At 64.1% G+C, this 43,955-nt stretch carries 50 protein-coding genes and 1 tRNA gene; 22 read left to right on the forward strand and 29 right to left on the reverse strand.

Annotated elements, in window-relative coordinates:
* Positions 1–287 precede the first annotated feature (287 nt).
* The 7 genes from phoB to FJ424_RS29650 all read right to left on the reverse strand — a co-directional run bounded on the left by phoB (position 288) and on the right by FJ424_RS29650 (position 9,431).
* A complete protein-coding gene (gene phoB, locus FJ424_RS29620) occupies positions 288–977 on the reverse strand; it encodes a phosphate regulon transcriptional regulator PhoB (RefSeq protein ID WP_010911896.1) in 690 nt (229 codons plus the stop codon).
* 16 nt (positions 978–993) lie between these two features.
* Positions 994–1,701 (reverse strand): phosphate signaling complex protein PhoU, encoded by a 708-nt coding sequence (gene phoU, locus FJ424_RS29625; RefSeq protein ID WP_140659481.1) that lies wholly within the window; start codon positions 1,699–1,701, stop codon positions 994–996.
* Between the two features lie 20 nt (positions 1,702–1,721).
* On the reverse strand, positions 1,722–2,525 hold the full coding sequence (pstB, locus tag FJ424_RS29630; RefSeq protein WP_140647909.1) for a phosphate ABC transporter ATP-binding protein PstB: 804 nt from the start codon (positions 2,523–2,525) through the stop codon (positions 1,722–1,724).
* Entirely contained in the window at positions 2,522–3,373 is an 852-nt protein-coding gene (gene pstA / locus FJ424_RS29635) for a phosphate ABC transporter permease PstA (RefSeq protein WP_140647908.1), read from the reverse strand. Before pstA ends, pstB begins: the two co-directional genes overlap by 4 nt.
* Before the next feature lie 3 nt (positions 3,374–3,376).
* The gene (gene pstC / locus FJ424_RS29640; RefSeq protein ID WP_140647907.1) at positions 3,377–4,363 is read right to left on the reverse strand and encodes a phosphate ABC transporter permease subunit PstC; all 987 of its coding nucleotides are present in this window, start codon (positions 4,361–4,363) and stop codon (positions 3,377–3,379) included.
* 64 nt (positions 4,364–4,427) lie between these two features.
* Positions 4,428–5,486, reverse strand: a complete 1,059-nt coding sequence (gene pstS / locus FJ424_RS29645; protein WP_140659482.1) for a phosphate ABC transporter substrate-binding protein PstS — start codon at positions 5,484–5,486, stop codon at positions 4,428–4,430.
* 579 nt (positions 5,487–6,065) lie between these two features.
* Entirely contained in the window at positions 6,066–9,431 is a 3,366-nt protein-coding gene (locus tag FJ424_RS29650) for a response regulator (RefSeq protein ID WP_246677378.1), read from the reverse strand.
* A gap of 197 nt (positions 9,432–9,628) precedes the next feature.
* On the opposite strand from FJ424_RS29650, the gene FJ424_RS29655 reads away from it, so the two are divergent.
* Positions 9,629–9,976: a hypothetical protein gene (locus tag FJ424_RS29655; RefSeq protein ID WP_246677379.1), complete on the forward strand. Its 348-nt coding sequence runs from the start codon at positions 9,629–9,631 to the stop codon at positions 9,974–9,976.
* A 57-nt stretch (positions 9,977–10,033) separates the two neighbouring features.
* On the opposite strand, the gene FJ424_RS29660 is transcribed toward FJ424_RS29655, so the two are convergent.
* A complete protein-coding gene (locus tag FJ424_RS29660) occupies positions 10,034–10,912 on the reverse strand; it encodes a DUF2865 domain-containing protein (RefSeq protein ID WP_246677380.1) in 879 nt (292 codons plus the stop codon).
* 342 nt (positions 10,913–11,254) lie between these two features.
* Between FJ424_RS29660 and FJ424_RS29665 the strand changes: the two genes are divergently transcribed.
* Positions 11,255–11,470: a hypothetical protein gene (locus FJ424_RS29665; protein WP_140647904.1), complete on the forward strand. Its 216-nt coding sequence runs from the start codon at positions 11,255–11,257 to the stop codon at positions 11,468–11,470.
* A 98-nt stretch (positions 11,471–11,568) separates the two neighbouring features.
* Here FJ424_RS29665 and FJ424_RS29670 read toward each other — a convergent pair whose 3' ends face one another.
* The 6 genes from FJ424_RS29670 to FJ424_RS33740 all read right to left on the reverse strand — a co-directional run bounded on the left by FJ424_RS29670 (position 11,569) and on the right by FJ424_RS33740 (position 14,790).
* Entirely contained in the window at positions 11,569–11,928 is a 360-nt protein-coding gene (locus tag FJ424_RS29670; RefSeq protein ID WP_246677384.1) for a hypothetical protein, read from the reverse strand.
* A 271-nt stretch (positions 11,929–12,199) separates the two neighbouring features.
* Positions 12,200–12,991, reverse strand: coding sequence for a glutathione S-transferase family protein (locus FJ424_RS29675; RefSeq protein ID WP_140659485.1), 792 nt, complete (start codon positions 12,989–12,991; stop codon positions 12,200–12,202).
* Positions 12,992–13,013: 22 nt separating this feature from the next.
* Positions 13,014–13,595 carry a VOC family protein gene (locus tag FJ424_RS29680; protein ID WP_140659486.1) on the reverse strand — a complete coding sequence of 194 codons (582 nt, stop codon included), beginning with the start codon at positions 13,593–13,595 and terminating at the stop codon, positions 13,014–13,016.
* 193 nt (positions 13,596–13,788) lie between these two features.
* Complete coding sequence (locus FJ424_RS29685; RefSeq protein ID WP_140659487.1) at positions 13,789–14,070, reverse strand: hypothetical protein; 282 nt, start codon at positions 14,068–14,070, stop codon at positions 13,789–13,791.
* Positions 14,071–14,194: 124 nt separating this feature from the next.
* Entirely contained in the window at positions 14,195–14,572 is a 378-nt protein-coding gene (locus FJ424_RS29690; RefSeq protein WP_181182232.1) for a helix-turn-helix transcriptional regulator, read from the reverse strand.
* A gap of 44 nt (positions 14,573–14,616) precedes the next feature.
* The gene (locus tag FJ424_RS33740) at positions 14,617–14,790 is read right to left on the reverse strand and encodes a hypothetical protein (RefSeq protein WP_181182233.1); all 174 of its coding nucleotides are present in this window, start codon (positions 14,788–14,790) and stop codon (positions 14,617–14,619) included.
* Positions 14,791–15,056: 266 nt separating this feature from the next.
* Here FJ424_RS33740 and FJ424_RS29695 point away from each other — a divergent pair, with 266 nt between their 5' ends.
* Both FJ424_RS29695 and FJ424_RS29700 read left to right on the forward strand, forming a co-directional pair.
* Positions 15,057–16,130, forward strand: a complete 1,074-nt coding sequence (locus FJ424_RS29695; protein WP_140659489.1) for a histidine kinase — start codon at positions 15,057–15,059, stop codon at positions 16,128–16,130.
* 56 nt (positions 16,131–16,186) lie between these two features.
* Positions 16,187–16,816, forward strand: coding sequence for a response regulator transcription factor (locus FJ424_RS29700; protein ID WP_246677381.1), 630 nt, complete (start codon positions 16,187–16,189; stop codon positions 16,814–16,816).
* Positions 16,817–17,360: 544 nt separating this feature from the next.
* Here the strand turns inward: FJ424_RS29700 and mscL are convergent.
* The 3 genes from mscL to FJ424_RS29715 form a co-directional block, all read right to left on the reverse strand.
* The gene (gene mscL, locus FJ424_RS29705; protein ID WP_140659490.1) at positions 17,361–17,780 is read right to left on the reverse strand and encodes a large conductance mechanosensitive channel protein MscL; all 420 of its coding nucleotides are present in this window, start codon (positions 17,778–17,780) and stop codon (positions 17,361–17,363) included.
* A 37-nt stretch (positions 17,781–17,817) separates the two neighbouring features.
* Positions 17,818–18,159 (reverse strand): DUF2853 family protein, encoded by a 342-nt coding sequence (locus tag FJ424_RS29710; RefSeq protein ID WP_140647912.1) that lies wholly within the window; start codon positions 18,157–18,159, stop codon positions 17,818–17,820.
* A 102-nt stretch (positions 18,160–18,261) separates the two neighbouring features.
* Positions 18,262–18,654 carry a YidB family protein gene (locus tag FJ424_RS29715; protein WP_281405452.1) on the reverse strand — a complete coding sequence of 131 codons (393 nt, stop codon included), beginning with the start codon at positions 18,652–18,654 and terminating at the stop codon, positions 18,262–18,264.
* A gap of 384 nt (positions 18,655–19,038) precedes the next feature.
* Between FJ424_RS29715 and FJ424_RS29720 the strand changes: the two genes are divergently transcribed.
* The 3 genes from FJ424_RS29720 (at position 19,039) to FJ424_RS29730 (ending at position 21,768) form a co-directional block, all read left to right on the forward strand.
* Complete coding sequence (locus tag FJ424_RS29720) at positions 19,039–19,392, forward strand: hypothetical protein (RefSeq protein ID WP_140659492.1); 354 nt, start codon at positions 19,039–19,041, stop codon at positions 19,390–19,392.
* Between the two features lie 274 nt (positions 19,393–19,666).
* Positions 19,667–21,262, forward strand: coding sequence for an OmpA family protein (locus FJ424_RS29725; RefSeq protein ID WP_181182234.1), 1,596 nt, complete (start codon positions 19,667–19,669; stop codon positions 21,260–21,262).
* Positions 21,259–21,768 carry a GTP-binding protein gene (locus FJ424_RS29730; RefSeq protein ID WP_246677382.1) on the forward strand — a complete coding sequence of 170 codons (510 nt, stop codon included), beginning with the start codon at positions 21,259–21,261 and terminating at the stop codon, positions 21,766–21,768. Before FJ424_RS29725 ends, FJ424_RS29730 begins: the two co-directional genes overlap by 4 nt.
* Before the next feature lie 32 nt (positions 21,769–21,800).
* Here the strand turns inward: FJ424_RS29730 and FJ424_RS29735 are convergent.
* The 3 genes from FJ424_RS29735 to FJ424_RS29745 all read right to left on the reverse strand — a co-directional run bounded on the left by FJ424_RS29735 (position 21,801) and on the right by FJ424_RS29745 (position 22,859).
* Positions 21,801–21,875, reverse strand: a tRNA-Glu gene (locus FJ424_RS29735).
* Between the two features lie 190 nt (positions 21,876–22,065).
* Complete coding sequence (locus tag FJ424_RS29740; RefSeq protein WP_140659494.1) at positions 22,066–22,479, reverse strand: VOC family protein; 414 nt, start codon at positions 22,477–22,479, stop codon at positions 22,066–22,068.
* Positions 22,476–22,859 carry a fimbrial protein gene (locus FJ424_RS29745; RefSeq protein ID WP_140659495.1) on the reverse strand — a complete coding sequence of 128 codons (384 nt, stop codon included), beginning with the start codon at positions 22,857–22,859 and terminating at the stop codon, positions 22,476–22,478. Before FJ424_RS29745 ends, FJ424_RS29740 begins: the two co-directional genes overlap by 4 nt.
* Positions 22,860–22,885: 26 nt before the next feature.
* Here FJ424_RS29745 and FJ424_RS29750 point away from each other — a divergent pair, with 26 nt between their 5' ends.
* Together FJ424_RS29750 and rpoH are read left to right on the forward strand one after the other, a co-directional pair.
* Complete coding sequence (locus FJ424_RS29750) at positions 22,886–23,956, forward strand: RluA family pseudouridine synthase (protein ID WP_140659496.1); 1,071 nt, start codon at positions 22,886–22,888, stop codon at positions 23,954–23,956.
* Positions 23,957–24,167: 211 nt separating this feature from the next.
* Entirely contained in the window at positions 24,168–25,079 is a 912-nt protein-coding gene (rpoH, locus tag FJ424_RS29755; protein ID WP_140647889.1) for an RNA polymerase sigma factor RpoH, read from the forward strand.
* Between the two features lie 304 nt (positions 25,080–25,383).
* Here the strand turns inward: rpoH and FJ424_RS29760 are convergent, their stop codons facing one another.
* The 3 genes from FJ424_RS29760 to FJ424_RS29770 form a co-directional block, all read right to left on the reverse strand.
* Positions 25,384–26,043: a peroxiredoxin gene (locus tag FJ424_RS29760; RefSeq protein WP_140659497.1), complete on the reverse strand. Its 660-nt coding sequence runs from the start codon at positions 26,041–26,043 to the stop codon at positions 25,384–25,386.
* A 190-nt stretch (positions 26,044–26,233) separates the two neighbouring features.
* Entirely contained in the window at positions 26,234–26,599 is a 366-nt protein-coding gene (locus FJ424_RS29765; protein ID WP_140647887.1) for a cell division protein ZapA, read from the reverse strand.
* A 4-nt stretch (positions 26,600–26,603) separates the two neighbouring features.
* On the reverse strand, positions 26,604–26,876 hold the full coding sequence (locus FJ424_RS29770; RefSeq protein ID WP_023763725.1) for a DUF4164 domain-containing protein: 273 nt from the start codon (positions 26,874–26,876) through the stop codon (positions 26,604–26,606).
* Between the two features lie 260 nt (positions 26,877–27,136).
* On the opposite strand from FJ424_RS29770, the gene tkt reads away from it, so the two are divergent.
* The 7 genes from tkt (at position 27,137) to FJ424_RS29805 (ending at position 36,483) form a co-directional block, all read left to right on the forward strand.
* Entirely contained in the window at positions 27,137–29,128 is a 1,992-nt protein-coding gene (gene tkt, locus FJ424_RS29775) for a transketolase (protein ID WP_140659498.1), read from the forward strand.
* A gap of 155 nt (positions 29,129–29,283) precedes the next feature.
* The gene (gene gap / locus FJ424_RS29780; RefSeq protein WP_140659499.1) at positions 29,284–30,294 is read left to right on the forward strand and encodes a type I glyceraldehyde-3-phosphate dehydrogenase; all 1,011 of its coding nucleotides are present in this window, start codon (positions 29,284–29,286) and stop codon (positions 30,292–30,294) included.
* Positions 30,295–30,451: 157 nt separating this feature from the next.
* Complete coding sequence (locus FJ424_RS29785; RefSeq protein WP_246677383.1) at positions 30,452–32,341, forward strand: potassium/proton antiporter; 1,890 nt, start codon at positions 30,452–30,454, stop codon at positions 32,339–32,341.
* Positions 32,342–32,445: 104 nt separating this feature from the next.
* On the forward strand, positions 32,446–33,642 hold the full coding sequence (locus FJ424_RS29790) for a phosphoglycerate kinase (RefSeq protein WP_140659500.1): 1,197 nt from the start codon (positions 32,446–32,448) through the stop codon (positions 33,640–33,642).
* A gap of 125 nt (positions 33,643–33,767) precedes the next feature.
* Positions 33,768–34,793, forward strand: coding sequence for a class I fructose-bisphosphate aldolase (locus FJ424_RS29795; protein ID WP_140786390.1), 1,026 nt, complete (start codon positions 33,768–33,770; stop codon positions 34,791–34,793).
* A gap of 155 nt (positions 34,794–34,948) precedes the next feature.
* Positions 34,949–35,683 carry a thioredoxin family protein gene (locus tag FJ424_RS29800; RefSeq protein ID WP_140659967.1) on the forward strand — a complete coding sequence of 245 codons (735 nt, stop codon included), beginning with the start codon at positions 34,949–34,951 and terminating at the stop codon, positions 35,681–35,683.
* Between the two features lie 65 nt (positions 35,684–35,748).
* A complete protein-coding gene (locus FJ424_RS29805; RefSeq protein WP_140659966.1) occupies positions 35,749–36,483 on the forward strand; it encodes an SGNH/GDSL hydrolase family protein in 735 nt (244 codons plus the stop codon).
* 55 nt (positions 36,484–36,538) lie between these two features.
* On the opposite strand, the gene FJ424_RS29810 is transcribed toward FJ424_RS29805, so the two are convergent.
* Positions 36,539–36,700, reverse strand: a complete 162-nt coding sequence (locus tag FJ424_RS29810; protein WP_116397976.1) for a hypothetical protein — start codon at positions 36,698–36,700, stop codon at positions 36,539–36,541.
* Positions 36,701–36,904: 204 nt separating this feature from the next.
* Here FJ424_RS29810 and FJ424_RS29815 point away from each other — a divergent pair, with 204 nt between their 5' ends.
* The 3 genes from FJ424_RS29815 (at position 36,905) to FJ424_RS29825 (ending at position 38,413) form a co-directional block, all read left to right on the forward strand.
* Complete coding sequence (locus tag FJ424_RS29815; RefSeq protein ID WP_116397974.1) at positions 36,905–37,069, forward strand: hypothetical protein; 165 nt, start codon at positions 36,905–36,907, stop codon at positions 37,067–37,069.
* A 195-nt stretch (positions 37,070–37,264) separates the two neighbouring features.
* Complete coding sequence (locus tag FJ424_RS29820) at positions 37,265–37,675, forward strand: hypothetical protein (RefSeq protein ID WP_181182270.1); 411 nt, start codon at positions 37,265–37,267, stop codon at positions 37,673–37,675.
* An 18-nt stretch (positions 37,676–37,693) separates the two neighbouring features.
* Entirely contained in the window at positions 37,694–38,413 is a 720-nt protein-coding gene (locus tag FJ424_RS29825) for a YafY family protein (protein WP_091578656.1), read from the forward strand.
* Positions 38,414–38,517: 104 nt separating this feature from the next.
* On the opposite strand, the gene FJ424_RS29830 is transcribed toward FJ424_RS29825, so the two are convergent.
* The 3 genes from FJ424_RS29830 to FJ424_RS29840 form a co-directional block, all read right to left on the reverse strand.
* Entirely contained in the window at positions 38,518–39,210 is a 693-nt protein-coding gene (locus FJ424_RS29830; RefSeq protein ID WP_140645780.1) for a DUF1013 domain-containing protein, read from the reverse strand.
* A gap of 255 nt (positions 39,211–39,465) precedes the next feature.
* Complete coding sequence (locus FJ424_RS29835) at positions 39,466–39,606, reverse strand: DUF1127 domain-containing protein (protein ID WP_095767350.1); 141 nt, start codon at positions 39,604–39,606, stop codon at positions 39,466–39,468.
* Positions 39,607–39,905: 299 nt separating this feature from the next.
* Positions 39,906–40,916 carry an NAD(P)H-quinone oxidoreductase gene (locus FJ424_RS29840; RefSeq protein ID WP_140659965.1) on the reverse strand — a complete coding sequence of 337 codons (1,011 nt, stop codon included), beginning with the start codon at positions 40,914–40,916 and terminating at the stop codon, positions 39,906–39,908.
* 213 nt (positions 40,917–41,129) lie between these two features.
* On the opposite strand from FJ424_RS29840, the gene FJ424_RS29845 reads away from it, so the two are divergent.
* From FJ424_RS29845 to FJ424_RS29855, 3 genes are all read left to right on the forward strand, one after another.
* Positions 41,130–41,324, forward strand: coding sequence for a DUF1192 domain-containing protein (locus FJ424_RS29845; protein ID WP_140645782.1), 195 nt, complete (start codon positions 41,130–41,132; stop codon positions 41,322–41,324).
* An 81-nt stretch (positions 41,325–41,405) separates the two neighbouring features.
* Complete coding sequence (locus FJ424_RS29850) at positions 41,406–42,653, forward strand: MFS transporter (protein ID WP_140645783.1); 1,248 nt, start codon at positions 41,406–41,408, stop codon at positions 42,651–42,653.
* A 32-nt stretch (positions 42,654–42,685) separates the two neighbouring features.
* Positions 42,686–42,961 carry a metalloregulator ArsR/SmtB family transcription factor gene (locus tag FJ424_RS29855; RefSeq protein WP_040985209.1) on the forward strand — a complete coding sequence of 92 codons (276 nt, stop codon included), beginning with the start codon at positions 42,686–42,688 and terminating at the stop codon, positions 42,959–42,961.
* Between the two features lie 102 nt (positions 42,962–43,063).
* On the opposite strand, the gene FJ424_RS29860 is transcribed toward FJ424_RS29855, so the two are convergent.
* Positions 43,064–43,528, reverse strand: coding sequence for an SRPBCC family protein (locus FJ424_RS29860; protein ID WP_140659964.1), 465 nt, complete (start codon positions 43,526–43,528; stop codon positions 43,064–43,066).
* 11 nt (positions 43,529–43,539) lie between these two features.
* Entirely contained in the window at positions 43,540–43,875 is a 336-nt protein-coding gene (locus FJ424_RS29865) for a metalloregulator ArsR/SmtB family transcription factor (RefSeq protein ID WP_140659963.1), read from the reverse strand.
* Positions 43,876–43,955 lie beyond the last annotated feature (80 nt).

A 43,955-nucleotide genomic window follows, 5' to 3' on the forward strand; every position in this document is an offset into this window, starting at 1 on the left:
CGTTGGAGATTGGCCGAAGCCACCGCGACTTCGTCATTCCAGGGCGGAGCAAGGAGCGAAGCGACGCGCGCAGACCCTGGAATCCATGCCGTTACCTCGATCGTAGGGTGCAGTGGTGCAGAGTTCTGCGCCATAGCGGCGCGTGGAAGTCACGGAATGGATCCTCGGGTCTGCGCGCGTCGCTTCGCTCCTTGCTCCGCCCGTGGATGACGAAGCGCAAGCGTCTCGACTACCCACCAGCGTAAATGTTGGAAGTGCCGATCCCGTCGGAACTTCCGCCCTCGGGACTAATCCTCCCTGATCGCGTACCCCGCCCCGCGGATGGTGCGGATGACATCCGGCATGCGGCCGTTGTTGACCGCCTTGCGCAGGCGCCCGACATGGACGTCCACGGTGCGCTCGTCGATATAGATCGTCTCGCCCCAGACATTGTCGAGCAGCTGGCTGCGCGAGAACACGCGACCGGGATGGCGCATCATGAATTCGAGCAGGCGGAACTCGGTCGGGCCGAGCCTGATCTCGCTCTTCTTGCGGTAGACCCGGTGCGATTCGCGATCGAGCACGATGTCGCCGACCTTGAGCACGCTGGACAGCACCTCCGGCTTGGCTCGGCGCAGCAGCGCCTTGACGCGCGCCATGAACTCCGGCGTCGAGAACGGCTTGACCAGATAGTCGTCGGCGCCGGTCGAGAGGCCGCGCACGCGGTCGCTTTCCTCGCCGCGCGCCGTCAGCATGATGATCGGCAGCCGCTCGGTCTCGGGCCGCATCCTGAGACGCCGGCAGAGCTCGATGCCGGAAACCGCCGGCACCATCCAGTCGAGCACGAGCAGGTCGGGAACGTTTTCCTGAAGGCGGATTTCGGCCTCGTCGCCGCGGGTCACCACTTCGACCTGGTAACCCTCGGATTCGAGATTGTAGCGGAGCAGCACCCCCAGCGGCTCCTCGTCCTCCACCACCATGATGCGTGGCGCGATCATTGGGGTAACCTTTTCGTCAGGCCGCCGGCGCCGACATTGCGGTCTCGTCCTGCTTCGGACGATTGGCGGGCAATTGCGTGCCGGTCAGCACATAATAGGCATTCTCGGCGATGTTGGTCACATGGTCGCCGATGCGCTCGAGGTTCTTGGCGCAGAACAGAAGATGCGTGCAAGCGGTGATGTTGCGAGGGTCTTCCATCATGTAGGTCAACAGCTCGCGGAAGACGGACGTGTATTTGACGTCGATGCGCTCGTCGTCGTTGCGAAGCTTGGCCAGCGCCGTGGCATCGCCCACCGTATATTCCTGGATCACGGCCTGGACCTGGATCAGCACCAGCTGCGCCATCGAATCGATCGAATGCGTGAGGTCGCGCGGCGCGGCGCTGACGCCGACCGAGCCGACACGCTTGGCGATGTTCTTGGCGAGATCGCCGATGCGTTCGAGGTCGCCCGCCATGCGGATCGAGCCGACCACGTTGCGCAGGTCGTCCGCCATCGGCTGCCGCTTGGCGATCAGCGTGATGGCGCGGTCGTCGAGCTCGCGCTGACGAGCGTCCATGATGGCGTCGTCGGAGACGACGCGCTGCGCCAGCGCGTTGTCGGTCTCGAGCAGCGCCCTGGTCGCACCGCCGACCATGGAGCTGGCGAGATCGCCCATGTCGTTGATGAGCCGGCTGATCTGCCTCAGATCCTCGTCGAAGGAGGCGACGGTATGTTCGGCCATGATGATGTCCTCGTATGAACTCAGCCGAAGCGGCCGGTAATGTAGTCCTGCGTGCGCTTCTCGCGGGGCGAGGTGAAGATCTTCTCGGTCCGGTCGAACTCCACCAGCTCGCCCAGATACATGAACGCGGTCTGCCGCGACACGCGTGCCGCCTGCTGCATGTTGTGGGTGACGATGACGATCGTGTAGTCGGCCTGCAACTCGTCGATCAGTTCCTCGATCTTTGCCGTCGACAGCGGATCGAGCGCCGAGGCCGGCTCGTCGAGCAGGATGACCTCGGGCTTCACCGCCACGGTGCGGGCGATGCACAGGCGCTGCTGCTGGCCGCCCGAGAGGCTGAGGCCGCTCGCGTTGAGCTTGTCCTTGACCTCGGTCCACAGCGCGGCGCGCTTCAGCGCCTGCTCGACGCGGCTATCCATCTCGGCCTTGCTGATCTTCTCATAGAGCCTGACGCCGAAGGCGATGTTCTCGTAGATCGACATCGGGAACGGCGTCGGCTTCTGGAACACCATGCCGATCTTGGTGCGCAGCAGGTTGAGGTCCTGCGAGCGGTCGAGGATGTTCTTGCCGTCGAGCAGCACCTGGCCCTCGGCGCTCTGCTTCGGATAGAGCTCGTAGATGCGGTTGAGCACGCGCAGCAGCGTCGACTTCCCGCAGCCCGACGGGCCGATGAAGGCTGTCACGCTGCGCTCGGGCAGGGACAGGTTGATGTCCTTCAGCGCCTTCGACTGGCCATAGTAGAAATTGAGGTTCTTGACCTCGATCTTGGCCTTCTCGACGGTCGTGTCGGCTGCGTTCAGGTCGGTGGACAACATCGGTTTCATCTGTCCTCTCTGCGTCCGGTTAGGCTGCGGGCGATGATGCTCAGCCCGAGAACCGTCAGGGTGATTATGAGTGCGCCCGTCCAGGCCAGTTGCTGCCATTCCTCGTAAGGGCTGAGAGCGAACTGGAAGATGGTCACCGGCAGGCTGGCCATCGGCGCATTGAGATTGCTCGACCAGAACTGGTTGTTGAGCGCGGTGAAGAGAAGCGGCGCCGTCTCGCCGGAGATGCGGGCGATCGCCAGCAATATGCCGGTGACGATGCCCGACATTGCCGCGCGGTAGGCGACGGAGCGGATCACCACCCAGCGCGGCGCGCCGATGGCGGCGCCTGCTTCGCGCAGCGCGTTGGGCACAAGGTTCAGCATGTCCTCGGTGGTGCGCACCACGACGGGGATCACCAGGATCGACAGCGCGACGGCGCCGGCAATCGCCGAGAAGTGCCCCATCGGCCGCACCATCAGCTCATAGACGAACAGGCCGATGATGATCGATGGCGCCGACAACAGGATGTCGTTGATGAAGCGCACCACCGTCGTGAGCTTCGAGAAGCGGCCATATTCGGCCATGTAGGTGCCGGCCAGCACGCCGATCGGCGTGCCGACGACGATGCCGATGATCGTCATGACGATGCTGCCATAGATGGCGTTGAGCAGGCCGCCGGCGTCGCCGGGCGGCGGCGTCATTTCAGTGAACACCGCCAGGTTCACCCCGGAGAGCCCCTTGTAGAGCAGGGCGCCGAGGATCAGCGCCAGCCAGGCGAGGCCGATGCCGGCCGCGACGACGCACAGCGCCATCATCACGGCATTCTTGCGTTTGCGGCTTTGGTGAAGCGATGCGGCAGTCGACATCGGTCAGGCTCCCGTGCGGCTATCGATGCGCAACAGCATGTAGCGTGCAAGCGCGAGGATGATGAAGGTGATGATGAACAGGATCAGGCCGAGCGATACCAGCGAGGATGTATAGAGATTGCCGTCGGCTTCGGTGAATTCGTTGGCGATGGTCGCCGAGATCGTCGTGCCCGGCGCAAACAGCGAGGCGCTGATGCGGTGCGCGTTGCCGATGACGAAGGTAACCGCCATCGTCTCGCCGAGCGCGCGGCCGAGGCCGAGCATGACGCCGCCCATGATGCCGACGCGGGTATAGGGGATGGTCACGCGCCGGGTCACTTCCCAGGTCGTGCAGCCGATGCCGTATGCCGATTCCTTCAGCACCGCCGGCACCGTGTCGAACACGTCCTTGGTGATCGAGGTGATGAAGGGCAGCACCATGATGGCAAGGATCAGCGACGAGGTCAGCAGGCCGATGCCGTAGGGCGGGCCGGCAAACAGGCTGTTGAGGCCGGGGATGCCTTTGAAGAGCCAGATGACGAAGGGCTGGATCGTCGTCTGCAGGAACGGCGCGAACACGAACAGGCCCCAGATGCCGTAGATGATCGAGGGAATGCCTGCGAGCAGCTCGACCGCGATGGCGATCGGGCGCCTGAGCGGACGCGGGCAGAGCTCGGTCAGGAAGATGGCGATGCCGATGCCGATCGGCACAGCGATGAGAATGGCGATGGCCGAGGTGACGATGGTGCCGTAGATGGGCGCCAGGGCGCCGAAATTCTCGGTGACCGGGTTCCAGGATTCGGTGGTCAGGAAGGAGAAGCCGAACTTCGACAGCGCCTCCCACGAGCCGGCGACCAGCGAGATCGCGACCCCGCCGAGCAGAACCAGCACGAGGATGGCGGAAAGGCGCGTGGCCGTCCGGAATGCCATGTCGGTGAAGGCGAAGCGGCGCACCGTCGCTTCCCTGGTCCGCAGGGCGGACGATGTCGCGGCGTCGGAAACGGCTGTCATTTAGCCCCTCGCATTTCGAAAGAGACAGGAGGGCGCCGGAGACGCCCTCCTTATTCGCTAGGAATTACATGCCGGAGTAAAGCGGCTTGCCGCTCGCGTCGACGATGTCCTTGCCCCACATTTCCTCGACGCTCTTCACGACCGCGTCGGGCATCGGAACGTAGTCCAGGCCCGCGGCCAGCTCGTCGCCCTTGGCATAGGACCAGGCGAAGAACTTGAGCGCTTCGGTCGTGGCCGCAGTGTCGTCGGGCTTCTTGTAGACGAGGATCCAGGTGGCCGACGTCATCGGCCAGGATTCAGCACCGGCCTGGTTGGCCAGGATGACGCCGTAGCCCGGCTGCGAGCTCCAGTCGGCATTGGCCGCGGCGGCCGAGAACGCGGCGGCGGTCGGCTCGACCTTCTTGCCGTCCTTGTTGACCAGGTCGGTGTAGGTCAGCTTGTTCTGCTTGGCATAGGCGTATTCGACGTAACCGATCGCGCCGCCGGTCTGCGAGACGTTGTTGGCGACGCCTTCATTGCCCTTGGCGCCGATGCCCACCGGCCATTCGAGCGCGGTGTTGACGCCGACCTTCGACTTCCAGTCGGCGCTGACGTCTGCCAGGTAGTAGCTGAAGTTGAACGTGGTGCCTGAGCCGTCCGAACGGTGGACGACGGCGATCGCCTGGTCGGGCAGCTTGGCGTCGGGGTTGAGCTTCTTGATCGCTTCGTCGTTCCAGTTGGTGATCTTGCCGGCGAAGATGTCGGCCAGCGTCGGACCGTCGAGCACCAGTTCGCCCGGCTTGATGCCTTCGAGATTGACGACCGGAACGATGCCGCCCATCACCATCGGGAACTGCGCGAGCCCGGTGGAGTCCAGATCCTCGCCCTTCAGCGGCGCGTCGGAGGCGCCGAAGGTCACGGTCTTGGCCTTGATCTGCTTGATGCCGCCGCCGGAGCCGATCGACTGGTAGTTGAGACCGATGCCGGTCTCCTTCTTGTAGGCGTCGGCCCACTTCGCATAGATCGGATAGGGGAAAGTGGCGCCGGCGCCGGAGATATCGGCTGCCATTGCGGCGGAGATGCTAAGGGTTGATGCCGCAGCCATTGCAATCGCAACGGCCGCCGAGCGGATGAAATGTCTCATGTGGCCTGCTCCTGTTCGGAAGATGGTCTTTCGGCACCCGTTCTATAGGCGCCCGGTGAGCGCAATAGCCTTCGATTATTACAGTCGCATGACAGTTTCGTGTCAGCCCGGTAACGCCTGAACGGGGATGCTCGGAAGGGGTTCGCGGCGGCCTCGAAGGACCGGCCGGAGTTTGCCGCGGGAATCAGTAACTTGTCTGACTTTTGAAACAAAATTTATCCCGGCGGCCGGATGACGGCCGCCGGGAAATAAAATCCGGACGAGAGTGCGTTGCCTGAATGCCAGAGCGGATCATGGCCTGGCCATCGCCGAAAACAGGTCCGTTGGGGTAGAGTCGACGCTGTTTCTTGTTGGCGGTCGCTGCTCCCGCCCGTAACCGAAGAGCGGAATCAATGTCACGATTGTCCGAGCTTGGCGTTTGCTTTGGTATGGTGCGATCGCACCATACGCATGCGTCAACGCCCTGCGCCCGCCAGCCGGCTAAAATCCGCCTTGACTCTTGATTTCGCGCAGTTCCGGGACGGACGGCTACGCGAAGGCGCCGGAGCCTGAGCGTTTCACGCTTTTCCCGATATTGCTCTAACCTGCGTTGCGCCGGGTCTCGACGTCCGAGCCCAGCCATCGCTCGAGCTTTTCGAGCAGCGCCCGCGGACTGATCGGCTTCGGCAGGTAATCGTCCATGCCGGCCTCCAGGCAGCGTTCGCGGTCGCCCTTCAGCGCGTGCGCGGTGACGCCGACGATCGGCACATGCGTGCCCATGTCCTCCTCGAGCCTGCGGATGGCGGCCGTCGCCTCCAGCCCGTTCATTTCCGGCATCGACACGTCCATCAGGATCATGCGCGGATTGAGCCTGCCGAAGGCGTCGAGCGCCTTGCGGCCATTGCCGACGATCTCGAAGCGGTAACCGGTCTCGCCGAGGATCTGGGTGAACACCATCTGGTTCACCTCATTGTCCTCGGCGACGAGGATGTCGAGCCCGCGCTCCGCATCGGCAGGGCGTGGACGCGCCCGCGCCGGCGGCGGCTGCAGCATGGCGCGGTCCGATGCCGCCGTCTGCGCCGGAGCGGCTTGCGGGGAGCTGCCGGCGCCAATGGCGGGTTGCGGCTGCGCGGCCGTGCTGCTGTGGCGGTGGCGCTGGATGGTCGAGACCAGCGTTTCCAAGAGAATGGAGGAGCGCGCCGGCTTGATCAGTTGCGCATCGATGCCGAGGTCGCGATAGGCCGTGCCGGCAAGCGACTGGTCGACCGAGGTCAGCATGATGATGGGCGTATGCGCCAGGCCCGCCGTGTTGCGCACGATGCGCGCCATCTCGGCGCCGGTCATGCCGGGCATCTGATAGTCGAGCACCACGCAATCGACCGGCACGCCATAGGCGGCGGCGGCAATCAGCACCTTCAACCCCTCGGCGCCGCTTTCGGCCGCGCAGGAATCGAACGTCCACGACGCCATCTGCTCGCTCAGGATCGAGCGGTTGACGGCGTTGTCGTCGACGATGAGCACGCGTGCGCCGGTGACATCGACCGGCATGATGCGCTGCCCGCCCTGCTCGGCCCTGGGCAGCGTGACGGTGAACCAGAAGGTCGAGCCCTTGCCTTCGGCGCTGTCGACGCCGATCTCGCCGCCCATCATCTCGACCAGCCGCGAGGTGATGGCAAGGCCAAGCCCGGTGCCCTCATGCCGCCTGGTCGAGGAGGTGTCGACCTGGCTGAATTTCTCGAACACCAGCTTCAGCTTGTCTTCCGGAATGCCGATACCGGTATCCGTCACGGAAATGGTGAGCTTCGTGCCCGCGGGGACCCGGTCGCCCGTCACGTCGACCAGGACATGGCCCTCGTCGGTGAACTTCACGGCGTTGCCGAGCAGGTTGGTGACGATCTGCCTGATCCGGCCGACATCGCCGACGAACTGGCCGTCGAGCCCCGGCTGGACACGAACGATGAGCTCGAGGTCCTTCTCCTTGGCGCGCGTCGACACCAGCGTCGCCACGTCCTCGATCGCCTCGGCGAGATTGAAGGGCGCCGGGTCGAGCACCATCTGGCCGGCATCGATCTTGGAGAAGTCGAGGATGTCGTTGATGATGGTGAGCAGCGCGTTGCCGGATTTGACGATGATGTCCGTGAACGTCTTCTGCTTCGGATCGAGGTCCGACTTTGCCAGCAGCTCTGCCATTCCAAGAACCCCATTCATCGGCGTGCGGATCTCGTGGCTCATATTGGCGAGGAATTCCGACTTGGCCCGGTCGGCGAGCACGGCGCGCCGGCGCGCCTCGCTGAGCTCGGCCTCGCGCTGCTTGAGCTCGGTGATGTCGGTGGTGGAGCCGATCAGATAGAGCGAGCCGTCAGAGGCGATCATCGCGCCCTTGCGGGCGAACTGGTGCCTGACGCTGCCGTCCGGCATCGTCACCGTCTCTTCGATCTCCTGCGTCTCGCCGGTGCGCAGCACGGCCAAGTCGCTGGCGACGAAGGCTTCGCCGTCCGCGCCGAAAATCTCGACATCGGTCTTGCCGACGGCTTCTTCCTTGCTGAAGCCGGTGAGATCGCACCAGCCCTTGTTGACGTAGAACTGCCTGAGGTCCGAGCGCTTGGCGTAGATCGACACCGGCACGTTGTCGATGAGGCTGCGGAACACCTCGTTCTCGCTCATGCTCTGCCGGAGCGCCTGCTCGCGCGCCTTGACGTCGGTGATGTCGGTGCTGGAGCCGACCAGATGCACGGAGCCGTCGATCGCCACCAGCCGGCTCTTGCGCGTCATCAGCTGCCGGACCGTGCCGTCGCGGTGGGTGACAGCCTCCTCGATCTCGCGCCCCGAGCCGGTCGCCACGACGTCGGTGTCGTCATTGCTGAAACCGTCCGCCTCTTCCGACGCGAAAAGCTCGCGATCCGTCTTGCCGAGCACCTCGTCCTTGGCGAAGCCGGTCAGCGCGCACCAGGCCTTGTTGACGAATTCAATGCTGAGATCGTCGGCCTTGATGAAGGCGGCCACGGGCAGCTCGTCCATCACGTGCCGGTAGAGGTCGATCTGGCGCATGGAGTCGCGCAACGCCTTCTCGCGCGTCTTGATGTCGGTGATATCGACGCGCACGCCGATGAACGTCCCGTCGTCGGTGCGCATGTCATAGACTTGGTACCAGCGCCCGTCGGCGTTGAGGCGTTCGTAGGCGGAGCTCGGCAAACGGTAGCGCGTGAGCATGGCGTCAAGCCAGCGTTCGGTGTCGACGCCATACAGACCGTCGATTTCGGCGTCGCCGCTCGAGCGGAAGTAGCCGACCGAATGGCCGAGAGACAACGCCTCGCGGAATGTGCGGCCCGGCTGCCAGGCCGGCTTCAGCGCCGGCAGCGTATCCTGCAGCTTGCGGTTGGCGAAGACGAAGCGATCGTCGCGATCATAGATGATGACGCCCGCCGGCAGCGACTCCAGCACGGTGGCGAGGTTCCTGCGTGCGTCCTCCGCTTCTGTCTCGCGCTGTTTCATGTCGGTGATGTCGACATAGGAGATCAGCCGCTTGCCTCCGGGAAGCGGCGCCAGCGAGGCGATCAGTGTGCGGCCGTCCTTGCGCGGCAACTGCCTGGATCCCGCGGCTCCGGCGCGGATTTCGGCCTCCCGTTCGGCCACATGGCTTTGCCAAGCCTGTTCCTCGCCGCCGAACGGATCGGCGTCACGGCTGGCTTCCATGAGGTCGCGAAAGCGACTGCCGGCCGGAGCGCGCCGCGGATCGATCTTCCAGAAATCGTAGAATGCCCGGTTGACCACCTCGGCCCGCAATTCGGCATCGAGAACGATGACGCCGATCGGCATCGAATCGACCATCAGGCTCAGATTGGCAAGCGCCTCCGAAGTCCCGGCCATATCGTGGACGCCACCGAGAAAGGCCCCGTTGTCGCGCATATCCGCCTTGTCGAAATTCCGCGCGCTGTCCGCCTCGACAGTCCCGTCCGTATCCGCCATTCCTACCCCCAGGACCGAACCGTGCCGGTCCGTCGGCGGAATGTGCCCGACAAGCATTAACGATCCGCTAACCATAATGATTGCAACCGCCTGCCGCCGGTCCCGTTGAGCCAGATCCGGTCGAGGCGCCGGCTGCGGTAATCCGCCCGTTGGCGATCGAGGCAACGACGCATTATAAGGTGCCTGAGGTGTTGCTAATGTTTGGTCGAATCGCGGCTTTCGTCCTGTGCCCGGCGCTGCTTGCAGCGGGCGGCTGCGTGCGCAGCGACGACGGCACGGTGATCGTTCCAAGCCGGATGGATGTCAGGCGTGTCTGGGACGAGGCGCCGCCGGGAACGACCGGGTCGCGGCAGATCGCCTCGGACGTCTTTCCTCTGCCGCCAGGCCCGCCGCCGGGCCCGGCCGTCCGGCGCTACCCCAGGCGCGCTTCGATGACGCCATCCCTGAGCCAGGACCTGCCGGACGAGTCTTCCGGCGAGCAGAGACCCCTCGCCTGCAGGAATGTCGGCGAAAACGGCAAGCGCTACCGGGTCGTCTGCGAATAATGTTGCCTGGTCAAACAGCCAGGCGGCCCTGCCGCAAGGCAGGGGGCGATGGCCCGATCAATTCGCGGGGAAGAAGGCCGGCCCGACCACGCGCACCGGCTTTGCATCTGCCGGGACAAGCGCCTCGGGCTGCGCGATCGAGCTGGTCGCATCCGCTCCCGCGCCCTGAGCACCGCTCGATGGAATCTCCGAGACCGTGCCCATGTCCGGCCTTGATGTCGGCAAGGGAATGATGGCGTTTTCCATGTTGCGCGGCCTCACCGTGCGCGCCCTGAGCTCGGCCACCCGCTGGGAGTAGCGCTTGAGGTCGCAGGCCTTGAACTCGGCGGCATCGCGATAGCGGAAGGCGGTTGGGAGTTCGGTATAGGGCTTGCGCGTCTCGACCGCGACCATCTGGTCGGTCTCAAGGCTCGGATCGCTCAGCGTATAGAGATCGACACCCGCATCGTCGCAAATGTAGCGGCATTGATCGACCGTATCCTTGAGGTCCCCGCCTCGCGCGAATTGCGAATTCGGCGCAGGGAAGAAATAGCCGTCCGAGAGGCGAACGCAAAACAGCATCGCATTCCCACCATATGCCGGGGTGGAAGCCTCGGGGTTGGACGCCTGCTGCTGCGGCGCCTGCTGCCGCTTGGAAGCCCCCTGACAGCCAAGCGCCACGTATCTCGCCTGCAACCCGGAGGAGTCGCGGCCGGAATTGCCGATGCTGGCGATCCGGCGCTGCACCTCGGTCCGATTCCGGGCAAGATCCGCGCAGGCATTGAAGAAGCCCCCGACGGCGCCGACGGCGCTGCAGCGGCGCTGCCTCTCCAGCCACTGGATCGCGGCGAGCTGGCGCCGCAGTTGCCCAAGCTCGGGGCTAATCGCGTCGCGGCCACCGGACAGGAACTGGCTTCTCAGCGCCGAGCAAGAATCGGCATAAGAAACCTGCGTCATCGCCAAGATCGCCATGACCACCAGCAATGATATCTTAAGAAGCCGCAACCTCGCCATCGGGCGCCACCCCTGTTCGAAGATTTAATTGATACCAGCTAATTGAGAGATATCTTATATACATAAAGGTTAGCCGGAACTCACCTATATGATTCAAGTGTTACGCTAAAGCTTGTGAAGCGAATATTACACTTTAATTTCAAGATTGAGACAGTAGCCGAAAAACCATTTTCAGGGCGGCCAAAGCCGGGCCGCTGCGCGATCACGGACTGCTGATGAAACCTTTGACCGGCGATAGACGTTGTTGGCGTTGATGTGAGCCGCGCAGTGCAGAGGAGACTGAAGATGTCCATTCACTTCACCGTCTCTGGCTTGACCAGGAACCTGATCCATTCTCTTGGGCTGGATCATGAGCAGGCGCCGAGACCCCTTACCCCCGAACAAAGCCTTCTGCTGGATTGCTACCTGGCCGGGCAGATCCCGGACTCCGCCTGGAACGATTACGTCTTCGAGATGCCGGAATTGGAAAAACACGCCCAGGTCAGACGCGCACGCGGTTGACTTGAGTGCGGCACGGCCGCTCGGCGCCTTTAGAGGACTTCCAGGAAAGTGCAAGTGGCTAAAGCGCGTCGCCTGAATCCGTTTCAGCGCGACGCGTTTTAGGTCTTCGGCGAATTGAACTGCAGCGTGAAGACGTTTCCGGCAACGCCTTGCGCCAGCGACGGCGAAAAGCTGAGCGGCAGGCAATCGTTCAGAGCCTTGGTCGCCGCATCGACATAGGCCTTGCGCGTCTTGTCGTCGCCGCTGACATGGATGGCGGTCGTCCTCGGCGGCCCGATCAGCGTGCCGTCGCGCTTGAAGCTGAAGCTGAGCGTGACGGAGGAATTGTCGGAATTGGCCGGCGGTGTCCAGCAGGCGAGCAACGCGGCGCCGACCTCGCTCATGCTGCTGAGCGACGCGGCGGCCGATGGAAACGGCGCGATCGACAGCGCGCCCGCCATCATCAAGGATCTTGCCATGTTCATCGCGGATTCCTCGTTGCCATCGCTCAACCGCCTGGCGGCATCGTACGACCCATGACGGAGATGACAATAGGCTTTCAGCCCGCCCGTCGGCGCCGCAATCATACTGTCGTGATTGCGGCGCTATGGCCGCGAAAAAAAGCAAAAGGCCGGCACGGAGCCGACCTTTCCCTTGCCTCGTCATGGCGCCAGTACATCCGTGGTCGCCGCGAGGACTGCGACCAGTAGACAGGCCTTAGGTAAACGAAACCTTAACCCCGAGGAACTGCTACGCCCTGGCCTGCGATTTCACATGCGCGATGTAGCCGCGCACGTCGCCGGCGGGTTCGGCATAAGCCTTGCCGAGCTTCTTCTCCAGCGCCGCCATATACTCGTTCGCCCATTTGGGCAGCACGTAGTCGATGACCGCCAGGAATTCGAGCGTTGCCGCCAGCCTTATATCGGCGATCGACGGGTTGTTGCCGCCGATGAACGGTTTGCCGTCGCGGAAGAAGGAATGAAACACCTCGAGCGGCTCCGCGATCGCAGCCATCGCCGCCTTCTGCGCTTCCGATTTCTTGTCGGGATGGGCGTCGCCGTGGCCGACCTCGCCGGCATATTGCGGGAAGCCGAGGGCCGGATACGTCGCGCGCGCGACATACGGATAAAGTGTGCCGACCAGATAGAACATGGCGCTGTCGATCATCGCCCGCTTGGCCGGCGCCCTCGGATAGAACTTATCCAGCCCGTGCTTGTTGGCGAGATACTGCATGATGGCGCAGCTTTCCCACAGCACGCCGCGCGGCAGGCCCTTATCCTCGATCATCGGCGTCAGATGCGCCGGATTGCGCGCCAGGAATTCGGGCGAACGCGTTTGGCCCCAGGCATCGGTCTCCGTCGGATCGAGCCCGGCCGCGCGCGCGAACACCCGCACCGTCATGTTGTTGACGCTCGGCCTCAGCACGCTGAGTTTCACGCCGGGCTTCTTGGCCGGCTTCGCCTTGGGCGCCGCTTTTGCCGCCGGCTTTGACGCCGCCTTGGCCGCGGGTTTCTTTGCACTCTTCGCTGCAGCTTTTGCCATGTCGGTCCTCCCTCTGACCCGGTTAATAAGGATTTTTAGCCGCCCTGCTTTCCGACAGGGTTTCGCGTGCCCGCTCGACCAGCGCCTGGATGGCGTCGGCCAGATGCAGTTCGGCGATGTTGTAGTCGCCGCGCGCCACGCGGATCTTGTGCGCCTCCATCAGCACGTCTGCATGGGTGAAGCCGGCCGGCGGTTCGAAGCGGTAGGAAGCAAGCTCGATCAACAGCCCCAGCGGATCCTCGAAATAGATCGAGTCCATGAAACCGCGATCCTTCACACCGCTGTGCTTGATGCCGCGCTCGTCGAGCCGCGCGACCGCCTGCAGGAAGGTGACCCGCGATACCGAGAACGCGATGTGGTGGACGCAGCCGATATCGGTCGGTGTCCGCCGCTTGACGGGGACCCGAGTCTCGTCGGTGAAGACGGTGATCAGCCGCCCGTCGCCCGGATCGAAATAGAGATGGCTTTCGCTCGCCTTGTCGAGATTGGGCTGCTCGAAGATGAAAGGCATGCCGAGCACGCCCTCCCAGAAGTCGATCGAGGTCTGGCGCCCGGCACCGACCAGCGTGATGTGATGAACGCCTTGCGACTGCAGCTTCCGCATTGGCTCCTCCCCGCCTGCACTTGCGCCTTGCCGGTTTCCAGGTGCCTGGCCGCGCGCGGATCAGTCTCGGCACGCGACCACCGCCCGGTTCTCGTTGCGCTCCGCACTCCGCATCCTGTCGGATCGCGGCCGGAGCGCGATGAGGGGATGCTAATTCAATCCGGGACGTTACGCCAGAAGCGCCGCCGGGCCTTCACTGCGCTTGCGAGCCGTTGCCGCCGTCGGCGATGATGCGGATCGATCGCCGCTGTCCGGTTTGGATTCGGATGGCGGCCAGGCACTCACTCGATTCATGACCCCAGTTCTGCCCCTTGCAGGCGAAGTCGATCCCCGATCGGGGAACGATGCGCTGCTCTTTGCCAGCGGTGTTGACGGCAAGCGGATCCGGATCACGCGCGGCGGAAGAGGTAACGCTTGATAGCCAACCGATGGCGATCAGCATCAGACAACAGCCGCATCCGATCAGGACGGCCATTCGCCACTCGGAGATCCCCCTCAGCGGCCACGGGGAACGGCTCTCTGTCGCGTTCATCTCACTCACCCACGCTTTGCCTGCCGATCTCGAAGCGCGCGCGGCGCCGCCGCGGGCGTCTCGATCCTCAGGTCAGGATCCAGGCCACGGTCCTGCAGGCATCGGCCGGCACACCTCCGATTCCGGCGGACAGATGAGGCGAAATGGCACCGAGCGGCACATCCAGGATGTGCGCGATTGCCTTGAGGGTCCGGGTGGAGGCCGTCTTTCCGGACCGCTCTATCTGCGACAGCATGCTCGGGGTTATTCCGGCTTGGGCGGCAAGCTGCCTTCCGCTCAGGCCGCGCAGGACCCTGACGGCGCGAACCGGGTTCTCGCCGGCGGCGATCCTGTCGAGGACGCGCTTGGGCAAAGGACTGTTGGGGGTAGGCTCGTCAAGCTCGCTCACACCCGCCATCGCGGTCTGCTTGAGTATGCGGAACTGGGATTCCGGCAGCACGACCATGCGCTCTTTCGAGCCTGGGTGCTTGATGAATTGGACGTTTAGCTTCATGGCGACCGGCGTTCGGGTTTGGCTTGCTGCGCGGCTCGAGACGGAGCCTCGATTACCTGAAAATAAAAAGCACGAAGATCAGAAATGAGATCGACAGGATCGCGGCTACCGACAGAAGCGCCAATATCTGAAAGCTGATCGGCAACTGCCGAAACCGTCTCCACGTCCACGGTTCCTTTTCCCAGTGCTGAAATCGCGGCAACCCCAGCTCCCTCGGTCTGAGCCCGTCGTGCCGGCGAACCGGACGAAGATCATCGTTTCAAACCACGTCGACAGGTTGCCGATGTCGACGACCTTCGACCTAGCCCCTTTGGCGGGGGCGTGACATCTGTCGAAAGTCAGGGGCGATGATGACGAAAGTCATATTCGTTTGCGGCCGGTTCGGGCTTACGTCAAAGTGGACTGCCGCGCCCTGCGGCTGTTTTTGCGAGAACGAATGATCGATATCGGCACAGAGTTACTGCCGGCCGCGCAAGCGGAAGTCATCGGGCTTGCTGTTTTGCGGGCCGACAGGACAGTTCAGCAAAAAGTGGGGCGCCTGGTCGAGTGGCTCCCCGCCCTTGGAGCGGACTGCTGCCTGTGCACGCTCCTGGTCGGGATGGAGGCCGAGATGGCGGCCTTGTCCGAGGGACGCCGCGATCTGATCGCCTTGTCGGGCGTGCGGGCCGAATTGCCGGGGCTGGACCGTCCGGTGACCGCGGTCATCCTGTGGAATGGCGATCGATCGCACTACGTCGTCATCGCGATGCCCGACTTCACGGCGCGCCAGGCCGAGATCATGTTCGAAAGCGAGCGGCGCGCCCGACGCTTGATGGAACAGCAGCTCGAAGCCGCCAATTCCGAGGTGCGCTTCGCCTCGCTCGCCCGCACCCGCCTTCGCCTGGCGCGCGACCTCCACGACACGCTCGTGCATTCGATCGTCGCATTGCTGACGCAAATCCGGCTGACCAGGCACTTCCTGGCGACCGATCCAGCCCGTGTTTCAGACGGGCTCGCAATTGCCGAGGAAGCGGCGATAACCGGCTTGGCGCGGGCGCGCGACGCCATCGCCCGGCTCAGGATGCCCGACGACCTCGAACCGGGTTCGGATGTCGAGAAGATGCTGTCGGACTTCGCGCAGCAGACCGGCATCGAGGTCTCCACGCAAATCGCTGACGGAGCCCGCCCCGGGCTGCAGGATCACGAGACGACGATCCGGCGCATCGTCGGCGAAGCGTTGCGCAACGTCGAGGCGCATGCGAAGGCGCGACGGGTCCGGTTCGACGCGGCCGTGGAAAGAACCGAAGCTGGCGCAAGACTCATCGTCGATGTCCGCGACGACGGACGCGGCTTTGACGGGACCGTCCCCAAACAGGGACATTTCGGGCTGATTGGAATGGTCGAATTCGCCGAGCTCGCGGGGGGACAATGCGCGGTGGAAAGCGCGCCGGGGGCGGGCACGCTGGTTCGGACGACCCTTCCCCTGACCGTGCCGGCCACGAACGACCGGTCCGGCGCCGTGGGTGCGTAGAAAGTTGGGGGTGTAGCAAGATGACCGATCCGCGCCTGAAATCCGAAAGGATACGCGTGCTGATCGCCGAGGATCAGACATTGATCCGAGAAGGCCTTGCCACGCTGCTTGCCCAGCAAAACGACGATTTCGAAATTGTCGGCGCCGCGGCCGACGGCGAGCAGGCGATCGAGTTCGCGCGCCGTTACCGCCCGGACGTCGTCCTGATGGATCTGCAAATGCCGCGCGCCGACGGCGTCACGGCAACCCAGCGTATCCTGCGCGAATTTCCGGGAACCGGTATCGTGGTCCTGACCACGTTCGAGACCAACGACCTGATTTTCGAGGCTGTCAGCGCCGGAGCCAAGGCATATCTGCTGAAGGACTCCAGGATCGACGAGATCGCGGCGACGATCCGGACCGTGGCGAACGGCCAATCCGCGCTTTCACCCGGTGTCGCCGCGAAAATTCTCGAGGAATTCAAGCGATTGCGTCCGCGCCACGCCCCGGCGAGCGCGCCGTTGCGTGGCGACCTCACCGCGCGCGAGAACGAAATCCTCAAACTGATCGTCGAAGGCAAGAGCAATGGCGAAATCGGCGCCCAACTGCATTTGGCCGAAGGTACGATAAAGAACTACGTCAGCACGATCCTCGAGAAGTGCGGCGCCAAGAACCGGACCGAACTGGCCATAAAAACGATAGGCTGAACGACCGTTCGGTGCGCCGCGACCTTTGGGTTTCTCCCACCGGACCTGCCGGGCGATCGAACGCGCAAAAAGGCCCGCGGCTCCGAGGTTTTTGGGGCGAAGCCACGGGCAGTCTTGTTGCCCGAGTTCCTGCTCTTGGCGGCAGGTCGAGGGAGGCCGCGGTCGGCGCCTCACAGCAGTGCTTGGCGGTCACGTCCTTGCCTGATCGCGGACTTCGATTTCGCGAAGCGCCAGCGTGGTCAGAACCATTTCGGCGCTGCCGATCGATGGTCGCGGCGCAAGCAGGCGTATGAACGCGTTGAACTGCTCGGCATCCATTTCAGCAAATGGCGTTTCACGGTCCGCATGGTCTCATCGAGCCTCGTCAGCAATTCTGCAATGATCGTCATGTCCGAAGCCTTGCCCATGGCTCGCGCAGGCAGGCGGAACGCTGTGCCGGGGATTTCCGCTGGTCGGCCGCGAAGGCTCGCGGATCGAGAATCGACGCAAGGCTACGCAGGGTTCGAGGCGGCCGGGCCTGACCCGGCCGCCTCGGACGATCCCGCTATTTTCTCGCGAGCAGGTCGCGGATTTCGGTCAGCAGCGCGACATCGGCGGGCGGGGCCGCGGCGGCGGCAGGCTTCTCGCGCTCCAGCCGCTTGCGCAGGTTGTTCACCGCCTTGACCATCAGGAAGATGATGAAGGCCAGGATCAGGAAGTTCAGCACGGCAGTGATGAAGCTGCCATAGGCAAAGACGGCGCCCTCTTTCTTGGCATCGGCCAGCGCGGTCGAGTGGACGTTCGAAGACAGCCCGAAGAAGTAATTGTTGAAGTCCAATCCGCCGAAAATCGCGCCGACGATCGGCATGATGATGTCGTCGACCAGCGAAGTGACGATCTTGGAGAAGGCGGCGCCGATGATGACGCCGACGGCCAAGTCCATCACATTGCCTTTGGAAATGAATTCCTGGAATTCTTTCAGCATCCCCATCTCCTCTTAGCCCATTTGCCTGTTTGCGCCGTCAGGCGAAGGCGTTCTCGCGCCTGAAATGCTTGACGAGCAGGTAGTAGAAGACCGGGCGGTGTTTGTTGCGGTTGGTGCGGCCGTACTGGTCGATGACCCTGGCGAGCCCCGCGTCCAGGCCGGCATCGGCCGTCAGCCCCAGTCTTTTGATGAGAAAGTTTTTCTTGACCCGTTCCAGCTCCTCCTTGTCCGAGGCCGAAACGGTGGATGCATCCTTGTCGTAGATCGCCGGACCGCAGCCCTTCGTCACCTTCGTCAAGAGATCCAAATCCGCCGTAAGGCCGCATTTGACCCTCAGGTCCGCCGCATATTTGCTGATCAGTTCGTCCTGCTTGCTCACACGCTTGCCCTCTCGTTTTCGGCTGGACAGCGACACCACTGTCGAGTCGCGCGGCGTGGTTGCCGCAAAAGCCGTCTGGATTTGTCTTGCTGTCCGTCAGTGTCAGCCGCGGTGCGTCGCGAGCACCCCGTCGGGGCTGGCCTGGTCGACCGCGGCCGGAAGATGTTGCGCCAGGGCGGCGGCCACCTGATCCAGCGGAATCCCGAACTGGCTCGCCAGTTGCTGAAGACGCTGGTCGCCAAGGGCCGCCTTGATCTCGCCTGGCGCGATCGGAAGATTTGCGGCATTGGTGCTCAGCCAGGATTCGACACGGTCGCCGAGACCCGACTTCTGCAGCATGGCAAGCACACCCTGATAACCGCCGACGCCGGTCAGCGCATCGGCCAGGAGTGACGAGCCTCCGCCCTGCTGTTCGCCTTGCAAGGCACTTTGTAGACTGTCCAAAAATCCCATCTGGAAACCTCCCGTCGAAAAATCACGTCCGCCGTCGCGCAGCGTTCCGGCGTGCTGATCTAGGCCGTTTCAAGGGGTTGCGGCACCTGACGAAGGTCAGGACCGGAGATGACGAAAGTCATATTCGGCAGCAGCCGGATCGCCCTCGAACCGGGCATCGCTCCTGGCAAGGCGGCTCCGCGTCTTTCCCGGTGCGGGGGGCTGCTCGGCCTGCATTCGATTCAGCTCGGATTCGATTCAGCCCCGAAGGGCGACTGGCGTGCGAGCAGTCATTGCGATAGGTGACGATTGACAGGGCGGCACAATTGCCACGCTCGACACGAGATAGCTCCCACAAAGGCAATAAGTCGATTGCCTGTCACACGAATTAGGATTTGATATAACGGTCGTCACCGTATCAGTGAGCGTGAGAACCGAGGAAAGAACATGAAAGCCGCCGAGCAAGCCGCAAAAGCCGCGGATGGAGCCGCATCCGCGAACGGATCCGAAGCCAAAATCCATGCCGAGGCGACGATCGACCAGGTTCGCAATCTCCTGTTCGGAGGCGCGCAGCGGTCGCTCGAGAGCAGCCTTGCCGACCTGCGCGAGGAGATGCAGGCCACCATCAAGCAGCTCCAGGCCGACTTTGCCAAGGAGCTCGCGACGCTACAGGCGCACGTCCTGGAACTGGAGCGGGAAACCGAACAGAAGCGGCTCGCCTCGCAAAGGGATATTGGCGCCGCGATTTCGGACCTTGGAGCAACCATCAGCGGGCTAGGGTCCGGGCGCGCGGGAAAGTAGTATGACGTCCGCCGCCGGCCAGAACCGTGAGATCGAGCAGCTTAGAAAACTGCTCTTTCAAACGGAGGCGGCGCGCCTCGAGGCGCTGGGCGCGGATGTCGCCCTGCTTCAGCAATATATCGGCAGCCCCGACCGCCTGGAAACGGCGACGGCCGACATACTGGTCGCCGCGCTGGAGCGCGCCGAAGTCGTTCGGCCGCGCGAGCTGGCGAACGTCATCGCGCCATCGGTGGTTTCAGCGATCCGCAGCGAGATCAGGAACTCGCGCGACCTCATGGTCGACGCGCTCTACCCGATCACGGGCAGGCTGGTCAGCGCGGCCGTGGCGAACGCTTTCAAGGAACTCGTCGCGCGGCTGGAGCAGCGCCTCAACGCCCTGACATCGACGGAGCTGTGGATCGGGCGCGTCAAGTCGCTGGCGACCGGCCGGCCGATCAGCGAGTTCGTTCTGGCAAACGCCAGTCCGCCGCGCGTCAACCGGCTGCTGATGATCGAACGCGGCAACGGTCGCCTCGTCGCGGACTGGAAGCGCGAAGAGACCTCCGACGAGCGGGCCGACCTGCTGAGCGCGATGGTCGCGGCGATCCTGGAATTTTCCGTTCAGGCCCTCGCGGGGGAAGGCAATCTGCAGCAGCTCGACTTCGGCGGACGCGAGATCGTGCTTCGCGCCTCGCCCCGGTTCATCCTGGCCGCGGAATGCATCGGCCCCCTTCGCCCCGCCGACGACGCCAGGATCAATTCGCTTTTCTTCGACACGATCGAGAACATGGATCGCGGCCTCGACTGCGACGCCGCCATGCTGGCGTCCCTGGCCGCCTCCATCGAAGCCGCTCCCGCCGCGGAGCGTAAAGCACGTCCGGCCGGAAAGGTCGTCCTGTTCGTCCTCGCGGCTCTCGTCGCCGCCGGGCTGACATGGCTGGCGAGCGTCTATTTGACCCGCACGATGCTGGAGCGGCGCACCAATGGTGCGCTCCAGGAACTGGCCGGCAAGGAACCGCTGCTGGATACGTTTCCCCTGCGCCTGGATTTCGACCACCGCAATCGCAGCGTCTCGGTCTCCGGCATCGAGCCAAGCCAGGTGCAGACCGCTCCGCTGATCGACGCCCTGGCCAAGGCCGCAGCGCCCTATCGGGTCGTCGGCCGGATCGGCGTCGTGCCGGGCACGGAGCAGGTGGCGGCGCTCAACGCCGACATCGACGTCCTGCGGCAATCGGTGACCGGCCTCCAGGCGGGCATCGACGAAAACCACCAGGCGATCGCCGAGCTGCGGCAGTCTCTTGCCGGCTTGCAGAAATCCGCCGGCGAGACCGGCGAAGCGGTCGCCGGCCAGAAGCAGTCCCTCGCGGGCTTGCAGGCCCGCATCGACCAGACGCGCGGGCCAAGCGAAGAAGAGCTGCGATCCCTTGCCGGCCTGCGGGCGGGCATCGATGAAACACGCGCGGCGCTCGCCGAGGAGACAAAATCCAGGAACCAGCAGTACGACGCCCTGCAATCGATAGCCGACAGCCCGGCCGAGCGGCTCAACCGCTTCATGGCCTCGACGGCAATTTTCTTTGGCACAGGCGACGCCTTCGCCGACGACAAGGAGGCTGGGCAGCAGATTGCCAATCTTGCCGGGCTTCTCGCCGGCAACGATCTGAGAATCCGTGTCGTAGGGCACGCGGACGACACCGGAACGGATGTGGCCAACCGGGTAGTTGCCCGCAAGAGAGCCGACCAGGTGGTGCGAAGATTGACCTCGCTCGGGATCGAGCCGTCGCGCTTGTTTGTGGTTTCGCGCTCGTCATCGATGCCGATTTCCGACGTGCCGAGCGAAGGCAACCGCCGCGTCACCTTCGAAAACGTGTTCCGCGCCGAGCGCCCTCAATGATGCTCAGCGCAAAGGTCATGCTGCTTGGGGACATGGGTGTGGGCAAGACATCCATCATGTACCGTCTCGTGCACGATCGTTTCGACGGCGAATACAAATCGACGCTCGGCGTCGAGGTGCTGAGCTACGATGTTCCGGCCGATCCGGTTCGCGGCGGCGACACGGCGCGGCTTGTGCTGTGGGACACCGACGGCGATTTCGGGACGCGTATTTTCGACACCGTCTACGTCACCGGCGCGTCGGCGGCGATCGTCGTGTCGGACGTGACGCGCCCGCAAACCGTGACGCGCATGGTCGAGCTGGTCCGCAGCTTCGAGGCGCGATTTCCGGGCAGGCCATACCGGGCCCTTGTGAACAAGATCGATCTCGCCGAAGCCCCCGGCAGCGCCGAAGAGATCGGCCAGCTGCCGCGATCGAGCGTCAAGTTCGTGAGCGCCAAGAACGGCGAGGGAATCGTCGATGCCTTTGCCGAACTCGCCGAAACGATACGGCGTCGGCAGTTTTAGTTCGGCAAAAAGTTCGGCTTGTTTGATTGTCTTGGTACGCCCAAGGGGAATCGAACCCCTGTTCCCGCCGTGAGAGGGCGGTGTCCTGACCGCTAGACGATGGGCGCGCTCAAGAACCGGCTACATAGGCTGGCGGCCGGGAAAAAGCAACCGAGCAGATTCCGGAAAAGTGTCGTACGGTTTTCCGACAAGAATCTGCGACAAAACAAAAGTCCTAAGCGGAGCATTCATTGGCTTGCCGATGAGTGCTCCGCTTAGGGTTTCGACCGCTTCGCGCGCTTTGCCGGCCGCCACCGGTCAGACCTGCCGTTTCGGCTCGATCAGGTCCCAGAGATTGCCGTAGAGATCGGAAAAGACGGCCACCGTGCCGTAGGCCTCGAAGCGCGGCGCCTCGCGGAATTCGACACCCTTTGCGAGCATCGCCCGATGGTCGCGGGAAAAATCGTCGGTCTCGAGAAACAGGAAGACGCGGCCGCCGGTCTGGTTGCCGATGCGGCTTTCCTGCTCTTCGCTGGATGCTTCCGCCAAGAGCAGCCGCGCCCCATGGCCCTTCGCCGGCGCGACGGTGACCCAGCGCTTGCCGCCGCCGAGGTCGACATCCTCGCTCAGCATGAAGCCGAGCTGCTCGACATACCAGGCGACCGCCTCGTCGTAATTGCCGACGACGAGCGCGACGGTCGCGACGCTGCGGCGTTCGGCAAAGCCGCTCATTTGTTACGAATCGAGAACTGGCCGACGATGCGGCGTTCGGCGATGTCGTAGACGAAGATCGAACGGCTGCCGTCGGCAAGCTCGGCATCGATCGACAGGCGGTTGCCGGAGAGCGACTGGCTGATCACCTTGGCGCCGACGGGCAGCACAATGTCGCCCGACAGCGGCGCGCCGGCCGGAGCCTGGACATCGGCGGCGGGAGCCGGTCCGGCCACCGGCGCATTGCGGGCTTTGTAGACAAGCGCCCCGATCACCACCATAAGGGCGAGGAACAGTAGGCCGAGATTGACGATCATGAAGCGGACGAGCTTGCGGCGCACGTTCTCGGCCGCGGGGTCGAGCGGCTTTTCCTCATCTTCTTCGGCGATTGGCCGGGCCATGGCTAGACAATCCGCAACGGTTTTCGATGAGCGCTCATAACGAAGAGACCCCGATATTGATAGAGGACGAATTGGCGGACGAGGAATCGGCTGCCGGCGAAGCCGTCGTGCTGGAAACCGGCGCCGACGCCGCCGGCCAGCGTCTCGACCAGTGGCTTGCCGCCCGGCTCGGACCTGAGCTCTCGCGTAGCCGCGTGCAGGCGCTGATCAAACAGGGCGCGGTCTCCATCGCCGGCAGGCAGCTGCTGGAAGCCAAGCGCAAGCTGATGGCCGGTGAGCGGATCGAAATTCTGGTGCCCGCGCCGGAGCCGGCCGAGCCGCAAGGCGAGGACATTCCCCTCGACATCCTCTACGAGGACGACGAGCTGATCGTCATCAACAAGCAGGCCGGACTGGTCGTCCATCCCGGCGCCGGCAACTGGACCGGCACGCTGGTCAACGCGCTGATCCATCATTGCGGCGACAGCCTGTCCGGCATAGGCGGCGTCAGGCGGCCGGGCATCGTCCATCGCCTCGACAAGGAAACCAGCGGCGTCATGGTCGTGGCCAAGACCGACCGCGCGCATAAGGCGCTGTCGGAGGCCTTTGCCGACCACGGCCGCACCGGCGATCTCGAACGCGCCTATCTGGCGCTGGTCTGGGGCATTCCGCAACGGCCGACGGGCACCGTCGACGCCGCGCTCGGCCGCGCCGCCGATCGCATCCGCCGCGCGGTGGTGCCGGAAAGCCGTGACGATGCCCGCCATGCCGTCACCCATTTCAGCGTCGTCGAGCGCTTCGGCGAAGGACAGCAGGCTTTCGCCACCGCAAGCCTGGTCGAATGCCGGCTGGAGACCGGCCGCACCCACCAGATCCGCGTCCACATGGCCCATATCGGCCATCCGGTGATCGGCGACCCGGATTACGGGCAGGCCTTCCGCACCAAGGCCAACCGGCTGCCCGAACCCTTGAAAGCCAAGGTCAGCGCCTTTCCCCGGCAGGCCCTGCATGCCTGGCTCCTTGAATTCCGGCACCCGACCACCCATCTATCGATGAGGTTCGAGGCGCCAATACCAAGGGACATGGAGGAATTGGTCGGCGGCTTCCGCAAGCTCTGAAACCTGCCATTAAGACGCTTCAAACCGACCATCAAAAAACCTGACTGGCGTTGTTCACTTCAGCGTGACACACTGTTTCGTGTTGAACAAATGCTGTCTTTTCTGGTTTTGTTCCTATATACACAGGTTGTCGCGGATGAGCCTTTGGCATCCGTGACGAATGCCCGCCGCTTTTCGGGGGCATCCACTCCAAAGAGAGAGGGGCGCTATCATGGCCCAATCATTACCCAGTATCGTTTCCGGTGAAGGCGGTCTCGCCCGTTACCTGGAAGAAATCCGCCGCTTTCCGATGCTTCAGCCGCAGGAAGAGTACATGCTCGCGAAACGCTACGCCGAGCATCAGGACACCACGGCTGCCCACAAGCTCGTCACCAGCCATTTGCGGCTCGTCGCCAAGATCGCCATGGGCTATCGCGGCTACGGCCTGCCGATCGGCGAGGTGATCTCGGAAGGCAATGTCGGCCTCATGCAGGCCGTCAAGAAATTCGAACCGGAGCGTGGTTTCCGGCTCGCCACCTATGCCATGTGGTGGATCAAGGCCTCGATCCAGGAATACATCCTGCGCTCGTGGAGCCTGGTCAAGATGGGCACCACCGCCAACCAGAAGCGTCTGTTCTTCAACCTGCGCAAGGTGAAGGGCAAGATCCAGGCGCTCGACGATGGCGACTTGAAGCCCGACCAGATCGCCGAGATCGCCACCCGCCTCAACGTTTCCGAGGCGGAAGTGGTATCTATGAACCGCCGCCTGTCGGGCGACGCTTCGCTCAACGCCCCGATCCGGGCGAGCGAGGGCGAGTCCGGCGAATGGCAGGACTGGCTGGTCGACGACCACGAAAGCCAGGAAGAGATGCTGATCGAGCAGGACGAGCTGGAAAACCGGCGCTCCATGCTGTCGGGCGCTCTGTCCGTGCTCAACGACCGCGAGCGGCGCATCTTCGAGGCGCGTCGCCTCGCCGAAGAGCCGCTGACCCTGGAAGAGCTGTCGGCCGAGTTCGACATCAGCCGCGAGCGCGTGCGCCAGATCGAGGTGCGCGCCTTCGAGAAGGTGCAGGACGCGGTCAAGGCCGCCGCCAAGCGCCAGATCCAGGCGCTGCGCACCATCGAGGCGCAGCCGGCGGCGTAAAGCCACCGCGCATTGAGTAGCAAAACGGCGGCGCCAGAATCTGGCGCCGCCGTTTTTATTTGGCGAAAGCGGTGGCGCGCCCCTTTCTCCCAGTCGCTATGCGAGGAGAACTGCCGGTTCACCCTCCGCAGCCGCAGCGGAGGATGGGCAGCAATCAGGGGCAGCGCCGAGGCTGCGAGTGTCAAGTCAGAACAAACAATCGGACAGGGGAGCAGGCGCGCGCTCATCTTCGACCGCCGCGCCGCCCCTCATCCGCCCTTCGGGCACCTTCTCCCCGTTTAACGGGGAGAAGGAAAAAGGCTCGTCACGCCGAAGGCTGCTTCGTCTTGCGAAGATACGGCAGCACCGTCTCGTACGCCCCGAAGCGCTTGATCGCGTCCTCATTGGAGACGGCGGCGGTGATGATGACGTCGTCGCCCTGTTTCCAGTTGGCTGGCGTCGCCACCTGGTGCTTGGCCGTCAGCTGGATGGAATCGATGACGCGCAGGATCTCGTCGAAGTTGCGGCCCGTGGTCATCGGATAGGTCAGCGCCAGCTTGATCTTCTTGTCCGGGCCGATGACGTAGACCGAGCGCACGGTGGCGTTGTCGGCCGGCGTGCGGCCCTCAGAGCTGTCGCCGGCGCCCGCCGGCAGCATTTCATAGAGCTTGGCGACCTTGAGGTCCTTATCGCCGATCAGCGGATAGTTCACCGTCTGACCGGTAGCGGTCTTGATGTCGGCCTGCCATTTCTCGTGGCTCGACACCGGATCGACGGAAATGCCGATGATCTTGACGTTGCGCTTTTTGAAATCGCCTTCCAGGCCGGCCATGGTGCCGAGCTCGGTGGTGCAGACCGGGGTGAAGTTCTTCGGATGGCTGAACAGCACCGCCCAGCCGTCGCCGATCCAGTCGTGGAACTTGATGGTGCCCTGCGTAGTCTCGGCCGTGAAATCCGGCGCGATATCGTTGATACGAAGACTCATGACCTATCCCTACCCTTTTTGTGAAACCGCCGGCGCACCCCCTTTCGGCGGTGGCCGGACGTTAGTTCTAGCACCATGAGGGTAGGGTTCAAACGCTGGGAGTAGGAAGCTTGCCCATGGCAGGCGAAAATTTTTCGCCATCGCCCGCAATTGGAGGCAGGATTTTCGATTTACCGCTGGCGCCGGGCGCTCAGGCTTTCTTTAGCGCGAGCGTCGCCGCGAGATCTTCCATGCGCTGCGCAAGCGCGCCGAGCGCCGTTGTGAGCACGCTGTCGCTCTTGTCGGCCTTGGTCAGCGCCTCGTCACGCGTCTTGCGCAAGGTCAGCACTTCGCTCTCCATGCCCTTGACGCGCTTGGTGAGCTCCGAAAGTTCGTCCATCACCATGATGCCGGCCATGACGGTAAGCCGCTGGTCGCCGATCTCGCCGAAGGAATCCTTCAGATGCGAGACATAGCGGTCGAAGCGCTCGGCAAGGTCGATCAGGTGCTCTTCCTGGCCCTCATCGCAGGCCATGCGATACTGTTTGCCGTCGATGGAAACGGTGACCTGTGCCATTGCCTTACCTGTCCAGAACCGCGCGGATGGTTTCCATGGCGGTCACCAGCCGCCGCGACACTTCCTTGTTGGCATCTTCCAGACGCTCGGCGCGCGCTTCGGAATTGTCGAGCTCCTGCGCCAGGCGCGAACGGTCGGCGTTCATGCGCTGCACCTCGGCCTCGGCTTCCGAATAATCGCGCTCATGCTCGAGCTTCGCCGCCACGGCGTTTTCCAGCCCTTCCATGGCCTTGCCCAGCCTGGCGATGACTTCCTTGAGGGTCGTTTCCCCGGTCATGGCCTCGTCCTATGCCCTGCCCATCACCGAATCGCGCGCGTTCAGAATGCGTTACCTCGGAAAGATTAGGCACCGGGTGAAGGGCGCGTCAACAAAGCTCTCGCGACTGTCCCCCGCTATCGCTAATGTAAGGCGCTCGATGCCATCACAAGCCCGGCAAAATCCGCCCCGATTTGTTGACTAAAAGGCCGTGCCTGCTATGTGTCCCGGCATCCTTTTCCAAGGGTTCTCCCAAGCTCCAACCCACTTCCGGAGGAAGCATGACGTCGCGTGAACAACATGATCGGATGGCCAACGCGATCCGTTTCCTTTCCATGGATGCCGTCGAGAAGGCGAACTCCGGTCACCCCGGCCTGCCGATGGGCTGCGCCGACATCGCCACGGTGCTGTTCAGCCGTTTCCTGAAATTCGACGCCAAGGCGCCGCACTGGGCCGACCGCGACCGCTTCATCCTCTCCGCCGGCCACGGCTCGATGCTGCTCTATTCGCTCCTCTACCTCACCGGCTATGAGGACATGACGATCGACCAGATCAAGAATTTCCGCCAGCTCGGCTCCAAGACCGCCGGCCATCCCGAATATGGCCATGCCGCCGGAATCGAGACCACCACCGGCCCGCTCGGCCAAGGTCTTGCCAATTCGGTCGGCTTCGCGCTCGGCGAGCGCATCATGAACGCCGCCTTCGGCAACGACCTCGTCAACCATTATACCTATGTGCTGGCCGGGGACGGCTGCCTGATGGAAGGCGTCTCACACGAAGCCATCGCGCTGGCCGGGCATCTGAAGCTCAACAAGCTGATCGTCTTCTGGGACAACAACAACATCTCGATCGACGGCCCGGTCTCGCTCGCCGACAACACCGACCAGGTCGCCCGCTTCCAGGCGTCCGGCTGGAACGCCAGCCACATCGACGGCACAGATCCCGAAGCGATCGCCTACGCCATCGAGGCGGCGCGCCATTCCGACAAGCCGACGATGATCGCCTGCAAGACCACCATCGGCTTCGGCGCGCCGACCAAGGCAGGCACCAACAAGGCGCATGGCTCGCCGCTGGGCGCGGATGAAATCGCCGGCGCGCGCAAATTCTTCAACTGGGACTCGCCGCCCTTCGAGATTCCGGCCGACATCCTCGACGCCTGGCGCGCCGTGGGTAAAAACAGCACCAAGGCACGGACCGACTGGGAAGGCCGTCTGGCCAAGGCCGAGCCGAAGCTGAAGGCCGAGTTCGAGCGCCGCCTTGCTGGCAAGCTGCCATCGAACTTCGATGCCGTCATCGCCGACTACAAGAAGAAGCTGTCGGCCGACAAGCCGAAGGTCGCCACCCGCAAGTCGTCGGAAATGGCACTGGAAGTCATCAACGGCGCCGTGCCGGAGACCATCGGCGGCTCGGCCGACTTGACCGGCTCCAACAACACCAAGACCAGCCAGACCAAGAACATCACGCCCGACGATTACGGCCAGCGCTATGTCCACTACGGCATCCGCGAGCACGGCATGGCGGCGGCGATCAACGGCCTGACGCTGCATGGCGGCCTGATCGCCTATGGCGGCACCTTCCTGTGCTTCTCCGACTATGCCCGCCCCTCGATGCGCCTTGCCTCGCTGATGGGCATCCGCTCGATCTTCGTCATGACGCATGACTCGATCGGCCTCGGCGAGGACGGCCCGACCCACCAGCCGGTCGAGCATCTGGCGGCGCTGCGCGCCATCCCGAACCACAATGTCTTCCGCCCGGCCGACGCGGTCGAAACCGCCGAGTGCTGGCAGATCGCGCTGGAATCCGAAAAGACGCCCTCGACCCTGGCGCTGACCCGCCAGAACCTGCCGACCGTGCGCACCGAACACTCGGCGAAGAACCTCTCCAGCCAGGGCGCCTACGAGCTGGCCGCCGCCAGCGGCGAGGCCGTGGTGACGATCTTCGCCACCGGCTCCGAGGTCGAGATCGCCCTCGGTGCGCGTGACCTGTTGGAAAAGCACGGCCATCCGACCCGCGTCGTCTCGGTGCCCTGCTTCGAGCTGTTCGACCAGCAGAGCGACGATTACCGCAGGAAGACGATCGGCAACGCCAAGGTGAAGGTCGCCATCGAAGCCGGCATCCGCCAGGGCTGGGACCACCTGATCGGCACCGACGGCATCTTCGTCGGCATGCACGGCTTCGGAGCCTCGGGCACGATCGAACAGCTCTATCCGCATTTCGGCATCACCGCCGATGCCGCGGCCAAGGCGGTCGAAGCCCGTCTGCACGGCAAGTAGGAATTGCCTCGGGCCTGGCAACACCGATTGGCGGTTTTGCAGGGCTGGACCAACCTAATCGATTTAAATGCGACGTTCTGCGGCTGGATTCTTGCGCCTTCCGCCGTTATGAAACTGCGGACCCATCCGCTTTCCAGCCCCCAAGGGAGAGAACAATGACCGTCAGAGTTGCCATCAACGGATTTGGCCGCATCGGCCGCAACATCCTGCGCGCCATCCACGAATCCGGCCGCAAGGACATCGACGTGGTCGCCGTCAACGATCTCGGCCCGGTCGAGACCAACGCGCACCTGCTCCGCTACGACAGCGTGCATGGCCGCTTCCCGCATGAGGTGGCCGTCGACGGCGACCAGATCTCGGTCGGCAAGGAGAAGTTCAAGGTCACCGCGATCAAGGACCCGACCCAACTGCCGTGGAAGGAGCTCGGCGTCGACATCGCGCTCGAATGCACGGGCATCTTCACCGCCCGCGACAAGGCCGCGGCTCACCTGACCGCCGGCGCCAAGCGCGTCATCGTCTCGGCCCCGGCCGAAGGCGCCGACCTCACCGTTGTCTACGGCATCAACCACGACAAGCTGACCAAGGACCACATCGTCATCTCGAACGCGTCCTGCACCACCAACTGCCTGGCGCCGCTGGCGGCCGTGCTGCACGAGACCGTCGGCATCGAGAAGGGCATGATGACGACGATCCACTCCTATACCGGCGACCAGCCGACGCTGGACACCATGCACAAGGATCTCTACCGCGCCCGTGCCGCGGCGCTCTCGCAGATCCCGACCTCGACCGGCGCCGCCAAGGCGATCGGCCTCGTTCTGCCCGACCTCAAGGGCAAGCTCGACGGCATCTCGATCCGCGTGCCGACCCCGAACGTCTCGGTCGTCGACCTCAAGTTCATCGCCAAGCGCTCGACCACGCCGCAGGAGATCAACGAGGCGCTGATCGCCGCCTCGAAGGGCAAGCTGAAGGGTGTTCTGTCCGTCACCCATCACCCGAACGTGTCGATCGACTTCAACCACGACCCGCATTCCTCGATCGTCGCGCTCGACCAGACCAAGGTGATGGACGGCAACTTCGTTTCGGTGCTGTCCTGGTACGACAACGAATGGGGCTTCTCGAACCGCATGGGCGACACCGCCGTCGCCTTCGGCAAGACCATCGCCTGATCGTAGCCTTGCTCCGCAGTTTGAAACGCCCGGCCTCGGCCGGGCGTTTTTATTGGCCGGCTGAGCCAAAAACCACGCCGTTGCCTTGCACCGGTCATGTCTTCGCCCCACTCTCTGTTAAAGCGACAGATAGAGGGATTTGGAGGGGCAATAGCGGATGGAGCATGCGATCTATCTCGTGACGCTGGTCGGCACGGCGCTCATTGTCGCCGCAGCGTTTTCGAGCCTGATCGCCTTCCGCTTCGGCGCTCCCTTGCTGCTGCTCTTCCTCTGCATCGGCCTCGCCACCGGCGTCGACGGCCTCGGCATCGAATTCGACAATGCGCGGCTGGCTTATTTTGCCGGCTCACTGGCCTTGGCGATCATCCTGTTCGATTCCGGTTTCGGCACGCCGCTCAACGCGCTCAGGCAGGCAGCCGGGCCCGCGCTGTCGCTGGCCACGATCGGCGTTATCCTGACCACAGCCATCTTCAGCGCCGCCGCTTCCTATGTTCTCAAACTCAGCTGGCTGGAATCCTCTTTGCTCGGCGCCGCCGTCGCCTCCACCGACGCGGCCGCCGTCTTCTTCCTGCTGCGCGCCGGCGAAATCCATCTGCGCGAGCGCGTGCGCGCCACGCTCGAGGTGGAATCCGGCACCAACGACCCGATCGCCATCTTCCTCACCATCACCCTGGTCGAGATCATCGCCGCGCATGCCAACCCGGAAGCCAATGTGCTGGCCACCAATCTTTTGCTCGGCTTCCTCGCCAATATGGGGCTCGGCGCCGTCATCGGTGTGCTCGGCGGCTTCGGCATCGTGCGTCTTGTCGAGCGGCTGAACCTCGATCACGGCCTGCTGCCGATCTTCGTGCTGACGCTGTCGCTGATGGTGTTCGCGGCGGCCGGCGCCATCGGCGGCTCGGGCTTCCTCGCCGTCTACCTTGCCGGGCTGATCGCCGGCAATTCCGATATTCGCGCCGTCACCATCCTGAAGCGTTTCCAGGACGGCATGTCGTGGCTGGCGCAGATCATCATGTTCCTGATCCTTGGCTTGTTCGCCACGCCCTCGCAGTTCCCGGCGATCCTGGTGCCGGCGATCCTGCTCGGCCTGTTCCTGATCTTCGTGGCGCGGCCCTTGGCCGTCTGGCTCTGCCTGATCCCGTTCCGGCTGCCGCGTCCAGAGGTCGCCTTCGTCTCCTGGGTCGGCCTGCGCGGCGCGGTCTCGATCCTGCTCGCCATCACGCCGCTGCTCGGCGGCCTCGAGCATGGCCGCCTGATCTTCAACGCCGCCTTCATCATCGTGCTCGTCTCGCTGGTGGTGCAGGGCTGGACGGTCGGTCCGCTGGCGCGGCGTCTCGGCCTGATCGTGCCGGCCCGTCTTGGGCCGCTGGACAAGGTGGAGCTCGAATTGCCGGGCTCGGCCCATCATGAGCTGCTCGCCTACCGCGTCGCGCCCGGCAGCCCGGTGGCGCGGGGTGAGCGCATCCCGCGCTGGGCAAGGCCCTCGCTGGTGCTGCGCGACGGGCGCTCGATGCGCTTCCAGGACATGGGCCGGCTCGCCGCCGGCGATCAGGTCTACATCTTCGTGCCGGACCGCTACCCGCGCCTGCTCGACAAGCTCTTCGCCAGCCGCGCCGTGGTCGACCCCGAGGATGCCGACTTCTTCGGCGCCTTTGCCGTCGATCCTGCCCGCTCCGCCGCGGAGCTGGAAGCCGCCTACGGACCAGGCCTGACCGAAGCGGAACAGAAGCTCACCGTCGCCGCGCTGGTATCGGAGCGGCTTGGCGGCCATCCCGAATATGCCGACCGCGTGGTGATCGGCCCGATCGAGCTGATCGTGCGCGATGTCGATGAGAAAGGCCGGATCGCCGGCCTTGGCCTGTCTTTCGAGCCGACCGCGCCGGTTGCGCGCGTGCCGGTGTTCATGAGCGCCGGCGAGATCGGCGACCGCATCGCCGCGCTCGTCCGCAACTGGCGCAGGCCGGCGGAAAAGCAGGCGGCCGACGACGTGCCGATCGGCACCGTGGCGCCCGAGCCGGACGGGCGGAAGGCAACCGGCGAAGGCTGATATCTCACGCCGACATCATTTTTGCGCGCGCGCCATCGACGCGACCCTTGCATCGTCCTTCGCGCCGGGTAAGGTCGCCGCGTTTTCGCTAAAAAGGAACGACCATGGCCGGCTTCAAGACACTCGACGATATCGGCGCCGTCAGCGGCAAGCGCGTGCTCGTGCGCGTCGACCTCAACGTTCCCGTGGCCGACGGCAAGGTGACCGACGCCACCCGCATCGAGCGCATAGCGCCGACCATCGCCGAGCTCTCGAAAAAGGGCGCCAAGGTCATCCTGCTTGCGCATTTCGGCCGCCCCAAGGACGGCCCATCGGCCGAATTCTCGCTCGAGCCGATCGCCAGGGCCACGGCTGAGGTTCTCGGCCGTCCGGTCGGCTTTGCCGCCGACTGCGTCGGCGACAAGGCGGCGGATGCAGTCGCGGCGATGAAGGACGGCGACGTCCTGCTGTTCGAAAACACCCGCTTCTACAAGGCCGAGGAGAAGAACGAACCGGCCTTCACCGAAAAGCTCGCCGCCAATGGCGACATCTATGTCAACGACGCCTTTTCCGCCGCGCACCGCGCGCATGCCTCGACCGAAGGCCTGGCGCGTCATTTGCCGGCCTATGCCGGCCGCACCATGCAAGCCGAGCTCGACGCGCTGGAAAAGGGCCTTGGCGATCCGGCACGGCCGGTGGTGGCCATCGTCGGCGGCGCCAAGGTCTCGACCAAGATCGACCTTTTGATGAACCTCGTGAAGAAGGTCGACGCGCTGGTGATCGGCGGCGGCATGGCCAACACCTTTCTTGCGGCGCGCGGCACCGATGTCGGCAAGTCGCTCTGCGAGCATGACCTTGCCGGCACCGCCAAGCAGATCATGATCGAGGCGGCGGAAGCCGGCTGCGCCATCATCCTGCCCGCCGACGGCGTCGTCGCCAAGGAATTCAAGGCGGGCGCGTCCAGCGAGACCGTCGCCATCTCGGACGTGCCGGCCGACGGCATGATCCTCGATGTCGGCGCAAAGACCGTACAGAGCGTCAACGACTGGATCGACCGCGCCGCCACGCTGGTCTGGAACGGCCCGCTCGGCGCTTTCGAGATCGAGCCCTTCGACCGCGCCACGGTGGCGGCGGCAAAGCATGCGGCAGCCCGCACCAAGGCGGGCAAGCTTGTGTCGGTCGCCGGCGGCGGCGATACGGTGGCGGCGCTCAATCATGCCGGCGTCGCCGACGACTTCACCTATGTCTCGACCGCCGGCGGCGCCTTCCTCGAATGGATGGAAGGCAAGCCGCTGCCCGGCGTCGAGGTGCTGAAGCGCTGAGCCATTCAAGACTCGGCGAGCAGACGCAGTAATCGAGGACTTTCGATCGATTCGAGCTTTTCGGCGTCATTCCTTTGGCGGTAGTGTTCTGCTAGGCGCGGAATATTACCGTCAAGGAGAGCACCATGAGCGAACGTCTCGAAGATATCGCCGCCGCGATCGTGGCCGATGGCAAAGGCCTTTTGGCCGCCGATGAAAGCTCCGGCACCATCAAGAAGCGCTTCGACGTCATCGGCGTCGAATCGACCGCCGACAACCGGCGCGACTACCGCGAGATGATGTTCCGCAGCAAGGAGGCGATGACGAAGTACATCTCCGGCGTCATCCTCTATGACGAGACCATCCGCCAGAAGGCTGCCGACGGCACCCCGCTGGTCGATATCATCAAGGCGGCAGGCGCCATCCCGGGCATCAAGGTCGACCTCGGCGCCAAGCCTCTGGCCGGCTTTCCTGGCGACACCATCACCGAGGGCCTCGATGGGCTGCGCGAGCGACTCGCCGACTATTACAAGCTCGGCGCCCGCTTCGCCAAATGGCGCGCGGTGATCGACATCGATACCGGCAAGGGCGTGCCCTCGGCCAATTCGATCGCCTCGAACACCCACGCGCTGGCCCGCTACGCCGCGCTCTGCCAGGAGGCCGGCATCGTGCCGATCGTCGAGCCGGAAGTGCTGATGGACGGCGCCCACTCGATCGACACCTGCTACGACGTCTCCAAGGCGACGCTGGTCAAGCTCTATGACGAGCTCTATGCGGCGCGCGTCGTGCTGGAAGGCTCGATCCTGAAGCCCAATATGGTCATCTCGGGCAAGAAATCGGGCAAGACCGACAGCCCGGAGGAAATCGCCGAGAAGACGATCAAGCTGTTCCGCGAAGTGGTGCCGGCGGCGGTGCCGGGCATCGCCTTCCTCTCCGGCGGCCAGGAGGACGAGGAGGCGACCGCCAACCTCAACGCCATCAACGCCATCGGGCCGCATCCATGGAAGCTGACCTTCTCCTATGGCCGCGCGCTCCAGGCCGCGCCGCAGAAGGCGTGGAGCGGCAAGGCCTCGAACGTTGCCGCCGGCCAGGCCGCCTTCACCCACCGCGCGCACATGAACCATCTGGCGGCGCTCGGGAAATGGCAACCGGCGCTGGAGAAAGCCGCCTGACACCATCCCTTCGCAGTCAACGGAAAACCCGGACCATCGGCCCGGGTTTTTGTTTTTTGCAGGCCGCATCCCTACCTGATGCAGCGAAACGGCGGCGGCGATGTCGGATCGCGCCCATGTCGAACGTCCTTGGCAGGAGAGGACAGGAGATGGTCATGCATCGCAATGCCGTGGTTTCACGCGAGGACTGGTTCGAGGCGCATCGCAAGCATCTGGAACGCGAGAAGGAACTGACGAGGTTCCGCGACGCTGTCGCCGCGGAGCGGCGGCAGCTTCCCTGGTTCAAGCTGCGCAAGGATTATGTCTTTGAAAGCAAAACGGGACCGAGGCGCCTAGGCGACCTGTTCGCCGGCAACAGCCAGCTGATCGTCTACCATTTCATGATGACGCCGGGTTGCGATCACCGTTGCCAGGGCTGCTCGTTCCTCGCCGACCATATCGACGGCGCCAACCAGCATCTGAAGCATCATGACGTCTCGCTGGTCGTCGTCTCGCGCGCGCCGCTCGCGGAAATCCTGCCTTACAAGCGACGCATGGGCTGGAAGTTCGACTGGGTGTCGTCCTACGCGTCCGATTTCAACTTCGACCTGCAGGTCTCCTTCACCGACAGGCAGATCGCGGCGGGCGAAACCACCTACAATTTCGAGAAGCGTCCGTTGCGGTCGAAAGACCTGCCGGGCACCAGCGTCTTTTATCGCGACGGCAATGGCGACATCTTCCTCACCTTCCTGTCGCGGGCCCGCGGCGGCGACGCGCTGATCGGCGCCTATCATTATCTCGACATGACGCCCAAGGGCCGCGACGAGGCCGGTCCGTATCACAACCTGATGGACTGGGTACGCCTGCACGACGAATACCAGGACAAGGACCGGCCGGACTGCTGCGCGTGAACGGCATCGTTCACGTCAGCCCAAACATGCGCTAATGGCTTGCAAGTTACGCCAACGGAACCGCCATGCAGCGCCTGCTTGCCCTTCTCACCTGGCTCGCTTTCCCGGTCTATGTCTGGCAGGGCCTCGGCGTGCGCCGGCGCACCACGCGCATGCTGCCCGCGCGAGGCCCGGTCCTGCACGAGATACCGGGCAAGGCGCCGCCCGTCGCCTTGCTGGTCCTGGGCGACTCCTCGGCAGCGTCGGTCGGCATCGAGCAATCCGAATACGGGCTTGCCGCGCAGCTTGCCGGCCTGATCGCCGAACGCGCCGGCAGCGCCGTGCGCTGGCGCGCCGCCGGCTTCAATTCGGCGACATCCGGCCAGATCCGCGATTATGTCCTGCCCAACCTGTCGGCCGATCCCTGGACGCATATCGTGCTTGCCATCGGCACCAACGACACCAAGAACTTCCACTCCGTGCCGCGCTTCAAGAAGGAGTTCGGCGGCCTGCTCTACGCGCTGCGCGCCAAATGGCCGGAAGCGCGTGTCGTGTGGTCGCCGGTGCTGGAATTCACCCGCTCGCCGGCAATGCCGCCATTGCTTGGCAGGATTCTCGAGATCCGCGCCACGGAAATGAACCGCATGGGCGTGCGGCTCTGCAACGAGCGCGGCGCCATTGCCGCCGCGCGCCTGCCGATCACCGATCCCGAGGCCGGCTTCGCCTCCGACGGATTCCACGCTTCCGAAGCAGGCTATCGCGCCTGGGCGGAGCATCTGCTGGATTTCGTGCTCGGCGGTGAAGCGAGCAAGGTAAGTTGAGCTTCAGGTCAGGACACGCCACTCGCAGGCCGTCCTCGCCTGAATATGGACAGACCTACGCCCAGTGCCCAAGCACCGCCGCAAGCGAGATCGCGGCCATGGCCAGCAGCGCCAGCTTCCAGAAATCGCCGCGCCGCTTCAGCCCCGGCCATCCCAGCGGCTTGATGACCTGGATCAGCATGATGCCGATGATGACAAGGGCGAGCAGTTTCGTCATGCCGCCTTTGACCAGCAATGCCGATGCCTGTCAAAGCCGTTCTTAAGGCACGCTTCGTGCCGACCATTCCTGACAGAACCGGCTTCATTTGAACCCTGCGAGGGGCGCCGCACCGCGTTCTTCGGCACCCTGTCAACCTCCTGACAGACTGCTGTCAGGAGGGGTGTGAGATACTCTCCTCATCGAAAAGAGAGGAGTGAGGTCATGAACGGTTTTACCATTCTGCGCAGCGTGCAGCACTATGTCGGCAGGATCCGCACCGTGCGCAACGAGATCCGTACCCAGCGTTTCCTGAACACCTTGCCGGCGGACATCCGCAAGGACATTGGCTGGCCGGACCTTTACACGGGCCGCGTGCGCGAAAACTGAAATTTTGCCGCCGCGACTTGGATTGTCGCGGCACCGCGCCCAGATGTAATGGCAGCCAGTGATGTTACGTTCAGGGAAGAAGCCTTTGTTTGCCGATAGCTTCGCCGCAGCCTCCTGACAGGATGTTGTCAGGAGGCATGCGGTAGTTGGTGCGGCTTCGATCCTGACAGCAACGAACACGAACCGACGATCCGTATGGTGAAAAGCTGGAACGACAGGCTGAACACGCCAGGCATCAACGGCATCAAGCCGTCGCCGCGCACGGTCGGCGATGTCGTCGAGGGCCAGTCGATGCTGGTGCCAACCGCGCGCCAGGTCGACGACTTCATCCGCTCGATTCCTGAAGGGGTCGAAATGGATGTTCGTGCGTTGCGTACCGCTCTGGCGATCGAGCACGGCGCCGAAGTGACATGCCCGGTGACGATCGGCTATCATCTGCGCACCGTTGCCGAAGCCGCTCATGAGGATCTCGAGCGCGGCATGGCGCCGGGCGACGTCGCGCCCTTCTGGCGTGTGCTGGATGCTGGGACGCCGACCACGGGCAGATTGTCCTTCGGAGCGAAATTCGTTGCCGCGCAACGCAAGCGCGAAGGGCTCAAGCCATAAACCCCGGGGGAGAAATCGATGCGCCGCGCCGACAGGCTTTTCCAGATCGTGCAGCATTTGCGGGGTGGCCGGCTGGTCACCGCGCAGAAGCTCGGCACGTGGCTCGAGGTTTCCGAGCGTACCATTTACCGCGACATAGCCGACCTGCAGTCGACCGGCGTGCCGATCGACGGCGAAGCGGGCGTCGGCTACATGATGAGGGAGGGTTTCGACCTTCCGCCGCTGATGTTCACGCGTGACGAGATCGTGGCGCTGGTGGCCGGCGCCCGCATGGTGCGCGCCTTTGGCGGCGCGGCAATGGCGAGGGCCGCCGACGAGGCGCTGGTCAAGATCGGCGCGGTGCTGCCCGATGCCGAGAAGGATCGCATCGCCCGCACCGAGATCCACACGCCGATGTGGGTGGTGAGCGACGCCGCGCGCGAGGCCATCGACTTGATCGAGCGCGCCGTCGAGAAACGCCAGGTGCTGACCATCGACTATTCCGACGAGGCCGGCCGCGGCACCGCGCGCGACATCAGGCCGCTCGGCCTGTGGTTCTGGGGCAAGGTCTGGACCCTGGTCGCATGGTGCGAGATGCGCGACGATTTCCGCGCTTTCCGCATCGACCGCATCGCCTCGGTCGTCATCGCCGGCCGTATCTTCAAGCCGGAGCGCGGCAAGCAGCTCGCCGATTTCTACCGCGCCGTCGAGCGCTCAGAGGATTACGGCATGGCGCCCGACCGCGCCGCGCGGACGTGACCTCCCAAGCCATTGTCCAACAGAAAGGCCCGCGTGAAGCGGGCTTTTTTGTTGGGTTCGTGCATGCCGCCGCTCAAAAGCGTGCAGCAACCGCAGCGCGACGACTACTCGTCGTCCGCATCCTCGTTCTTCGACTTGAGCGCCGAAAGCTTGGCGAAGACGGCGTTGGCGTCCAGCTCCTGATCTTCGTCCTTCGGCTTCTCGGGCGCGGGCACCAGCCGTTCGGTGAGTGCGGCGGGCAGCAGCGTGTCGCCGACGGGCTGCGCCGGCTCGCGGCCGCGCGAGGCGCGGTTGACTTCGAGGTCGAGGTCGATCTGCGAGGTAAGGCCGAGCGTCACCGGATCCATCGGCTGCAGATTGGCCGAATTCCAGTGCTTGCGCTCGCGGATCTGCTCGATCGTCGACTTGGTGGTGCCGACAAGACGCGAGATCTGCGCGTCCTTGAGTTCCGGGTGGTTGCGCACCAGCCACAGGATGGCGTTCGGCCGGTCCTGGCGCTTCGACAGCGGCGTGTAGCGCGGGCCCTTGCGTTTCGATTCAGGCACCCGCACCTTAGGCTCCGACAGCTTCAGCCGGTAGTTGACGTCCTTCTCGCCGCGCGCGATCTCGTCGCGCGTCAGCTGGCCGGTGATGATCGGGTCCATGCCCTTGATGCCTTGCGCCGACTCGCCGTCGGCGATCGCCTTGACCTCGAGCGGATGCAATCCGCAGAACTGCGCGATCTGCTCGAAGGAGAGCGCGGTGTTGTCGACCAGCCAGACGGCGGTCGCCTTGGGCATCAGCAGCGAATTGGCCATATCAAAAATCCTTCTCGTTCGCCCGCGTTCCCGCGCGGGCGGTGGTTTTAGAGCCACCAAAATGGGAAATTCGCGGCCTGTATAAACGCTCCCTCCAATTTTCGCAATGTTTTTGGGAAGGGGCCGATTCACAGCCCTGGAAAGACAAAACCCGCTGGACGAGGTCCAGCGGGCTTGGAACCGGAAACAAAGCAAGCGTCTCGACGGCTCTGGCTTGCATGTCGCAGCCCGGCCTTGCGGTCAGGCTGCGTCTGATTACACCGCCTGACGGGCGATACGCTCGATGTCGGCACGGTTGATGCCGAGGTCGCTCAGCTGGCGGGCATTGAGCTTGTTCAATTCACGCACGGTTTCGTTGTACATGCGCCACTTACGGAAAGCACTGATCGGGTTCATTTTGGTTTCTCCAGTCGTTTGGTCAAATCGTTTGATGCCTCGTAAATAGGCACTCCTGCCCACAAATTGAACGGACGCTTTTGCATGGCCGCAATGCGTTTTGTGCATTGCAGCATTAAGGCTTCGTTCAGCTTGTCGCTAAGGGAGGGCGCGGAGCCAGGATGGGCCGAGGTTCAGGTCAGGCCGAGCCGAGAACAATGGCTTCCGAGAACCGGAGCGGAGCGTACTTTAGTATGTGAGCACCGGAAGCACAGAAAGCCATTATTCGCAGGCCGGCCTCACCTGAATATCGGCCCATCCTAGCCGACGTCGAGGACGATCTTGCCAATATGCTCGCCCTCTTCCATCCGTTCATGCGCCCGCCAGGCTTCGGTCAGCGGAAAGATCATGTCCATCACGGGGGCAACCTTGCGCGTGCCGAGCAGCGGCCACACCTGGGCCTCCAGCGCGGCGGCAAGCGCCGCCTTGAATTCGACGGTGCGCGGGCGAAGCGTCGAGCCGGTGTGGGTCAGGCGCTTGACCATAAGCGATGCGAAATTGGTGCTTGCGACGGCGCCGGCCTGCACCGCGATCTGGACGATGCGCCCCTCGACGGCCGCCGCCTCGTAGTTACGCGCGACATAGTCGCCGCCGACCATGTCGAGGATGACGTCGGCGCCCTTCCTGTCGGTCGCGTCCTTCACCGCGGCGACGAAATCCTCCTCGCGGTAGTTGATGGCCCGGGCGGCGCCGAGCTTGAGGCAGGCGTCGCATTTCTCCTTGCTGCCGGCGGTGGTGATCACAGTGGCGCCGAATGCCCAGGCGAGCTGGATGGCGGTGGTGCCGATGCCGGACGAGCCGCCATGGACGAGCAGCGTCTCGCCCTTCTTCAGGCCGCCGCGCTCGAACACATTGTGCCAGACGGTGAAATAGTTCTCCGGCACGGCGGCGGCTTCCGAATAGGTGAAGCCGGCCGGGATCGGCAGCACGCTGCCGGCATGGACCTTGACATATTCGGCATAGCCGCCGCCCGGCGTCAGCGCGCAGACCCGGTCGCCGATGCGCCAGCGCGATATCTCGTCGCCGAGTGCCGCGATTTCGCCGGCCACCTCGAGACCGGGCAGGTCCGAGGCGCCGGGCGGCGGTGGATAGGCGCCCTTGCGCTGTTGCACGTCCGGCCGGTTGACTCCGGCGGCGTGCACACGGATCAGCACCTCGCCGGGGCCGGGCACCGGCACGTCGCGCGTTTCCGGCTTGAGCACCTTTGGCCCGCCCGGTTGCGAGATCGCGATGGCCGTCATATTTGCCGGAATCTTCTGCCCGTTTGCCATGGCTTGCCGTCTCCTTATGTCGATCTGTCGTCGGCCGTTTGCATCGGCGTCCCTGCTTGGAACGTTTTGACGTCCGAAAGAGACGCCGAACCGCTCCAACTCTTTGTTCTTACGCAATTCCGGACGGAAAACCGCTACGCACTTTTCCTGGAATTGCTCTATGTATGCTGATTGTCAAATCAGGCAAATGGCCAAGTAAGGGAGGAGCGACGGATGGCGATCTTCGACGACGAACCCAGGAAGAAGCCGCGCCCGCACGAGATCGGCCAGGACCTGTCGCTGCTGTCCGTGGACGAATTGTCTGAGCGCATCGCATTGCTGCGCGACGAGATCGCCAGGCTGGAAGCCGAGCGCACCGCCAAGGGCGCCACCAAATCCGCCGCCGAGTCGCTGTTCCGCCGCGGATAAATTGTTCGGCGTGCTCGCTCGCCGCCGAAAAGCCCGAATACATCTGTCTTCAGACCCTGCGTCTCGAACCCGGATCAAGCGATGTTTGCAACTTACAGACCGATCCTCTCGCTGCTGCGCGGCACGGCGTTCCTGCTCGCCGCGTCCGGCCTGCACGGCCTGCTCTTGCCGCTGCGCGGCCAGGTGGAGGGTTTTTCGACCGCATCGCTCGGCCTGATGGGCACGGCCTGGGCGGGCGGCTTCGTCGCCGGCTGCTTCTTCGCGCCGCGTCTCGTGCGCCGCGCCGGCCATGTCAGGGCTTTCGGCGCCTTCGCCGCGTCGGGCGCGATCATCGCGCTGCTCACCGGCCTCATCATCGACGAATATGTCTGGATCCTTTTGCGTGCCTTCACCGGCTTCACCATGGCCGGCGCCTTCATGGTGATCGAGAGCTGGCTGAACGAGAAAGCCACCAACGAGAACCGCGGCACCGTCTTCGGCCTCTACATGATGGTCACCTATGCTTCGATCATGGGCGGCCAGATGATCGTCGCCGGCGGCGATGTGCGGTCGGCCTCGCTGTTCATGATCACCGGCATCCTGTTTTGCCTGTCGCTCATTCCGACGGCCGTGTCGACGCAGTCGCATCCCAAGCCCCTGCAGGACGTCAAGCTCGACGTCAAAGGCCTCTACGCCAATTCGCCGGTGTCGGCGGTGGCCTGCCTCCTAATCGGCATCGCCAACGGCGCCTGGGGCACGCTGGGCGCCGTCTATGGCGCGCGCGTCGGCATATCGACCGCCGAGATCGCGCTGATGATGAGCCTGGTGGTCATTTCCGGCGCCGCCATGCAGCTACCGGCCGGGCGCCTGTCGGATACGACCGACCGCCGCTTCGTGCTGGCCGGCGCGGCCTTCGGCGCGGCCCTGGTCGCGGTGCTGATCTTCCTGATCGCGCCGCGTTCGGGCGTCTTCATCATCGTGATGACCGCAGCCTATGGCGCGTTCGCCTATACGCTCTATTCGATCGCTGTCGCGCATGCCAACGACCACGCCCGCTCCGAGGACTTCGTCAAGGTTTCCGGCGGCCTGCTCCTGCTCTACGGCTTCGGCACGATGATCGGCCCGCTTTTGGCCGCGGCCTTGATGGGTTCGGTGCGTCCGGAGGGGCTTTTCCTGGCAACGGCGCTCGCGCATCTCAGCCTTGCCGGCTACACGCTGCTGCGCATCCGCGCCCGCGCGCCGGTGCCGATCGAAAACCGCGATGCCTTCAAGACGCAGCCCGCGGACCGCGCGGTCACGCCCGAGGCCACGCGGCTCGATCCGCGCAGAAAGGTTGAAACCAATAGTTGAGATTCGCAAGACTTTGCCTCACAAATAAAGGCATGATGTTTTCTGACGCCTTCGTGGCGATAGCCGATCCCAACCGGCGCTATCTTTTGGAAGAACTCCGGCGCGGCCCGAAGACGGTGAACGAATTGGCGGCCGGGTTGCCCGTCTCACGCCCTGCGGTTTCCCAACATCTGAAGGTCCTGCTCGACGCCGGCCTGGTCAATGCCAAGGCCGAAGGCACGAGGCGCGTCTATGCCGTCAGCAGCGCCGGCTTCCTCAGGCTCAACATCTGGCTCGACCAGTTCTGGGAAACGGCGCCGGGGGAATAGTCCTGACCATCAATGCATGTCGCTCGGAAGTGTGCAGCGGTTCTGAGGCAACGGCATGCATCAGACAAAGATCCAAAGCGCAATGCGCTTTGGCTGGAGGCCTCAAGCCGCCACCTGCAGGGCAGCGCCGAGCGCATCGAGCAGTTCGCCGGTGCCATGCTCGCGGGTGGCCGGCGTATCGATGCCGTCGAAGAAGGCGCCCTGCTCTGTCAGGATAAGCCGCGTACCCTTGCCTTCGGGGACAAGCTCGATCGTCGCGAGCGAAACCGAGACCCGGGTTTCGCCGAACAAGAGCTCATAGCTGTAGACGATGCGCCGGTTGGGCACGATATCCTGATAGACCGCGTTGTAGAAATGCATCTGCCCCCCGCTGGGACAGCCGGCATTCACCTCCTTGCCGCCAACGCGAAAATCCATCTCATGCCGGCTGGGCATGGGGTTGTCGGGATCGACGAACCAGCGCTTCTTGGCGGCCGGATCGCTCAGCGCGAAATAGACCTTCTCGGGCGCCGCCGGGTAGACGCGTTCGATGACGAAGGTGGAATGGACGACGGATCGTTCGCTCATGACGGGACCCTTCAGGTTTCATCCTTGGTTTCGGCGAGGAAATCGCCGAGGCGGTCGAGCCGGCGCTCCCAGGCGAGCCGCCGCTCGTTGATCCAGCGCTCGGCGGCCCGAAGCGCCTGCGGTTCGATCCGGCAGGTGCGGACCCGGCCAAGCTTTTCGGTCCTCACCAGGCCGCTCGCCTCGAGCACGTTGAGATGCTGGACGACGGCCGACAATGACATCGCCAGCGGTTCCGCCAGCTGGCTGACCGACGCCGGCCCGCGCGACAGCCGATCCACCATCTGCCGCCGCGCCGGATCGGCGAGCGCCTGGAACATCAGATCGAGCTGGGCGGGATCGTGCAGCATCGCGCTCTAAGGCCTGTTGATATTCATCTGGAGCTTATGATGGCGGCGGCGAGATGGACGAAGGCGGAGAAGCTCTGGTC

The sequence above is a fragment of the Mesorhizobium sp. B3-1-8 genome (assembly GCF_006439495.1).
Classification (GTDB): Bacteria; Pseudomonadota; Alphaproteobacteria; order Rhizobiales; family Rhizobiaceae; genus Mesorhizobium.

What these genes read in the sequence shown, in the direction of transcription:
- phoB (WP_010911896.1), bottom strand. Translation starts at nt 977, where the DNA reads ATGATCGCGCCACGCATCATGGTGGTGGAGGACGAGGAGCCGCTGGGG.
- phoU (WP_140659481.1), bottom strand. Translation starts at nt 1,701, where the DNA reads ATGGCCGAACATACCGTCGCCTCCTTCGACGAGGATCTGAGGCAGATC.
- pstB (WP_140647909.1), bottom strand. Translation starts at nt 2,525, where the DNA reads ATGAAACCGATGTTGTCCACCGACCTGAACGCAGCCGACACGACCGTC.
- pstA (WP_140647908.1), bottom strand. Translation starts at nt 3,373, where the DNA reads ATGTCGACTGCCGCATCGCTTCACCAAAGCCGCAAACGCAAGAATGCC.
- pstC (WP_140647907.1), bottom strand. Translation starts at nt 4,363, where the DNA reads ATGACAGCCGTTTCCGACGCCGCGACATCGTCCGCCCTGCGGACCAGG.
- pstS (WP_140659482.1), bottom strand. Translation starts at nt 5,486, where the DNA reads ATGAGACATTTCATCCGCTCGGCGGCCGTTGCGATTGCAATGGCTGCG.
- FJ424_RS29650 (WP_246677378.1), bottom strand. Translation starts at nt 9,431, where the DNA reads ATGGCGGATACGGACGGGACTGTCGAGGCGGACAGCGCGCGGAATTTC.
- FJ424_RS29655 (WP_246677379.1), top strand. Translation starts at nt 9,629, where the DNA reads ATGTTTGGTCGAATCGCGGCTTTCGTCCTGTGCCCGGCGCTGCTTGCA.
- FJ424_RS29660 (WP_246677380.1), bottom strand. Translation starts at nt 10,912, where the DNA reads ATGACGCAGGTTTCTTATGCCGATTCTTGCTCGGCGCTGAGAAGCCAG.
- FJ424_RS29665 (WP_140647904.1), top strand. Translation starts at nt 11,255, where the DNA reads ATGTCCATTCACTTCACCGTCTCTGGCTTGACCAGGAACCTGATCCAT.
- FJ424_RS29670 (WP_246677384.1), bottom strand. Translation starts at nt 11,928, where the DNA reads ATGGCAAGATCCTTGATGATGGCGGGCGCGCTGTCGATCGCGCCGTTT.
- FJ424_RS29675 (WP_140659485.1), bottom strand. Translation starts at nt 12,991, where the DNA reads ATGGCAAAAGCTGCAGCGAAGAGTGCAAAGAAACCCGCGGCCAAGGCG.
- FJ424_RS29680 (WP_140659486.1), bottom strand. Translation starts at nt 13,595, where the DNA reads ATGCGGAAGCTGCAGTCGCAAGGCGTTCATCACATCACGCTGGTCGGT.
- FJ424_RS29685 (WP_140659487.1), bottom strand. Translation starts at nt 14,070, where the DNA reads ATGGCCGTCCTGATCGGATGCGGCTGTTGTCTGATGCTGATCGCCATC.
- FJ424_RS29690 (WP_181182232.1), bottom strand. Translation starts at nt 14,572, where the DNA reads ATGGTCGTGCTGCCGGAATCCCAGTTCCGCATACTCAAGCAGACCGCG.
- FJ424_RS29695 (WP_140659489.1), top strand. Translation starts at nt 15,057, where the DNA reads ATGATCGATATCGGCACAGAGTTACTGCCGGCCGCGCAAGCGGAAGTC.
- mscL (WP_140659490.1), bottom strand. Translation starts at nt 17,780, where the DNA reads ATGCTGAAAGAATTCCAGGAATTCATTTCCAAAGGCAATGTGATGGAC.
- FJ424_RS29720 (WP_140659492.1), top strand. Translation starts at nt 19,039, where the DNA reads ATGAAAGCCGCCGAGCAAGCCGCAAAAGCCGCGGATGGAGCCGCATCC.
- FJ424_RS29725 (WP_181182234.1), top strand. Translation starts at nt 19,667, where the DNA reads ATGGTCGACGCGCTCTACCCGATCACGGGCAGGCTGGTCAGCGCGGCC.
- FJ424_RS29730 (WP_246677382.1), top strand. Translation starts at nt 21,259, where the DNA reads ATGATGCTCAGCGCAAAGGTCATGCTGCTTGGGGACATGGGTGTGGGC.
- FJ424_RS29740 (WP_140659494.1), bottom strand. Translation starts at nt 22,479, where the DNA reads ATGAGCGGCTTTGCCGAACGCCGCAGCGTCGCGACCGTCGCGCTCGTC.
- FJ424_RS29745 (WP_140659495.1), bottom strand. Translation starts at nt 22,859, where the DNA reads ATGGCCCGGCCAATCGCCGAAGAAGATGAGGAAAAGCCGCTCGACCCC.
- FJ424_RS29750 (WP_140659496.1), top strand. Translation starts at nt 22,886, where the DNA reads ATGAGCGCTCATAACGAAGAGACCCCGATATTGATAGAGGACGAATTG.
- rpoH (WP_140647889.1), top strand. Translation starts at nt 24,168, where the DNA reads ATGGCCCAATCATTACCCAGTATCGTTTCCGGTGAAGGCGGTCTCGCC.
- FJ424_RS29760 (WP_140659497.1), bottom strand. Translation starts at nt 26,043, where the DNA reads ATGAGTCTTCGTATCAACGATATCGCGCCGGATTTCACGGCCGAGACT.
- FJ424_RS29765 (WP_140647887.1), bottom strand. Translation starts at nt 26,599, where the DNA reads ATGGCACAGGTCACCGTTTCCATCGACGGCAAACAGTATCGCATGGCC.
- FJ424_RS29770 (WP_023763725.1), bottom strand. Translation starts at nt 26,876, where the DNA reads ATGACCGGGGAAACGACCCTCAAGGAAGTCATCGCCAGGCTGGGCAAG.
- tkt (WP_140659498.1), top strand. Translation starts at nt 27,137, where the DNA reads ATGACGTCGCGTGAACAACATGATCGGATGGCCAACGCGATCCGTTTC.
- gap (WP_140659499.1), top strand. Translation starts at nt 29,284, where the DNA reads ATGACCGTCAGAGTTGCCATCAACGGATTTGGCCGCATCGGCCGCAAC.
- FJ424_RS29785 (WP_246677383.1), top strand. Translation starts at nt 30,452, where the DNA reads ATGGAGCATGCGATCTATCTCGTGACGCTGGTCGGCACGGCGCTCATT.
- FJ424_RS29790 (WP_140659500.1), top strand. Translation starts at nt 32,446, where the DNA reads ATGGCCGGCTTCAAGACACTCGACGATATCGGCGCCGTCAGCGGCAAG.
- FJ424_RS29795 (WP_140786390.1), top strand. Translation starts at nt 33,768, where the DNA reads ATGAGCGAACGTCTCGAAGATATCGCCGCCGCGATCGTGGCCGATGGC.
- FJ424_RS29800 (WP_140659967.1), top strand. Translation starts at nt 34,949, where the DNA reads ATGCATCGCAATGCCGTGGTTTCACGCGAGGACTGGTTCGAGGCGCAT.
- FJ424_RS29805 (WP_140659966.1), top strand. Translation starts at nt 35,749, where the DNA reads ATGCAGCGCCTGCTTGCCCTTCTCACCTGGCTCGCTTTCCCGGTCTAT.
- FJ424_RS29810 (WP_116397976.1), bottom strand. Translation starts at nt 36,700, where the DNA reads ATGACGAAACTGCTCGCCCTTGTCATCATCGGCATCATGCTGATCCAG.
- FJ424_RS29815 (WP_116397974.1), top strand. Translation starts at nt 36,905, where the DNA reads ATGAACGGTTTTACCATTCTGCGCAGCGTGCAGCACTATGTCGGCAGG.
- FJ424_RS29820 (WP_181182270.1), top strand. Translation starts at nt 37,265, where the DNA reads ATGGTGAAAAGCTGGAACGACAGGCTGAACACGCCAGGCATCAACGGC.
- FJ424_RS29825 (WP_091578656.1), top strand. Translation starts at nt 37,694, where the DNA reads ATGCGCCGCGCCGACAGGCTTTTCCAGATCGTGCAGCATTTGCGGGGT.
- FJ424_RS29830 (WP_140645780.1), bottom strand. Translation starts at nt 39,210, where the DNA reads ATGGCCAATTCGCTGCTGATGCCCAAGGCGACCGCCGTCTGGCTGGTC.
- FJ424_RS29835 (WP_095767350.1), bottom strand. Translation starts at nt 39,606, where the DNA reads ATGAACCCGATCAGTGCTTTCCGTAAGTGGCGCATGTACAACGAAACC.
- FJ424_RS29840 (WP_140659965.1), bottom strand. Translation starts at nt 40,916, where the DNA reads ATGGCAAACGGGCAGAAGATTCCGGCAAATATGACGGCCATCGCGATC.
- FJ424_RS29845 (WP_140645782.1), top strand. Translation starts at nt 41,130, where the DNA reads ATGGCGATCTTCGACGACGAACCCAGGAAGAAGCCGCGCCCGCACGAG.
- FJ424_RS29850 (WP_140645783.1), top strand. Translation starts at nt 41,406, where the DNA reads ATGTTTGCAACTTACAGACCGATCCTCTCGCTGCTGCGCGGCACGGCG.
- FJ424_RS29855 (WP_040985209.1), top strand. Translation starts at nt 42,686, where the DNA reads ATGATGTTTTCTGACGCCTTCGTGGCGATAGCCGATCCCAACCGGCGC.
- FJ424_RS29860 (WP_140659964.1), bottom strand. Translation starts at nt 43,528, where the DNA reads ATGAGCGAACGATCCGTCGTCCATTCCACCTTCGTCATCGAACGCGTC.
- FJ424_RS29865 (WP_140659963.1), bottom strand. Translation starts at nt 43,875, where the DNA reads ATGCTGCACGATCCCGCCCAGCTCGATCTGATGTTCCAGGCGCTCGCC.